The sequence below is a fragment of the Azospirillum sp. genome, assembly GCF_050789165.1.
In genome coordinates this window covers 167,646-222,955 of the sequence record NZ_JBOZRT010000050.1, presented here as the reverse complement: position 1 = coordinate 222,955, position 55,310 = coordinate 167,646, and the positions used below count along the sequence as shown (strand labels likewise).

Below are 55,310 nucleotides of genomic sequence, written 5' to 3'. Positions count from 1 at the left end.
TGCCCGACGTTCTTTTCTTCAGCCCCGGACGCGCCGTGTCACACGTTTAACCCCGTTGCGGAGTGTTGGAAACCGTTTGCGCCCCACGGTTGCTTGTACTATTTTTCGCCGGCCGAAGGGAAGGGTTCCTTCGGCCACGATCCCGCCCGCGATTTGCCTCCCCCAAACCTCATCAGGTCCGGATAGCCACGGTGTCGATCGATCGCACGGAACTCGAGCGGCTCCTTGCCGATCGTCCGCAGGGCAACCGCAGCGCCATGCAGGCGGTGCGCGACAGCTACGGCGACATCAGCCTGATGCGCGAGCGCGGGCTGTCCTGGGCGCAGATCTCCGAGGTGCTGGCCAAGCTCGGCATCAGCGCCCGCGGCGACCAGCCGATTTCCCCCGTCACCCTGCGCTCCGCCTTCTTCCTGGTCGGCGTCGAGATGCGCAACGGCGACGCCCCGGCGGAGGAGGGCGAGCCCGCCTCGCCGGAGACCCTGGAAGCCATCCACCGCGCCGCCATGGCCTCCGGCCGCCCCGGCGCCGCGGTGCCGGACGTCACCCCGGCGGTCGCCGAAATCGCCGAGGCCGCCGCGCCCGAGCCGGAACCGGAGCCCGATCCGGAGCCGGTCCTCGCCGCGCCGGCCGACGAACCGCCCCCCGAACCGCTCCTCCAGCCGGAGGAGCCGCGCACCGGGGAGGTGGTCCCGGCGCCGGAACCGCCGCCACCGGCACCCTCTCCTCCGGCGCCCGCGCGCCCGCTTCCGCCCATCCGCCCGCTGGAACAGCCGGGCTTCACCGATACGACGACCAGACATTCGAAAGGCGATCCCATGCTGGGTACGATCTTCGTCCTCAACGACCGCGGCGGCGTCGGCAAGACGCTGCTGTCCCATCACCTGATGGCGACGGCCATGCTGGAAGGCCTTCAGCTCAAGGTCGTGGAGTACGAGGTCAACGAGCGCCTCGCCCGCCTGTTCGGGCCGGAGGTGGTCGAGCACCGCCGCATCACCCAGGACTTCATGAACATGATGGGCTCGGGCGACGGCTTCTACGAGTTCTGGGACCAGATCGGCCCCGAGCTGCAGCGCGGCGGCCGCCTCTACGACTTCGGCGGCAACATCAGCCAGTGGTTCTTCAACTGGGCCGAGGTGTCGGGCTTCGACTACTACGTCGGCGACGGCGAGCGGCTGACCTTCATGGTGCCGGTCACCGTTGACCTCGCCTCGCTGTCCACCGGCATGGCGACGCTGGAGCGCATCGCCACCATCGCCCCGAAGGCCAAGCGCGTTCTGGTCGAGAACGGCACGTCGGGCCCGTTCAGCCAGCTCGAGGACAGCAACTACGCCCGCCGCAAGGCCGAGATGGTGGAGCGCGAGGGTGTCCAGGTCATCTCCATGGCGCCGTGCACCGCGCCGGCCTGGGCCCGCCTGACCGGCCACCGCCTGGACCAAGTGGCGCAGATGACCCGCGAGGATCTGGTGAAGCTGGGCATGACGCCGCCGGTGGCGTCGCGCTCGCTGATCATCATCCACGAGTGGCTGCGCAACATGCGCCAGGCGCTCGCCCCGTACATCGTGGACGCCTTCCGCCAGACGCCGGGCGTCGGCGGCAAGGGCGCCAAGCAGGGCGCGCTCTGATTTCGGGCCATTGACAGCCCTCCCTCGCCTCCGGCGGGGGAGGGAGGGGACCCGCGACGCGGGGAGGGTGGGGGCAACGGCGCGTCCAAGAATCAACGCCGGCCGTTTCAGTCGTTGCCCCCACCCAACCCTCCCCCGGCGGAGCCAGGGGAGGGCCCTTAAAGCTTTACAGGAACCCCTCGACCAGTTCCGCGAACTCCTCCGGCCGCTCGGCGTGGATCCAGTGGCCGCCGGGGATCATCGCGACGCGGGCGTTGGGGAAGTGGCGGCGGATCTCCGGCTCGGACTCCGGCGTGATGTAGTCCGAGCGGCTGCCGCCGATGAACAGCGTCGGCCCCTCGTAGCGGGCGTCGCCGAGGTCGGGGAAGCCGATCAGCTTGTCCATCTCCGCGCCGGCCGCGTCCAGGTTGATGCGCCAGCGGAACGCGCCGTTCTCCAGCACGAGGTTCTGCAGCAGGAAGGAGCGCAGCGGCGCCTCGGGCACCGCGTCGGCCAGCTGCGCGTCCACCTCGGAGCGGCGGGTGCGGCCCTCCAGGTCGGCGGCCTTCATGGCGGCGATGAACGGGGCGTGCGTGTGCGTGTAGCGCACCGGAGCGATGTCGGCGACCACCAGCCGCTCCACCCGGTCGGGGTGCTTGAGGGCCAGCGTCATCGCCGTCTTGCCGCCCATCGAGTGCCCCACCACGGCGGCGCGGGCAAAGCCGCGGTCGTCGAGGAAGCGCAGCACGTCCTCGGCCATCTCCGGGTAGCTCATGGTCGGCGCCCACGGCGCGCCGCCGTGGTTGCGCAGGTCGAGCGCGTAGACGTGCCGGCGCTCGCCGAAGCGCTTGGCCAGCGTCTGCCAGTTGCGCGCCGAGCCGAACAGCCCGTGCAGCACCAGAAGCGGCGTGCCGCCGACGGTCTCGCCGGCTTCGAGGTAGGAGAGCGGAAGGCCCTGCGGCATGGTCGGTCCATCGTTTTGTCGAGACGCGCGATCCTAGACGCGGATCGTTGGTGACGAAACAGCCGGAATCGGTAGGATGCGCCGCGCCGGGCGCATGCCGGCACAGTTCTTGGGGTTTTTCCGCGTGCTTCGCAACATCCTCTCCGTCGGCGGGCTGACGCTGGTCAGCCGCGTGCTGGGCTTCCTGCGCGACATCCTCACCGCCGCGCTGCTGGGCGCCGGGCCGGTGGCCGACGCCTTCTTCGTGGCGCTGCGGCTGCCCAACCACTTCCGCGCCCTGTTCGCCGAGGGGGCGTTCAGCGCCGCCTTCGTGCCGCTGTTCTCGGCCGCGGTGGTGCAGGACGGCAGGGAGGGCGCGAAGCGCTTCGCCGAAGAGGTGCAGGCGGTCCTGCTGCTGGTGCTGGGCGTGCTGAGCATCGCGCTGATCGTTGTCATGCCGCAGTTCATGCTGGTGTTCGCGCCGGGCTTCGCCGACGAGCCGGAGAAGTTCGACCTCGCGGTGCTGTTCACCCGCATCACCTTCCCGTACCTGCTGTTCATGTCGCTGGAATCGCTGCTGGCCGGCGTGCTGAACAGCGTCGGGCGCTTCGCGGCGGCGGCGGCGGCGCCGATCCTGCTGAACGTCTGCCTGATCGTCGCCATGGTCGCCGCGGCGCCCTTCATGCCCACCGTCGGCCACGCGTTGTCCATCGGCGTCTTCGTTGCCGGGCTGGCGCAGTACCTCTACCTCGTGTGGGACGCGCGCAAGGCGGGCATGGTGTTGCGGCTGGTTTGGCCGCGTTTGACGGCGGGCGTGAAGCGGTTCCTGACGGTGCTCGGGCCGGCGGCGCTGGGATCCGGGCTCACCCAGATCAACCTGTTCGTCGATACGCTGATCGCGTCGCTGCTGCCGACCGGCGCGGTGTCGTACCTGTACTACGCCGACCGCCTCAACCAGTTGCCGCTGGGCGTCATCGGCATCGCCATCGGCACCGTGCTGCTGCCGGAGATGGCGCGGCGCATCAAGTCCGGCGACGAGGCCGGCGCCGTGGAGAGCCAGAACCGCGCGGTGGAGTTCACGCTGCTGCTGACGCTGCCCTGCGCGGCGGCGTTCCTGGTGTCGGCGCTGCCGATCCTGTCGGTGCTGTTCCAGCACGGCCGCTTCGGCCACACCGATGCCGTGCAGTCGGCGCTGACGCTGCAGGCCTACGCGCTGGGGCTGCCGGCCTTCGTGGTGATCCGCTCGCTGGTGTCCGGCTTCTACGCCCGGCACGACACGGCGACGCCGGTTCGGGTGGCGGTGGCGGCGATGCTGGCCAACGTCGCGCTGAAGGTGGTGCTGATGGGGCCGCTGGCGCAGGTCGGGCTGGCGGTGGCGACGTCGGTGGCGGCGTGGATCAACGCCGGGCTGCTGGCGTGGCTGCTGCACCGGCGCGGCCTGTTCCGCGCCGACGCCCGGCTGACCCGCGCGCTGCCGCGCATGGCGATGGCGACGGCGGCGCTGGGGCTGGCGCTGTGGATCGGGCAGGAGCGTCTGGCGCCCTGGCTGGGGGCGGTGGACCTGCCCCTGCGGGTGGCCGGGCTGGCGCTGCTGGTCGGGCTGGGGAGCGTGGCGTACGGCATCGCCGTCGTGGCGCTGGGGCTGCTGCGGCGGTCCGATCTCGGGCTGTTCCGGCGGCGGCGCAAGGCCTGACGCCCCTTCGTTGTCGCAGCGTCGCGGGCCTGTTTTCGTTGCCCGGGCGACCCATTAGGGTTAAACCTTGATCAACACGGCCAAACCTTTCGGCGAGCCATGACGGACATCGACGACCTGCTGGGCTCCGGCTCCTCCGGCGGGGACGAGGCGGGCAATTTCGCCATCGGCGACGCGCCTGTGGAGATCAAGGTGGTGATCGGCACCGCCATGCTGCGCGTGCGCGACCTGCTGAAGCTGGGCCGCGGCGCGGTGGTCGAACTCGACCGCCACCTCAAGGACCCGACCGACGTCTATGTCGAGGGCGTGCTGGTCGCCCGCGGCGAGGTCGTCATCGTCGACGACAAGATCGGCGTCACCCTTACCGACTTCATCAAGTCCAGCCGCGAGTGGAAGCGCTGAGCGTCAGCGCTCGTCCGGACGCTCCGCCACCTCGACCTCCTTGCCGCGCTTCATCGCGACCTCGGCGGGCCGCTCGCCGTCCAGCGTCTCGATCCGCACCGGCGCGACGCCGGCGTCCTCCATGCCCAGCTCCACCGCGGCGCGTTTCGACAGGTCGATGATCCGGCCGTCGATGTAGGGGCCGCGGTCGTTGATCGTCACCTGGATCGTCCGCCCGGTGTCGAGGTTCGTCACCTTCACCGGCGTGCCGAGCGGCAGCGTGCGGTGCGCCGCTGTCAGGGCATGCTGGTTGAAGCGCACGCCGCTGGCCGTCTTGCGGCCGTGGAAGCCCGGCCCGTACCACGACGCCTTGCCGGTCTGCTCGAACGCCGGGGGCGGGGACGTCTCGAGCATGGCCGCCTTCACCACCTGATCGAGTTCCTCCACCAGCGGTGTCTCGGGCACGAGCGCCAGCTCTTCATCCTCGCAGTCGAAGAATGGAGCGTTCGGACAGAGCGGGAACGGCGCGCTGCGGCCGGTGACCGAGGGGGAAAGGAGCGTCAGCGCCATGGCCAGACCGGTGGCCGTCGCCAAGCGGAGTCCTTTTGGAACCCCCGGCATCTTCGTCCGCTGCATCGCCATTCCTTTCCCTACTCATCGAAGCAGACCACGGGCGCGGTCCGAGGGCGGAACAGGTCAATGCGGGGAAGGTTCCAGTCGTTCTGTGTTCATGTCGCAACGTAGATGGCGCTGCTTTGCCTTTTGGGCAGGTTTGTTGCTCGGCGTGGTTTGGGCGCTGGTTCGTATATATTCTGGATTTAGGTAGTTGTGTTTCAGTATCTGCGAGATGTGAAAGGTGTGTGATACAGTAACATTTATTGCGTTTTTCGAGGACTTGATCCCGTCGGGCTATGACCATTGACGGGGCGGAGATGGTCCAGCGCCTCCCATTCGGAACCCCACGTTCCGGATTACCCCGTCCGGGCCGAAGTTGGCGCATCCGCGGCTGGCGTCAGCGGGTGGGGCGTTGTGGCACCTTGCCGGGTGTTCCCGTGTTGGTTTGGGCGGCAGGGGATGCCAGGAGGGAGCGATGACCGCCGAGAGCACCGCGAAGACGCTCGACACCGCCCAGGCGCCCTCCGGCGCGCTGGGGCGGAAACACCTCGCGTCCGGCAAGCACGTGGCGATGCGCCTGTGGGACGTGGCGCCGGGCGGCGAGGCGCCGGCCGCGCGACGCGACCACGAGACCGTCGGCTTCGTCATCGGCGGCCGGGCCGAACTGCACATCGAGGGGCAGGTGATCCAGCTGCGCCCCGGCGACTCCTGGGTCGTGCCGAAGGGGGCGGAACACGCCTACCGCATCCTGGAGCGCTTCCAGGCGGTCGAGGCGACGGCGCCGCCGGCACCCTCGGTCGCCCGCGACGAGTTGTCCGTCGCGCCGGGCTAGGCGTCGCTTGACGGCGGCGCCCCGGCTCTGGTTTCGTGCGGCAAAGCCCAGGAGGAGCCGCCGATGCCGGACCTGTTGCCGCCCTGCTCGCCCCGCGTCTTTCACAACCCGCGGGCCGACCAGGACCGGGCCTATGGTCCGTCCGAGCGCGCCATCCTCAGCCGCGCCGCCTTCGAGGAGGCGCGCAAGGAGATCACCGCGTGGCCGGGCTACGCGCCGACGCCGCTGCGCTCGCTGAAGGGGCTGGCGCGCGCGGCCGGGATCGACCGGCTCTGGTACAAGGACGAGAGCGCGCGCTTCGCGCTCGGCAGCTTCAAGGCGCTGGGCGGCGCGTACGCGGTGCTGCGCCTGCTGGCGCGCGAGGTGTCGGCGCGGGCGCCCGGCGTGCCGGTGACGGCGCTGGACCTAGTGGTCGGCCGCTACGGCACCATCACCCGCGCGCTGACCGTCACCACCGCCACCGACGGCAACCACGGGCGCTCGGTCGCCTGGGGGGCGCAGGTCTTCGGCTGCGGCTGCGTCATCTACGTGCCCGCCAAATGCTCGGAGGGCCGCCAACGCGCCATCGAGGAGTACGGCGCCCGCGTCGTGCGGGTGGACGGCACCTACGACGACGCGGTGCGGCGGGCGGCGGCGGATGCGGCGGCGAACGGCTGGTTCGTCGTCTCCGACACCTCCTACACCGGCTACATGGACGTGCCGCGCGACGTGATGCAGGGCTACGCCCTGATGGTGGAGGAGGCGATCTCGCAGCTTCCCGCCAGCGAGCGACCGACGCACGTCTTCGTGCAGGGCGGCGTCGGCGCGCTGCCGGCCGCGGTGTGCGGCCATCTGTGGGAGACCTGGGGGCGGCAGCGTCCGCGCTTCGTCTCGGTCGAGCCGCACGGCGCCGACTGCCTGTACCGCAGCGCCGTCGCCGGCCGACCGACCGCCGCCGAGGGCAGCCTGGAGACGGTGATGGCCGGGCTGGCCTGCGGCGAGCCCTCGCTGCTCGCCTGGGCGATCCTGGAGCGCGGCGCCGACGACTTCATGACCATCGACGATTCCGCCGCGGTCGCCACCATGCGCCTGCTGGCCGAGGGGGCGGCCGGCGACCGGCCGCTGGTGGCCGGCGAGTCCGGCGTGGCGGGGCTGGCGGCGCTGCTGTGCGCGGCCGGCGACCCGGAGGCGCGCGCCGCCCTGGGGCTGGCGCCGGACGCCCGCGTGCTGGTGTTCGGCACCGAGGGGGCGACGGATCCGGCCGTCTACGAGGATCTGGTCGGCCGCAGGCCGGAGGCGGTCAGCGGCGCGTGAGCGCGCTGGCGCCGGGCCAGGGCCTGGAGGTCGCCGGCGATCAGGTGATCCGCCAGTTCCACCACGCCGTCGCCGGCACCGCCCTGAGTCACGAGGTCGGCGTCCTCGCGCACCGAGGGGATGGCGTCGGCCACCGCCACGCTGGCGCCGCACAGCGCCAGGAACGTGTGGTCGTTCTCCGTGTCGCCGATGCCGATCACCTTGGAGGGCTCCAGCTGCAGCTCGTCGAGGGCGAGCTGCAGGCCCGTCGCCTTGGTCATCTCGGCCGGCAGGACCATCACCGCGCCCTTGTTGAACTCGACGGCGTTGTCGAGCGCCAGTTCGCGGAACGTATCGACCACGGCCTTCTCGTGCGGCGTGCGGCTGGCGACGATGACCTGCCCGACCTCCAGCGGGATCCCCTTGCGGCGCAGAGCCTCGATGGCCGCGGCGGGCGGCGGGGAGCCGAGCAGCGTGCTGTCGCCGGTGTCGGGACGGTGCACCACCGCGCCGTTCTCGGCGACGATGCGGTCGAACAGCGCCATCTCCGGGAAGGCGGCGCGCAGGCTTTCCAGCGTGCGGCCGGTGACCAGGACCAGCGTGAAACCCGCCCCCTTCAGGCGGTTCAGCGCGTCGAGTGCTTTGGGGGAGACGCGCCCTGCGTCGGCCAGCGTGCCGTCGTAGTCGATGGCCAAAGCCGTGTAGTGCATGGCGTCCTCCGCGCGAAGCGATCCGTCACCGGGTAAGACAGCCGGGGCGGGGCTTTGGTTGCCGTTCTCTTGCGGGGAAAGGGCGAACCCGTCACCATGGCTGGTAAGACCGGACAACGGGATGACGAGGGATGGACCAGGGACAGGGCTTCTTCGAGCCGCTCGACGTGGCGGTGTACCCGCGCTTCAGCGGGCTGCCGACCTTCATGCGCCTGCCGCACGTGGCCGATCCGGCGCTGCTCGACATCGCGCTGATCGGCGTGCCGTGGGACGCCGGCGTCACCAACCGCCCCGGCGCCCGGCACGGCCCGCGCGAGATCCGCAACCAGTCCAGCCTGATGCGCCGGGTCAACCACCAGACGCGGGTCTGCCCGTACGAGCTGGCGCGCATCGCCGACCTCGGCGACGTCAGCGTCAACCCGTGCGACATGGACGAGACCATGGACCGGGTGGTGGACTTCTACGGCGCGGTGCGCAAGGCCGGCGCGCTGCCGCTGTCGGCCGGCGGCGACCACATGGTGACGCTGCCGATCCTGCGCGGGCTGTTCGACGGGACGCCGCTCGGGCTGGTGCAGTTCGACGCGCACTCCGACACCACCGACAGCTACTTCGGCGGCACCAAGCTGACGCACGGAACGCCCTTCCGCCGCGCCATCGAGGAAGGGCTGCTCGACCCGAAGCGGATGATCCAGGTGGGCATCCGCGGCTCGATGTTCGACCTGCACGACCTCGACTTCGCGCGTGACGCCGGCGTGCGGATCCTGTTCATCGAGGAGGCGTTCGAGCTGGGCACGGCCGGCGTGGTCGCCGAGATCCGCAAGGTGGTCGGCGACGCGCCGTGCTACCTCACGTTCGACATCGACTGCCTGGACCCGGCCTTCGCGCCCGGCACCGGCACGCCGGAGGTCGGCGGCTTCACCACGGCCCAGGCGCAGCAGATGCTGCGCGGCCTGCGCGGGCTGAACCTGATGGGCGGCGACGTGGTCGAGGTGGCGCCGCCCTTCGACCCGAGCGGAGTCACCGCGCTGATCGGCGCCACCATGATGTTCGAGATCCTGTGCCTGATGGCCGAGGCCGTCGGCACGCGGAAGGGGAGAGTGTAAGTGAATCCGTTCGTTTCCGCGGTCGAAGCGCCGCCCATCGCCGAGGCGTGGAGCTGGGTCCAGGGCCGCGCGTTCCCGGCCGACAAGCCGCTGATCGACCTCTGCCAGGCGGTGCCCGGATACCCCCCGGCCGAGGAGCTGCGCGCTCATCTGGCGCGCGAGGTCGACGCCTACGACACCGCCCGCTACACCGGGATCGCCGGCATCCCGCCGCTGCTCTCGGCGCTGGCCGAGCGCATGACCCGGCTGTACGGCGGGCCGGTGAAGCCGGAGGAGGTGATGATCACCGCCGGCTGCAACCAGGCCTTCGTCGTCGCGGTGATGACGCTGGCCAAGCCCGGCGACAACGTCATCCTGCCGGTGCCCTGGTACTTCAACCACAAGATGACGCTGGACATGCTGGGCATCGAGGTCCGGCCGCTGCCCTGCCGTCCGGAAAACGGCCTCGTCCCCGACCCGGCCGACGCCGAGCGGCTGATCGACGCGCGCACCAAGGCGGTGGTCCTCATCACGCCGAACAACCCGACCGGCGCCATCGCCCCGCCGCAGACCGTGGCGGCGTTCCACGACCTGTGCGCCGCCTGGGGGATCCATCTCCTGCTGGACGAGACCTACCGGGACTTCCCGACGCGCGAGGACGCGCCGCACGGCCTGTTCCGCCGGCCGGGCTGGGGGAAGGCGCTGGTGCACCTCTACAGCTTCTCCAAGGTGTACAGCCTCGCCGGCTACCGGGTGGGGGCGATCGTCGCGGCGCCGGAGGTTCTGGAACAGGCCATGAAGGTGCTGGACTGCCTCGCCATCTGCGCGCCGCACGTCGGGCAGAAGGCGGCGCTCTACGGTCTGGAGCACCTGTCGGGCTGGGTGGCCGATCGGCGCGCCGACATCGCCGCGCGGATCGCCGCCTTCCAGGACGCCATGGGGGATGGCCGCACCGGCTATGAAATCGCCAGCATCGGCGCCTATTTCGCCTTCGTCCGCCACCCGTTCCCCGAGCGGCCGGCGATGGAGGTGGCGCGGGACCTGGCCGACCGTCACAACCTCCTCTGCCTGCCGGGGCCGATGTTCGGTCCGGGGCAGGAGGCCTACCTGCGATTCGCCTTCGCCAACGTGGACGCGGCGATGATGCCGGAAATCGCGCGGCGTCTGGCCCAAAGCGCGTAAGCGTCACTTCAGTAAATGGAAGATGTCACGTGGTGGTCTTGATGCTTGTCAAGATCACCATGCGTCTGGACTATGGCAGGTATTACGGCTTCTTCTCCGCTTTTGAATGGGTCTAGAGTGACGTCTCTAAGTCCATGGTTCAAAGATGGAGAGTGTTCGTGACCGACCAAGCCATTGGCGCCTACCAGTCTGCGGCTGTGCGGGAACAGGGTGGCGCCGAGGGGGCCACGGAGCAGCGTCGGGAGTCGTACCTGACTTTTCTCGGCCTCGCATTCCTGCTGATCATGCCCTTGGGGATCGTGTTCCATCCCGAGTGGCTGGCAACCGCGGCCGAGGTGGGCACCGTCATCGCGGCGATCAGCATCCTGAGGCTGACACTGGTGCCGAAGCAGTAACGGAAAAGGCCCGCCACGAGGCGGGCCTTTCCATGTCCGGGCCAGAAAGGATTCAGTGGATCAGGTGCGTGACCACGTTGGCGCCGGCGGCGGACAGCGCGTCGGCGGTCTCGCGGTAGTCCACGGAGCCGGAGAAGCCGCCAGCCGCGCGGACCTGCTCGATCCAGCCTTGCGAAGCGCCCAGCGACACAAGACGGCTGACCATGGTGGTGGTGGTGCGCAGCGTCATGCGGCCGTCCTCGGCCATGCGCGGGGCGTGCACCATGAACTCGGCGTTCGGCGCGGCGTAGCGCGGATAACCGGCCAGGAAGACGCCGACGCACATGCTCTCGCACGCCTCGCCGGCGCGCACGCGGGTGGCGATGGGGCGGCCCTTCTCGCGCTCGGCGAGGATCAGGTCGATCATCCGGTAGCCGGCCGAGGTGAAGCCGCCGGGGCTGGACAGCTCGATGACCAGGGGCAGCGTGCGGGGCAGGGCCTGCACGGCGTCGGTCAGGCGCTGTTCGACGCCCTTGGTGATGATGCCGTCGATGCGCAGCACGGCGGTGCCGTCGGCGACGGTCTGGATCACGGCGGCGTCGGGGAGGGCAGGGGCGCCGGTGGTGCGGGCGACCGGGCCGGAGTCGGCCCCGGACTCGGTTCCGGACCCGGCCATCGTGGCCCCGCTCAGGCACACGGTCAGCAGCGCGGTCAGGGCGGTCATACGGGCGAAAGCGCGAACCAACATCCAGTCCTCCTTGCGACGGACGGACATTGGCGGGGAAAGCTTAACGGAATGGTTAACGCGACCCGTGCCCGAAAGAGGTAGGTGGCGGCGACCAAGAGTTTCCCGAAACAACGCGATAAAAAAGTCCACTAGACTGATAGGATTTGAGACGGGGCAAAGGAACCATGAACATGGTGTTTCACCGCCGCATGTTGCGCCGCGCAACGGCTTACTGACACCGTAAGCGACCGCGGCCGTCGACTTCAAGCGCCGCATTTCCGCGTTGCAGCGGAAGCGTGCGGATTGGCGGGGGCTTGCGGGGCTGGCCGCGCTCGGTCATCATCGCCGCAAAAGAGTTCCGAACAGGGAAGAGACGCCACCCGATGTCCGTTGCCAGAGCAGCCCCGCCCGCGCCCCACCCGGCGCTGGCGATCGAGGGCGTGACGTGTTCGTTCGCCTCCGCGCACGAGAAGGGGGCGGTCTACACCGCGGTCCGGGACGTGCGCTTCACCGTGGGCGCCGGGGAGTTCGTCTCCATCGTCGGCCCGACCGGCAGCGGCAAGTCCACCATCCTCAACGTCATCGCCGGCCTGCTCGCGCCCAGCGCCGGGCGCGCCGTGGTGTTCGGCGAGGAGCTGCACGGCATCAATCCGCACGCCGGCTACATGTTCCAGGCGGACGCGCTGATGCCGTGGAAGTCGGCGCTCGACAACGTGGCGGCGGGGCTGGAGTTCCGCGGCGTGCCGCGCGCGCAGGCGCGGGAGCGGGCGCGGCCGTGGCTGGCCCGCGTCGGGCTGGACCGCTTCGGCGAGCGCTTCCCGCACCAGCTCTCCGGGGGCATGCGCAAGCGCGTGGCGCTGGCGCAGACGCTGATCGTCGATCCCAAGATCATACTGATGGACGAGCCGTTCTCCGCGCTCGACGTGCAGACGCGGCAGCTGATGGAGAACGAGCTGCTCGACCTGTGGTCGGCCGACCACAGGTCGGTGGTCTTCATCACCCACGACCTGGAGGAGGCGATCGCGCTGTCCGACCGGGTGCTGGTGCTGTCGGCCGGACCGGGCGCGCGCCTGATCGGCGAGTACCGCATCGACATCGAGCGGCCGCGCGACGTGGCCGACATCCGCATGACCCCGCGTTTCCTCGACCTCCACCGCGAGATCTGGTCCCAGCTCCGCGACGAGGTGCTGAAGGGCTACGCGCAGACGAAGCTGCAGTGAGGGCAGGGACATCATGGCCGCCACCCCCCGACCCAAGCGCCTGCCCGGCCGTCCGGTGATCCTGCTGCTGCAGTCCTTCGTGCTGGTGGGATTCTTCCTGCTCTGGCACGTGCTGACCGCGACCAACATCATGAGCCCGTTCTTCTTCGGCACGCCGCTGGCTGTGCTGGAGCGGACGTGGAAGGACTTCGCCTCCGGCGTGATCTGGTACCACCTCTACATCACGCTCTTGGAGACGCTGCTGGCCTTCGCCATCGGCACGGTGGCGGGCATCGTCTTCGGCTTCTGGTTCGCCCGCGCGCCGCTGGTGTCGGCGGTGTTCGACCCGTACATCAAGGCGGTCAACGCGCTGCCCCGCGTGGTGCTGGCGCCGATCTTCATGCTGTGGCTGGGGCTGGGCATCTGGTCGAAGGTGGCGCTGGGCGTAACGCTGGTGTTCTTCATCGTCTTCTTCAACGTCTACCAGGGCGTCAAGGAGGTGAGCCCGGTGGTGCTGGCCAACGCCCGCATGCTGGGCGCCAGCTCGCGCGACCTGCTGCGCCACGTCTACCTGCCGTCGGCGCTGGCCTGGGTGTTCTCGTCGCTGCACACGGCGGTGGGCTTCGCCATGGTCGGCGCGGTGGTGGGCGAGTACCTGGGCTCGGCCGCCGGCCTCGGCTACCGCATCCATCAGGCGGAAGGCGTGTTCGACACGGTCGGCGTGTTCTCCGGCATGCTGGTGCTGACCATCTTCGTGATCGTCATCGACGCCATCGTCACCGTCGTCGAGAAGCGCCTGCTGCACTGGCGCCCGCAGGAGGCGCACACCACCGGCGCGCAGGGCTAAGAATCGGATTTTTGACCGTCATCCCCGCCTTCGCAGGGATGACGAAAAGAGTGGGGAGGGACTGGAATGAAGGTTCGTTGGATCACGGCCGTGGCGGCGCTTGGCGTCGCCGTGCTGATGGCGGGCGGGGCGCAGGCCCAGCAGATCGAGAAGAAGGATCTCAAGCTGGCGGTGGGCGGCAAGCCGCTGCTCTACTACCTGCCGCTGACGCTGGCGGAGCGGCTCGGCTACTTCAAGGAGGCCGGGCTGAACGTCGAGATCAGCGACTTCGGCGGCGGCGCCAAGAGCCTGCAGGCGCTGGTCGGCGGCTCGGCCGACGTGGTGACCGGCGCCTTCGACCACACGATCCAGATGCAGGCGAAGAACCAGCCCATCGTCGCGGTGGTCGAACTGGGCCGCTTCCCCGGCATCGTGCTGGCCTCGGTCAAGAAGGCCGGCACCATCAAGGACGTGAAGGATCTGAAGGGCAAGAAGATCGGCGTCACGGCGCCGGGCTCCTCCACCAACTTCATGGTCAACTACCTGCTGACGCAGAACGGCCTGACGCCGAACGACGTGGCGTTCATCGGCGTCGGCGGCGGCCCGAGCGCCGTGGCGGCGGTGAAGCGCGGCGAGATCGACGCCATCTCCAACCTCGACCCGGTGATGAGCCAGCTGGAGAACGACGGCGACATCAGCATCATCGCCGACACCCGCACCCTGGAGGGCACCAAGCAGGTGTACGGCGGCCAGTACCCGGCCGCGGTGCTGTACCTGAAGCCGGAGTTCATCCAGCAGAACCCCAACACCACGCAGGCGCTGGTCAACGTCTTCGTCAAGACGCTGAAGTGGCTGGACAAGGCGAGCGCCGACGACGTGGTGAAGGTGCTGCCGGAGGAGTATTTCCTCGGCAACAAGGACCTCTACAAGTCGGCCTTCCTGCACTCGAAGCCGACCTACTCGCCCGACGGCCGCTTCACCCGCGAGGGGGCGGAGGTCGCCTACAAGGTGCTGAAGGCCTTCGATCCGGCGGTCGCCGGCGCGCCGATCGACGTCAGCAAGGCCTACACCGACACCTTCGTCGAGAAGGCGCAAACGCTGGTGAAGTAGAGGCCCGTTTTGCATCAACCTGCGCGCCTGAATATCATAGTATGTATTCAGGCGCGAAGGCGCGGACTGTTTGCAAACCGAGTGTAGCGTGCCTATGATCTTTCCCGCTGGCGATGATCGGTGGGGCGGATCATGGGCTTGCTGCCATTGAACTGGAACGATCCAGTCGAAGTGCTGGCGCTGGCGCTCAGCGTCGTCATCATTTACGTCTTCACCAGAAACTACTACGAGGCGGAGCGCTACAGCTTCGACGGCGACACGGTCGGCAACGCCAAGCCCGAATTCGCTCTGGCGCGGGTCTCTCCGCGATACGCGACAAGCCGGGCCCGCTTCCGGCTCGGATACTTTGCCTTCTTTGGAACCACGCTGCTGCTGTACGTCCTGGTTTGGCGTGTCCTGTTCGCCGCCACCTTGGACGCACTGGGCGCCGAGGCGCAAGCCTCCGTGGAAGCGGAAAAGAAGATCATTGCAAAGATCAACGAGTCCCTGACCCAGGAAAAATGGGATAAGTTGGGGTGGTTCAAGCTTTATCCTCAATTGATGGCCGCGCTGGTGATCTCGGGATTGTTGCCCAACATTCCCGTTGTGGCGTCCCTGCTGGCCCTGTTCCGCAGCTATATGCATGGCCGGGCCCACATTCCGGAACGAGCGGCGGTCATCTACCGGTACATGGTGAACAACAGGCTGCCGATCAGCGACGCGATGAAACGCAGGGCGATCGCCGAAGTGGGGGCTGCGGCGCTTGAGGAAGGGGACTTCCAGCAAGCGCAGGGGACGGTCTGGCAGAAATGGGCGACAATCTGCCATCTGCTGGCGTCGGTCCGCCGGGAAATTCGGGGCGCTAACGGCGTCTACGCGCGGAACTGGGCGAGCACCGACATTCAGGGATACGCCCTGGAGGCCAACTTTCGCACCTTGCGCGAAGCGCTGGTCGGCTGCGTCCGTGGACAAGCGGTGCCGCACCACGTCATCGAGATGACGGACCAAGTGCTGAAGCAGATATGCCAAGCCGTCGTCTGCGTCGTCTTCTCGTCGGAGCGCGAAGAGCAGGATGTCTACGAGAAGCTTGAAAAATACGGCGTGCCACGGCAGGCGCGGTATGGGTTCGATATCGTTCTTTCGCCGATCGTGGTGATCGGGATCATATTCCTTGTTCTGTTGTACTACATCACCTTCGGTTTGATCAACGCGGCCGCGGATGCATCGCAGTGTGACGCGGGGCCGTCGCGATGCGCATTCAACAGCGCGCTGATGGCGGTTCTGCTCGTGTTCGTGCCGATCTACGGGGTCTACTTGGCGAAGGAGATGGCCGTGGAAGCATGGCCGATGAACGGCCAGTTTTCCGAATTCCGCCTTCAGCCGGCGCTGATCGCGAGCCTTTGGGGCGTCGTCTATGGAGGCGTCCTTTTCTACATCGTGCACATGACCGGCTATATGGGGCGGAAAGCCGATTGGGTGTGGTCGCAGCTCCCGTTCGCAATCCTCTCCGGTCTCGCCGCGTTTCTCGCCGCGGCCATGCTGGACATGCCGCGGAGCGAGCGGACGCTGGGGCAGACCGCCCGGCAGACGGTGATCGCGGCCTCCGTCGGCCTCCTGCTCTTCGTCGCGTTGGGCCTGGGGGCGATGCTGCTGTCGGTGGACTTCTCGCAAAACTCCTTTTACGCGGCCATCAAGCGCAACGCGTGGGGCATCGAACTGCTCGCCATCATGGGCGCGCTGTTCGGCGGCTGCATGTGGCTACTGCCGGAGCTCTGCGTGCATCCGGTGGGGGCGAAGGACCACCTGAGGATAAACCTTGCCCACTATTTGATCCCGCTTCTCGATCTGAACGCCGTGCGCACCGCGGACGCCGGGTATCTGAACGATTCGATCCGCGACGTCGCCGACGACCTGCCGGAAGGGTTCCTGGACTACCTCGTCGGCAAGGGCATCCTGGACGCGAACGGCGGGGTGACACCCGCCGGCCTGCTCATGATCAGGCGTATGGCACAATAGCCGGAGCGACCATGGCATCACCACGTCCCGGCGTGGGCCGGATAAGCTTAGGGCCATAAACTTCTGGCGGTCCGCGCGACCGGATGCTTGGATAGGGCCATGCAGCGGCCCGACCTCGACATCGCCTGGTTGCGCGGGTTCCTCGCGGTGGTGGATCGTGGATCCATCGCCGCGGCGGCCGCCGACCTCTCTCTCTCCGAAGAGGCCCTGACCGACCGGCTGCGCCGGCTGGAGGAAAGCCTCGGCAAGCCGCTGTTCCTCTACGGCACCGCCGGGCTGCGGCTGACCGCGGAGGGCGGGCGCCTGCTCGACAACGCGCGCCGGCTGGTGCTGCTGCACGACGACGCGGTGGCGTGCCTCGACGACGGGGCGGCGTCCTGCCCGGCGCCCTCCGCGGAGCCGTGCGAGGCGGTGCGCATGCGCGAGCTGCTGGCCGACGCCATCGGCTGCGTCAGCGAGGGCTTCGTGCTGTTCGACGAGCACGGCCGGCTGGTGGTGTGCAACGAGCGCTACCGCGCCGCCTACCCGCTGCTGACCGACCTGCTGCGTCCCGGTGTCCGCTTCGCCGAGCTGCTGCACAAGGCGGTCGAGCGCGGCGCGGCCGGGCGCGACGTCAGCGACCCCTCGGGCTGGATCGCCGAGCGCCTGTGGCGCCACACCCGCGGCGGCCCGCCGTCCGACCATTGCCTCGCCGACGGCCGCTGGTACCGGATTTCCGAGCACGCCACCCGCTCCGGCGGCATCGTCAAGGTCCTCACCGACATCACCGAGTTGAAACGGCACGAGCAGGCCCTGGCCGACAGCGAGGAGCGCTACCGCCGGCTGGTCGAGATGGCGCCCTACGGCGTCGTGGTGTGGGACGGGGCGCGGGTGCGCTTCGCCAACCGCGCCGCAGCCCGCATCCTCGGCACCGCCGACCCGGTGGCGATGGCCGGGACGCCGCTGCTGGACGGCGGTGAGCGCCTGTTCGCCGTCCTGCCGCCGCCGGGCGCGGACGCGGCGCCCGAAGGCCCGGTCGAGGCGCACGTCGCCGCACCCGACGGAACCCACCGCGACGTCGAGGTCGGCGTGCACGCCTTCGCGGTGGACGAGGCCCCGGCGTGGCTCCTGGTGCTCAACGACGTCACCCGGCGCAAGCAGGCGGAACGCGCGCTGCACCAGGCGCAGAAGATGCAGGCCATCGGCCAGCTCGCCGGCGGCATCGCGCACGAGTTCAACAACATGCTGACGGCCATCGGCGGCTTCGCCCAGATGGCGCGGCGCGCCCCCAACGACCGGGCGCGCGTGGCGCAGTGCCTGACCGAGATCGTCAAGGCCACCGAGCGGGCCGCCGGCCTGACCGGCCAGCTGCTCAGCTTCGGCCGCGCCGGCCGGCCGGAGGCGGCGAAGCCGGTGCGCGTCGCCGCCCAGCTCGACGATTTGCGCCGCTTCCTGCGCCCGATCCTCGGCGAGCGCTACGCCGTGGACGTCACGGTGCGCGACCCCGACGCGGTGGTGCTGATCGAGCCGGCGCTGCTGCACCAGACGCTGGTCAACCTCGCCATCAACGGCCGCGACGCCATGCCGGACGGCGGGCGCATCGCCGTGACGGTGGACCGGGTGGCGGCCGGCGCCGCCGTGCTGGGGCGCCACGCCGACCTCCGGCCCGGCCCGCACGTCACCATCACCGTGCGCGATTCCGGCACCGGCATCGCGCCCGACGTGCTGGACCGCATCTTCGAGCCGTTCTTCACCACCAAGGATCTGGGCGAGGGCACCGGCCTCGGCCTGTCGCTGGTCTACTCCACGGTGACGCGGGCCGGCGGCGCCGTGGACGTGGAGTCCGAGCCGGGGCAGGGCACCGCCTTCACCCTGTGGCTGCCGGCGCACGGCGGCGCCTCGCCGGCCGCCGACCTCTTCGACCTCGACGCGGTGGAGGCGGACGACGGCCTGTCCATGGCCGCCTCCGTCCTGCTGGTCGAGGACGAGGAGCAGGTGCGCGACTTCATCCGCCTGACGCTCGAGGACATGGGCATGCGCGTCTTCTGCGCCGGCGACGGCACCGAGGCGCTGGAGGCGTTCCAGGCGCACGCCGGGGCGTTCGACCTGCTGGTGACCGATCTGGTGATGCCGCGCATGGGCGGGGCGGAGACGGCGCGGGCGCTGCGCCGCGAGAATCCGGACCTGCCCGTCGTGCTGATTTCCGGCTATCCGCCCGAGAAGGAGAACCTCGACGATCTGTTGGCCGACGTCCGGCGCGTGGTCTTCCTGCACAAGCCGATCAATCCGGACGAGCTGGCCGACAAGGTGCACGCGCTGGTGGTCTGATGGCTCCCTTGGAACGCCCCGCCCCGCTGTCCGGAATCGCCGACGCCTACGACGTCGACGCGCTGCTGGTCGAACTCGGCGCCGAGCCGCAGGGCGACGAGGCGGCGCTGAACGTTTGCCTGACCCTGGAGGAGCTGTACGCCCCGCGCAGCCGCTTCCAGATGGCCGAGGAGCTGGGCGAGTTCCTGGACCCGCGGCGGATCACTCCCACCGAGCTGCTGCACACCGTCGAGCCGCAGCGCGCGTTCGCAGACTGGCGCCGCCGCGACCTCGTGCTGGAGCGCGTGGCGCAGGCCCAGGCGCTGCCCGGCCGCCGCACCGCCACGCAGCGGCGCGAGGAGCTGGCGGCGCTGGAGGGCGAGGCGCTGGCCGTCACCGCGCAACGCGCCCATCGCGGCGACGCGCCGGCCTTCGACGCGCGGACCTTCGCCAGCGCCGTCTCCAAGATCGCCCAGGCCACCAGGGGCTTCGCCGCCCGCTACGCGGTGGACGCGCTGGTGGCGAGCTGGCTCGCCGGCGCCGTCGGTTGGGAGCTGAAGCTCGACCGCCTGCTCTCCCTGGTCAGCGATGCGCTGCCGCCGCTGGGCGAGGACGCGATCGACCAGATCATCGGCGAGATCCTGGCCAGCGACGCCGGCGCGGGCGAGCTGTTCGGCTGGGTGGAGGGGCTGCGCGCCTCGCTGGAGGTGCTGGCGCAGCTGTGGCGGGGCGACACGGTGACCCACCCGCGCGCGCCGGCGGCGGTCCGCCGCCTCAACGCCTACATCGCCTCGCACGAGGCGCGCGGGGCGCGCCGCGGGCTGGAGATCACGCTGCACCGCGCGCTGACCGGGGACGGGCGGCTGTGCCCGCCCACCGGCGGCGACCCGCGCGCCACCTCGATCATCGTGGACGAGCTGGTGTCGACCTCGGCGCTGGCGGTGAAGCTGCGCGGGCGCGGCACCGTCATGGGCGGCGAGCGGACCATGCACCTGCTCGACCGCCGGGCTGCGAGGAACCTGACCGGCGACCGACTGGAAATGTCGCTGCGCGGCAAGAGCCACTACGCCCGCATCGTCGACCTGCTGACCTACGAAGGCGCGGCGTTCGGCGAGCTGTGCCGGAAGATGGTGACGGCGGCGCTGCGCACCCACCTCGACCACCGCGACTTCACCCAGCGCCTGTTCGAGAGCGCCCGCACGCCGCGCGCCCGCATCAAGGCGCTGTCCGACGTGCAGGCGCGCCTGCTGCGCTCCGGCCTGCCGGACGCGCTGAAGGACCGCTACGCGCGCATGCTGGACGAGATCCAGTCCACCTACCTGCGCACCAACCGCATCCTCGCCCGCGTCGCCAGGGACCGCAGCCCGACGGTGGACGAGGTCATGGAGTACGCCACCCTGCTGGCCGAAGGCGCCTTCACCGAGGGCAAGTGCGCCGCCGCCGCGCGCGAGCTGGTCGGCTTCCACGTGCGCACCACCGCCTTCCTGCGCGCCTTCCTGCAGCGCCGCAAGGACGAGGCGGAACGCCGGGCCGAGCGCTTCGCCACGTTTTTCGGCACGCTGCAGGCGGCCGGAATCCCGATGCGCGACATGGCGACGCTGCGCGTCCTTCTGGTCGACGACGAGCCGCAGGCGCGCTCCTACGTTGAGATGATCCTGCGCGACCTCGGCATCGCCGACATCGTCCTCGCCGAGGACGGCCGCGAGGCGCTGGAGGCGTTCGACGGGCAGGAGACGCTGTACGACCTCGTCATCTGCGACTGGAAGATGCCGCGGGTGACCGGGCTGGAGTTCCTCAAGCAGGTGCGCAGCGTACGGCCGGAGATGCCGTTCCTGATGGTGACCGCGCTGGCCACCATGATCGCCGTGGAGGAGGCGCTGGCGCACGACGTCACCGCCTACATCGCCAAGCCCTTCTCCCCCGAGCACCTGGAGGAGAAGATCCTGGTTCTGGTGAACCGGTAGAAAGCCCTCCCCCGCCTCCGGCGGGGGAGGGTTGGGTGGGGGCAGCGGCGTGCACGAGAATCCACGCCTGCCACCCGCGCCGTTGCCCCCACCTTCCCACGCCCGCGGCGCGGGCCCCCTCCTCCCCCAGCGGGGCTGGGGGAGGACAGTGTTATGAACCCGATCTTAACCGCTGCCGGCATATCAGAGGCGTTCCGCCCCCTGCCTCCGGATTCGCCCCGTGGACGCCTCCAGTTCGCATCCTCCGCACGGCCGCATCGCGTTGCCGGAAGTGCTGCTCGTCGTGCTCGGCCTGTCGGCGGTGGGGGGGCTGCTGGCCTTGGCCGGCGGGCGGCCGGACGGGGCGCTGTTCGCTCCGGTGGCGGCGGCGCTGGGCACGGTGGTGGTCGCAGTGGCGGGGCTGGCCTTCCTCGCGGTGCGCCGCGCCGTCCGCACCGCCGAGGCGATCGACCGCGGCGCCCGCGCGCTGGAGAACGCCAACCGCGAGCTGGCGGCCAGCCAGCAGCGCTTCCGCGACTTCGCCGAGGCCGCGTCCGACTGGTTCTGGGAGAGCGGGGCTGACCATCGCTACACCTACGTGTCGGAACGTCTGGCCGGCATCGTCGGCAGCGACCCGCGCGGGCTGCTCGGCGACTCCCTGCTCGACCTCGCCCGCCTGTGCGAGGATGCCGACACCTGGGCCGAGTACCGCGCCGACATCGAGGCGGGCCGCCCGTTCCGCGACCTGGAGATCTCCCACCAGGACAAGGAGACCGGCAAGCTCTTCATCTTCCGCGTCAGCGGCCAGCCGGTGACCGACGACACCGGCGCCTTCGCCGGCTACCGCGGCAGCGGGCTCGACGTCACGGTCGAGACCATGGCGCTGATGGACGCGCGCTTCATGCAGGTGGTGGTGCACGACGCGCTGGACAGCATCTCGGAAGGGTTCGTGCTGTTCAACGCCGACGGCCGGCTGCTGTTCTGCAACGAGCGCTACCGGCAGGCCTACCCGAACATCGCCGACATCCTGGAGCCGGGCGTCACCTTCGAGGAGATCCTGCGCGTCGCGGCGGAGCGCGGCGGCTACGATTCCGGCGGCGATCTCAGCGCCTGGGTCCGCGACCGGCTGAACCGCCACCTCCAGCACGACGCGCCGGTCGACCGCCGCCTGTCCGACGGCTGCTGGTACCGCATCAGCGAACACGCCACGGGGGCCGGCGGCGTGGTGAAGATCCTGATGGACATCACCGAGCTGAAGCTGCGCGAGAACGAGCTGGCCGGCCAGACCGAGCGCCTGGAGGCCACCGTCGCCGCCCTTCAGGAAAGCGAGAACCGCTACCGCCAGCTGATCGAGCTGGCGCCCTACGGCATCGCCATCTGGGACGGCGGGGCGATCCGCTTCGCCAACGCCTCGGCCGCGGCGATCCTCGGCTGCGCCTCCTTCGGCGGGCTGGAGGGGGCGGAGCTGAAGCGCTTCTTCCAGGACGGCCCCGAGCTGGAGGCCCGCCTCATCAAGGCCGCCGACGGCGAGTCCCAGACCGTCGACTGCGAGGCGCAGCGCCCCACCGGCGAGCGCCGCCACCTGGAGCTGGGGGCCTACCCGGTGGTCTACCAGGGCGGGACGGCGGTGCTGCTGGTGATGAACGACGTCACCGAGCGCCGCCGTGCCGAGGAGGAGCTGCAGCGCTCCCAGAAGATGGAGGCGGTCGGCCGCATGGCCGGCGGCATCGCGCACGAGTTCAACAACATGCTGACCGCCATCGGCGGCTTCGCCCGGCTGGCCGAGCGCGCGCCGGGCGACGAGGCCCGCGTGCTGACCTGCGTGCGGGAGATCGCCAAGGCGTCCGACCGCGCCGCGGCGCTCACCGCCCAGCTGCTCGACTTCAGCCGCCGCAAGGCGAGCGAGGAGATGGAGGTGGTGCCGCTCGCCGACCTCGTGCGCGACCTGCGCGTCTTCCTCAAGCCGCTGATGAGCGCCGGCATCGCCATCGATCTGGACATCCAGGCCCCCGAGGCGCACGCCGTCGCCAACCCGGTGACGCTCAACCAGGCGATCCTGAACCTCGCGCTCAACGCCCGCGACGCCATGCCCCAGGGCGGCGCCCTGCGCGTGTCGCTGGACGTGGCCGAGCCCGACCGCGGCTTCTTCGAGCGGCACGAGTCCCTGCGCCCCGGCCGCTACGCGGTGATCCGCGTCGCCGACAGCGGCTGCGGCGTGCCGGAGGCGATCCGCGACCGCATCTGGGAGCCGTTCTTCACCACCAAGGAGCCCGGCAAGGGCACCGGCCTCGGCCTGTGGATGGTCTATGGCACCGCGCAGCAGGCCGGCGGCGTGGTGGAGATGGAGTCCGAGGTCGGCAAGGGCGCCACCTTCACGCTCTACCTGCCGGCCGTCGAGCCGCCGGCCGCCGGAGAGGCCGGCATCGAGGCGGTCCGCCTGCCCGAGGGCGAGGAGGCCACCGTGCTGCTGGTGGACGACGAGGAGTCGGTGCGCTCCTACCTGCGCCTCGCGCTGGAGGAGGCGGGCTGCAAGGTGGTCGAGGCGGCGGACGGCGTCGAGGCACTGGCGCGCTGGGACGAGTACGGCGGGCTGTTCGACCTGCTGGTGACCGACGTCTCCATGCCGAACATGACCGGCCCCGAGCTTGCCCGCGCGCTGGACGAACGCAATCCGGCCCTGCGCATGCTGTTCCTCACCGGCTACGCCTCGCAGGACCAGGCGGAGGGACTGACCGCGCGGTCCGGCAGCCAGCTGCTGATGAAGCCGGTCGGCCCGGAGAGGCTGGTCCAGGCCGTCCGCGAGCTGCTGTCGGAGTGACGCCGTGACCCTCACCACCGACACGGCCCCCGAGGACGCACGCGGCGGAGTCCCCGACCCCGAGACCGCCGCCGAAACGCTGGTCTGCCAGTCCGCCGACGAGTTCTACCTGCCCCCGGGGCGCGAGGCGATCGGCCGCTTCTGCGAGCGCTTCCTGAACGAGAACGCGCTGACTCCGAGCGAGCTGTTGCACTCCGCCCGGCACCAGACCTCGCTGTCGAATCACCCGCTGTTCGTCAGCATGATCCAGCAGGCCGAGCGCGCGCAGGGCCGCAGGCTCGGCACGCTGAACGCGCTGGTCAACGATGTCGCCAAGCAGACCCGCGACCGCGCGCGCGACTGGCCCATCCCGGAGGTCGCGCCGGGAACCTATGAAGCGGTGATCGCCGAGGTTCTGTCGCGCGACGCCGCGTTCACCGGGCGCTTCCTGGTCGATGCGGCGCTGGCGCTGCACATCCAGACCGCGCGCACCTTCGCCGAGAAGGCGGAGATGCTGCTGGACCTCGCCTCCGGCACCGAGGATCCGGACGCGCTCGCGCCCATCGACCAGTTCCTGGCCGAGATCATCCGCGCCGAATCCGGCATGGCCTCGCTGGGCGGGGAGACGCCGTTCGTCCCGCTGGTCGAGGCCATCGTCGCCCTGGCCGCCGGCGACGCCGAGCTGCCGGGCACGCTGCCGCTGCCGTTGCGCCAGCTGGAGACGCTGGTCCGCCGCGCGCCGATGCCGCTGATCGCCGACGCGCTGATGGTCGCCTTCCGGCGCGAGCTGGCCAAGCCCGACCGCTTCGCCACCAACGGCGGCGACCTGTTCGGCGTCGAGACGGTGCAGCGCGAGCTGATGACGCTGGCCGCCATGGCGCAGCGTCTGCGCTCCGGCGACGGCTACCTGGGCGGTCCCAAGACCGAGGCGGCGTTCCAGCGCCGCATGTCGCTGCTGGTCAGCGAGGACACGCTGCCGGAGATGGTCAAGGGCCGGAGCTTCATCCAGAAGCTGCGCACGCTGTTCGCCATGCAGGCGATGCCGCTGGCCCCCAACTCCAAGAGGGCGGTCGACGAGTACCTGAAGAGCTACCTGGACAGCCGCGAGTTCACCAGCCGCGTGCTGGACTGCTGGAAGGAGCGCAGCGACAAGCTGAAGGGCTTGGCCGAGGTGCAGAAGATGATCCTCGATTCCTCCTTCATGCCGGAGGACCGCGAGTATCTGGCCCAACTGGTGGACGAGACGCAGAACGCCTTCATCCGCACGCACCGGCTGCTGGCGGCGCTGACCTCCAAGGTCGATCCGTCGCCGGACACCGTGCTGGACATGGTCAAGCTGGCGGCCGAAGGAGCCTTCTGCGTGGGCAAGAGCCGGACGGCGGTGGCCCGCGCGCTCTACCGGCAGGTGCACCGGCCGCGCTTCATCCGCACCTTCCTGCTCAGCGCGCCGAACGGCAAGGAGCGCGGCGCCCGCGCCTCGTGGCTGAAGGCGTCGCTGTCGATGGTCGGCGTGCCGTTCATCGACATGGGCGCGCTCCGCGTGCTGGTGGTGGACGACGAGGAGGGGCCGCGGATGTACGTGGAATCGGTGCTGCGCGACCTCGGCGTCGGCACCGTGCACCTCGCCTGCGACGGCCAGGAGGCGCTGGAGCGCTTCGAGGGCGATGACCAGCGCTACCACCTGATCATCTGCGACTGGATGATGCCCAAGGTGAGCGGGCTGGAGGTGCTGAAGTCGATCCGCGCGGCGCGGCCGGAACTGCCCTTCCTGATGGTCACCGCGCTGGCCACCCGGCAGGCGGTGGAGCGCGCCATCGTCGCCCAGGTCACCGCCTACATCGCCAAGCCGTTCACGCCCGACCAGCTGGAGGACAAGGTGCTGATGGTGCTGACGCAGAAGGCCGGCCTATAGCCGCTCCTCCAGCCAGCCGGCGATCCGCTCCGCCACCTGCTCCCAGCCGGGCTCCAGCATCATGGTGTGGCCCATGTCCGGAACGATGACCGCCTGCGTGCCCAGCGTCCGCGCGGTGGCGTGCACCTGGCTGGTGGGGACCAGCAGGTCCCCGCCGGCGCCCAGCACCAGGAACGGGATGTCGCGGTCGGGCAGGGGCGGGAAGGGAGTCCAGCCGTACATGTCCAGCAGGACGGCCTGCGATTCCTCCTGCAGGCGGGGCTCGTACAGGCGGGCCTCGGCGCGCGGCATGCGGTCAGAGAACATGGCGCGTCGGATGCCCTCGGGGTCGACGGCGCGCTCGCCGAAGGCGGTGAGCAGCGCCATCTGCTGGAAGACGTACGGGTCGCGGAACGCCAGCGACAGGCTGCTCTCCCACAGCCCGTGCGGCGGGGCCGACGCCATCAGCACGCCGGCTGGCGCGCGGCGCTTGCGCAGCGCGCGCTGCACCACCATGCCGCCCATGGAATGGCCGATCAGCACCGGCGGGGTATCGAAGCCGTCGAACGCCTCCAGCACGTCCTCCACATAGTCCGCCAGCGTGTGGAAGCGGATGCGGTCGCGCCCGGCGCTGCCGCCGTGGCCGCGCAGGCTGACGGCGTGCGCCGACCAGCCGCGGTCGGCGAACCAGCCCAGCATCTTGGCGTCCCAGATCCAGGCGCCGCAGTAGGCGCCGTGCACGAACAGCAACGGGGCGGGCTTGGCGCGGCCGGCGGGGCGGCGCGTCAGGATTTCCAGTCTCGGCATCGGGTCCCGGAAGTTACGGCGTCAGGTGGGTGTCGAACCAGGCGACGGCGGATTCGGCGACCGCGTCCAGCGCGCCCGGCTCCTCGAACAGGTGGCCGGCGCCGGGCACGATGTCCAGGGCCTTGATGCCGTGCAGCGCGTTCAGCGCCTGCCGGTTCACCTCCAGCACCGCGTGGTCCTCGCCGCCGACGATCAGCAGCGTGGGCGCCGCCACGCCGTCCAGCCACACCTCGGCCACGTCGGGGCGCCCGCCGCGCGACACCACGGCGCGCACGTGGTGGTGCTCCGCCGCGCGCGCCGCCGCGATCAGCGCCGCCGCCGCGCCGGTCGCGGCGCCGAAATAGCCGATGGGCCGGCCGCCCACCGCCGGGTGGTCGCAAAGGAATTGGGTGGCCAGCAGCATCCGCTCGGCCAGCAGGTGCGCGTCGACCGCGTTGGTGCGGTCCTGCGCCTCCTCGGGAGTCAGCATGTCGAACAGCAGCGTGCCGAACCCGGCCGCGCGCAGCGCCGCGGCGACGTGGCGGTTGCGCGGGCTGTCGCGGCCGCTGCGGTTGCCGTGCGCGAACAGGACGACGGCGCGGAAGCCGGGCGGCAAGGCCAGGGTTCCCGCCAGTCCGAGTGTGGAAATGCGGACGTCCTGCTCCATCGTGTTCCCCCGGTTCGATGTAACGCACCGCCGTCAGGCGATGTACGCCTCAACAGCCGTCGCCCGGCGCCGTCCCGACAGCCTAGCTCCCGCCCGGTCCCCCATGCAACCCACAGAGGCATTTGACGGACGCCGCCATACAGGGCACATTGCGCGGACACTAAACAAAAAGCAGGGGATGGATCATGCCCACCGATGCCGCCGGGATGGCGGGGCCCTATGCCTTGGACGCCACCACGCTGGAGGGCAGCCGCGGGGCCACCGGCTATCCGGAGCCGTACCGGGCGCGCGTGGCCGGTCGGACCAAGGTGAAGCTGGGCGATCCGTTCGGCCTGACGAAGTTCGGCGTCAACGCGACGCGTCTGGAGCCGGGCGCCGAGTCGGCCCTGCGGCACTGGCACACCCTGCAGGACGAGTTCATCTACGTGCTGGAAGGCACCCTGGTGCTGGTCACCGACGCGGGCGAGCGCGAACTGCGCGCGGGCATGTGCGCGGGCTTCCCCGCCGGCCGGGCGGACGGCCACCATCTGGTCAACCGCGGCACGGCCGCGGCCGTCTATCTGGAGGTCGGCGACCGCACCGCCGGCGACGAGGCGCACTACCCCGACGAAGACCTTCAGCATCGCGACGGCCGCTTCTTCCACCGCGACGGGATGCCCTGGTGAGCTTTCGCTCGCGGCGTCGCCGTGGCAAGCGCGCCCGGTGAGCGCACGAGCGTCACGATCCGCTTCCCGCTGCGGAGGGGAGGGTGGTACGCATCCCCGGTCTTTGGTGGAGGGGAATGCGAATGGCTGCCGACGTGACGCTGGTGCTGGGCGGCGCCCGCTCGGGCAAGAGCCGCTACGCCGAAGGACTGGTGACGGCGTGCCCCGGACCCTGGACCTATCTCGCCACCGCCGAGGCCTGGGACGACGAGATGCGCACTCGCATCGACCGCCACCGCGAGGACCGCGGGCCGGACTGGATCACCGTGGAGGAGCCGCTCGACCTGCCCGGCGCGCTGCGCCGGCACGCGGTGCCGGGAGCGGCGGTGCTGGTGGATTGCCTGACGCTGTGGCTGTCCAACCTGCTGGGCGCCGGCCGCGACGTGGACGCCGCGGCGGCCGACCTGCTGGCGGCGCTCGACGCGGCGGAGGGAAGGGTGGTGCTGGTCTCCAACGAGGTCGGCCAGGGCATCGTGCCGGACAACGCGCTGGCCCGCGCCTTCCGCGATCACGCCGGCCGCCTGCACCAGCGCGTCGCGGCGCGGGCCGAGCGGGTGCGCTTCGTGGTCGCCGGACTGCCGATGACCGTGAAGGGGTGAGGGCGATGGCGCGCGCGCTGATGCTGCAGGGCACCGGGTCGGACGTCGGCAAGTCGCTGCTGGTGGCGGGGCTGTGCCGGGCCCTGGTGCGGCGCGGCCTGACGGTGCGGCCCTTCAAGCCGCAGAACATGTCGAACAACGCGGCGGTGACGGCGGACGGCGGCGAGATCGGCCGCGCCCAGGCGCTGCAGGCGCGGGCCTGCGGCGTGGCGCCGAGCGTCCACATGAACCCGGTGCTGCTGAAGCCGCAGACCGACGTCGGCGCCCAGGTGGTGGTGCAGGGCCGCGTCGTCGGATCGGCGCGGGCGGCCGAGTATCAGGCGCGCAAGCGCGAGCTTCTGGGCGCGGTGCTGGACAGCTTCGCCCGGATGCGCGCCGAGGCCGACATCGTCATCGTCGAGGGCGCCGGCAGCCCGGCGGAGGTCAACCTGCGCGCCGGCGACATCGCCAACATGGGCTTCGCCTGCGCCGCCGACGTTCCCGTGGTGCTGGTCGGCGACATCGACCGCGGCGGGGTGATCGCCAGCCTCGTCGGCACGCACGCCCTGCTGGAGGCGGACGAGCGGGCTCGGGTGAAGGGATTCCTGATCAACAAGTTCCGCGGCGACGTGCGGCTGTTCGACGGCGGCCTGCGGATCATCGCGGAGCGCACCGGCTGGGCGGGCTTCGGCGTGGTGCCCTGGCTGCACGAGGCGAGCCGCCTGCCGGCCGAGGACGCGGTGGCGCTCGACACCGCCGGCACCAGGGGCGGCGGGCCGCTGCGCGTCGCCGTGCCGGTGCTGGCGCGCATCTCCAACTTCGACGACTTCGACCCGCTGGCGCTGGAGCCGGAGGTCTCGCTGACCATGGTGCGCGCCGGGCAGCCGCTGCCGGGCGATGCGGACGTCGTGATCCTGCCCGGCAGCAAGGCGACCATCGCCGATCTCGCCTTCCTGCGCGCCCAGGGCTGGGACATCGACCTCGCCGCGCACCATCGCCGCGGCGGGCGGGTGCTGGGGATCTGCGGCGGCTACCAGATGCTCGGCCGCCGGGTCGCCGACCCGCAGGGGATCGAGGGGCCGCCGGGGGAGGCTGCCGGCCTCGGCCTGCTCGACGTCGAGACGGTGTTGAGCGGCCCCAAGGTGCTGACCGAGGCCGCCGGCATCGACACGGCCACCGGCGCGCCGGTGGCCGGCTACGAGATGCACATGGGCCGCACCGACGGCCCGGACTGCGCCCGTCCGATGCTGCGCCTGGACGGCGGCGCCGCGGACGGGGCGGTGTCCGAGGACGGGCGGGTGGCGGGATGCTACCTGCACGGCCTGTTCGGATCCGACGCCTTCCGGAGCGCGTTCCTCAAGGGTCTGGGCGGGCAGGGGGACGGCCTTGCCTATGAGGCGACGGTGGAGCGCGCGTTGGACGCCGTCGCCGACCGGCTGGAGGCGTGCGTGGACGTGAACGGCCTGCTGCGCGTGGCGGACGGGGGCTGAACGCGGTAGAGTGGTGCGGGAAGGAGCGACGCCATGGGGCTGATCATCAACTCCGAACGGGCCGACCAGCTGGCCCGCGAACTCGCCGCGGCCACGGGTGAGAGCATGGAGACGGCGGTGACCGTGGCGCTCGCCGAGCGGCTGAACCGGGTGCGGCCGGTCAATCCGGCCGACCGCCGAAAGGCGCTTGAGGCGATCCGGATGCGGGCTTCCCGCTTGCCCGTGCTCGATCCGCGGTCCGACGAGGAGATCCTGGGCTACAACGCCGACGGGATCTTCGACTGATGGTCGTGGATACCTCGGCCGTCGTCGCCTTCCTCCGCAACGAACCGGAGGCGGAGCGCGTCCAGGAGAAATTGGCGCAGGCCTCCTGCCATATGTCCGCGTTGACCGTCTTCGAGTGCCGCACCGTGCTGTTGCGCCGCTTCGGCGTGGCGATGCTGGCGGAGTTCGATCAACTGATTCAGTGGGCGGGTATCGCCATCGTCCCCTTCGATGAAGGTCAGGCGGAAGCGGCCTTCGACGCGTATCGCCGGTTCGGGAAGGGAAGCGGGCACCGCGCCCAGTTGAACCTCGTCGACTGCGCCGCCTACGCGCTTGCCAAGACGCTGAACCTGCCGTTGCTGTTCAAGGGCGACGACTTCGCGCACACCGATGTCGCGTCCGCCCTTGCCTGATCACCCCCGCACCACCAGCGCCAGCACCACCGCCGCTCCGGCCAGCACCAGGCAGGCGTTCCGGTAGAGCGTCAACGCGCGGTCGATGTCGCGGTCGGTGGCCGCGGTCCGACCCGCGCCCAGCCATGCGTCCATGATGCGCGTGCCGCCATAGGTGCGCGGCCCCCCCAGGCGCAGGTCGAGCGCGCCGGCCATCGCCGCCTCCGGCCAGCCGGCGTTGGGCGAGCGGTGGCGGCCGGCGTCGGCACGCACCGAGGCCCAGGCCTGCTGCGGCGAGGCGCCGTCGGTGAAGAACGCGGCGGCGGCGAGCAGCAGCGCCGCCAGCCGCGAGCCGGGCAGGTTCACCAGATCGTCGAAGCGCGCCGCCGCCCAGCCGAACGCCTCATGTCGCGGCGTGCGGTGGCCGATCATGCTGTCCGCCGTGTTCGCCGCCTTGTAGAGCGCGATGCCCGGCAGCCCGCCGACCAGCAGCCAGAAGGCTGGCGCCACCACGCCGTCCGAGAAGTTCTCGGCCAGGCTCTCGATGGCGGCGCGGGCGACGGCGGGCTCGTCCAGAGTCGCGGGATTGCGTCCGACGATGCGCCCGACCGCCTCCCGCCCCGCCGCCAGCCCGCCGGTGCGCAGCGCCGTGGCCACCGCCGCCACATGGTCGTGGAGGCTGCGCTGGGCCAGCAGCGTCGAGGCCAGCGCCGCCTCCCACAGCCAGCCGAGCGGCAGCGCGCGGCAAAGCCCCGCCACCAGCGACGCCGCGGCGCCGACGATGGTCAGCAGCACGCCCAGCGCCAGCACCCCTGCGAGCTTGCGCTGCCAGCCCGGCGCGTCGTCGTGGTTGAGCATCCGGTCCAGGCGGTCTATGAGGGCGCCGATCCACATCACCGGATGGCGGATGGCGGCGAAGACGGCGTCCGGGTATCCGGCCACGGCCTCGATCACGAGGGCGGCGGCGAGCACGGTCGGGTGTAGGTCCACGGGCGGCAGGTTCCAAGGGCGGGAAGAGGCGCGATCATGGCGGAAACGACGGGCGGCACCAAGGGCCAAGTCCTCCACGGCGGCGACCTGGACGCCGCGCGCGCGGCGTACCCAACGGCGCCCGAGCCGTGGATCGACCTGTCCACCGGCATCAACCCGTGGCCCTACCCGCTGCCGGCCATTTCGGACACGGCCTGGACCCGCCTGCCGGGCCGCGGCGAGGAGGAGTCGCTGCGCGCCGCGGCCGCGGCGTATTACGGCGCCCCCTCGGCCGCGCACGCCGCGGCGGCTCCGGGGTCGCAGGCGCTGATCCAACTGCTGCCGCGGCTGCGCGCCCCGGGCCGCGTCAGCGTGCTCGGCCCCACCTACGCCGAGCACGCCCGCGCCTGGGCCGTCGCCGGGCATACGGTGCGGACGGTGGGGCGCCTTGAGGACCTTGACGGCGACGTCGCGGTGATCGTCAACCCGAACAACCCGGACGGCCGCGTCGTCGGCCGCGCCGACCTGTTCGCCCTGGCCGAGCGGTTCGCCGCACGCGGCGGCTGGCTGGTGGTGGACGAGGCCTTCGCCGACGTGGTGCCCGAAGCCGGCATCACCGACGCCGTGGACCGGCCGGGGCTGGTCGTCCTGCGCTCCTTCGGCAAGTTCTTCGGGCTGGCCGGCGTGCGGCTGGGCGTGGCGCTGGCGGCGGAGCCCCTGGCGGCGGCGATCCGCGACGCCGTCGGCCCCTGGGCGGTGCCGGGCCCCACCCTGGCGATCGCCACCCAGGCCTTCCAGGACGGGGCGTGGATCGCCGCCACGCGCCGCCGGCTGTCGGCCGAGGCCGCCGGGCTGGACGGGGCGCTGGCCGGGCTGGGCTTCACGGTGATCGGCGGCACGCCGCTCTATCGGCTTGCCCGTCACACATTTGCCACGCCAATCCTTAACGCTCTCGGTCGGGCGGGGGTGCTGGTGCGCCGCTTCGAGGACCATCCGGAGTGGCTGCGCTTCGGCCTGCCGCCTGACGACGACGCGCAACGGCGCTTCGTCTCCGCCGTGCAGGATGTGGTTGATAAATAAAATTCGCATTGCGTTTTAGATGGTTTATTGTCAACGCGCGACACAATGGCGCACCCAAAGGGTTCACGCGCATCGGGTAGCCTCTATGCCGACAGCACGATTGCGGCTCAACGGAACGGTATGACACTCTCACCGCCATGTTCGACGCGGATGCTTTCCCGGCGCCTGCGATGACCGGAGCTGGTGCCGAGCAGCCCCGGCCCTGGCGCATGTTCGACGCCCTGCCCACCGGCGTGTGCATCGCCACGCCCGCGGGCCGGATCGTCTACGCCAACCGGCATCTGCACGAGTTGCTCGGATACCCCTATGGCGAGTTGGAGGGCGAGGACCTCGGGCTGCTGCGCGGCGGCGATGGCGTGCTGCCGGTGCCGGGCCTGCCGCTGGAGGGCCGCGGCGGGCGCGAGCGCCGCTACCGCTGCCGCGACGGCGAGTTCGTCTGGGTGGTGGAGGCGGTGACCGTCTGCCAGGACGATGGCGGCGACCCGTACGAGCTGCGCACCGTCACCGACGTGTCGCACCACCGCCGGGCCGAGGCGGCGCTGCGCGACCAGCTGATGATGAAGGACGTCCTGTTCGAGACCCTGCCGGTCCCGGTCTTCGTGAAGGACGCGGACGGGCGCTTCGTCGATTGCAACGACGCCTTCGAGCGCTACACCGGCCTGCCGCGTCGCGCCGTCATCGAGAAGACCTCCTTCGACGTGCTGGACCCGCCGCTGGCGCACGTGCACGCCGCCATGGACCGCGACCTGCTGGTCAACTGGGGCCAGCGCAGCTACCAGGAGTCGGTGCCGCACGCCGACGGCATGCCGCGCCGGGCGCGCGTGTCGAAGGCGGTCTACCGCGACAACATCGGCGAGGTGGCCGGCATCGTCGGCGTCATCCACGACCTGTCGGCCGAGGACCAGCCCAACGAGGCACGGCTGCAGACCATCCTGGAGCAGAGCCCGATCGGCGTCTCCGTGTCGCGGCGCGAGGACGGCGTCGTCATCTTCGCCAACACCCGCTTCGCCGAGCTGACCGGCTTTCCGAGGGAGCGGGTGATCGGCTCGCGGGCGCGCGACTACTATGTGGACGACAACCAGCGCGAACGGGTGATCGAGCGGCTGCGCACCTCCGGGTCCGTGGTCAACATGGAGGTGCAGTTCCGCCGCGCCGACGGTTCGTCCTTCTGGACGCTGTTCACGGTGAACCAGGCGGTCATCCAGGGCGTCGAGGTCAACCTCGCCTGGATCTACGACTACACCGAGCGGCGCAACATGGAGGAGGCCCTGCGCGACATGGCCTCCAAGGACCCGCTGACCGGCATCTACAACCGCCGCTCCTTCATGGAACTGGGGCGCCAGCAGCTCGCCCGCTCGCAGCGCTTCCGCGAGCCGATGTCGGTGGTGGTGCTGGACGTCGACCACTTCAAGAAGATCAACGACAGCTACGGCCACGCCACCGGGGACGACGCGCTGCGCATGGTGGCGGGGGCGTGCGCGTCCATCCTGCGCGAGTACGACATCCTCGGCCGCCTGGGCGGCGAGGAGTTCGTGGTGGTGCTCCCCGGCGCCACGCCGGACGAATCGCGCGTGGTGGCGGAGCGCCTGCGCCGTCACATCGCCCGCATGCCGGTGCCGGGACCGGAGGGGCGGTTCCACATGACCGCCAGCATGGGCATCGCCGGCGTGGAGTCGGCGGGCGACACGCTGGAGAAGGCCATCCACCGCGCCGACCTCGCCCTCTATCGGGCCAAGCGCGAGGGGCGCAACCGCGTCATCGTTTTCGAAGCGGGTATGTGACCTCCGGCCGATTCCCAAGGAATTATGGCGAAATCGCGTTCCGGCCCGGCGCACGGATGGATTAGACTGCGGCGCCCTTTCGATCCAGAGGAGGAACCGTGGTCGCCCGTTTCGAGACCCAGCGCCTTCTGGCTGCCCGTGCCCGCCCCGACGACCTCGACGACCTCGCGCGCATGCACACCGACCCTGCGGTGATGGCGACGCTCGGCGGGCGGGTGTGGACCCCCGACGAGACGAAGGCCTTCCTGGACCGCCTGCTGGACCACTGGGATCGCCACGGCTACGGCGTGTGGACGCTGCGCGCCAAGGAGAGCGGCGCCTTCGTCGGCCGCGCCGGGCTGCGCCGCAAGCGGATCGACGGCTACGAGGAGACCGAGCTGCTGTACGCCTGCATGCCCGATTATTGGCGCCAGGGGCTGACCACCGAAGCGGCCGAGGGCATCACCGCCGTCGCCTTCGAGCGGCTGATGATGCCGAGCCTCGTGTCCTTCACGCTGCCGACCAACACGGCCTCGCGCCGCGTCATGGAGAAGGCCGGCTTCGGCTACGAGCGCGACTTCATCCACGCCGGCGAATTGCACGTGCTGTACCGCCGGCGGCAACGCCAGGACGCGGCGGCATGAGCATGGTGTTGAGCCGGCAGGACCGCCGTCGCCAGGACCGCGAGGACGACAAGCTGCTGCGCCACGGCATCCCGCCGGGCGATGACGCCGCGCCTCTGCTTGCCCAGGCGCGGCGGCTGTTGCGGATGCTGCGCGCCGGCAGCGCGGCGGACGCGGCGGCGGAGATCCACGGCGGGTTCGACACGGCCCTGCGCCGCGCGCCGCGCGAGCCGGTGGCCTGCCGCAAGGGCTGCTCGCACTGCTGCATCAGCTACGTCGCCGCCACCCCGCCGGAGCTGTTCCTGATCGCCCGCAGCCTGAAGGGCCCGCGCCGGGACGCCGTCGCCGCGCGCGTCGCCGAGGCCGACGCCGCCACGCACGGCCGCAGCATCGCCGAGCGCTTCGCCGAACCGCGGCTCTGCCCGCTGCTGGAGGACGGCGCGTGCGGAGTCTACCCGGTGCGCCCGAGCGCGTGCCGCAGCCTGGCGTCCTTCGATGCGGCGCTCTGCGGGCGCAGCTTCGGCGCGAACAGCGGGGAGGGGCTGCCGGCCCCGGCCGCGCCGATGCATCTGCGCAGCGCCTATCAGGCGAGCCTGCGCGCCGCGCTGACGCTGGCCGGGCTGCCGGCGGCGGCGTACGAGCTGAACGCCGGGCTCAACCGCGTGCTGACCACGCCCGACGCCGAGGCGCGCTGGCTGAAGGGCGAGGACGTCTTCGAGGGCATCGCGCCGGAAGCGGTGCCGAAGCCGCGCTTCGACGAGACGGTGCGGATCCTGGTGAGAGAGTTGCGCGCGGAGGGGCTATAGCGCCCTGACCTTCACTGGTACGCCCCGCACCTCGTCCACGTACGCCTCCAGCTCCATCGCCCGGCGCACGCCGGTGTGGCTGGCCAGCACGCGGCGGCGGGCGGCGCGGCCGATGGCGCGGGCGCGGGCGGCCGTGGTGTCGCGCAGCCAGCGGGCGACCTGCTCGGTGTCGTCGGTGATCAGGATTTCCTCGCCCGGCTTGAACAGGGTGTCCAGGCCGGCCCAGGGGTCGGAGATGATCGGGACGCCGCAGGCCGCCGCCTCGAACAGGCGCACGCTCGGCGACCAGCCGGCGGCCACCATGTCGGCGCGCGTCACGTTCAGGGTGAAACGCTGGGCGTTGTAGAAGGCGCGGTGCTCGGCCGGGGGCAGGTGCTCGACCCGCTGCACGTTGGCCGGCCAGTCGATGTCCGCGGGGTACTGCGGCCCGGCGACGATGAAGGAGGCCTGTGACAGGTGCCGCGCCGGCTCGACCAGCAGGCGGTCGAGCGTCGGCTGGCGGTCGGTGCTGTAGGTGCCGAGATAGCCGAGGTCCCAGCGCACCGGCCCCAGCTCGGGGAAATAGCCGTCGGTATCGACCGAGCAATAGAGCACCCGCGCACGCTGGGCGCCGAACTCCCGCTCCAGCCGGTCGAGGATCGGACCGCCGGTGAAGGACAGGTACAGGTCGAAGCCGGGGACGACGGCGGCGCTCAGGTACTCGGTGTCGCCGCGCTCCAGCCGGGCCACGGTGACGGGCGTGTCGATGTCGTAGAAGGCGGTGACGCCCTGCGCGGTCTCCTGCACCCACTCGGACACGGCGACGCCGTCCGGCACGTAGGATCCGACGATCACGAGGTCGGCGCCGCGCACGGCCTTGGCGTGCTTCTCGGCCAGCTCGTCCAGGCTGTCGTAAAGGGCGACCGAGCAGAAGTCCGGGTTCGGCATGTCCCGGTTCTCGGCGTACCAGGGCTTGTCGCGCTCCAGGAACAGCACGCGGTGGCCGCGCTGCGCCATGCCCTTCAGCAGCGCCCGGAAGGTGGTGGCGTGCCCGTTGCCCCAGGACGAGGTGATCGACAGGCCGAGGACGACGACGTCCAGAGAACGCTGCGCCATCACACCCCCTCCGTGAGGCGCAGGTGGGTGACGTCCATGCCGGACAGCAGCGCTTCGACCAGCACGGCGCGCTGCTCGTAGGTGTGGTGCGCCAGCACGCGCCTCATCGCCGCCTGGCCGACGGCGTGGGCGCGCTCCGGCGTCAGGGCGGCGAGCTGCTCCGCCACCTCGGCACCGTCGCGGGCGACCAGCACCTCGCGGCCGGGCTCCAGGAAGGTGGGGATGCCGACCCAGTCGTCGGTGATCAGGCAGGCGCCGGCCCCGGCCGCCTCGAACACGCGGGTGGCGGGGGAGTAGCCCATGGCCGCCATGCTCTCGCGGCTGATGTTCAGCACCGCCATGGCCGAACAGTTCAGCGCGTTGTGGTCGGCGGTGTAGACGTGGCCCAACGCCTTGACGTTGGCCGGCATCGGCTTGTCGTGCCAGCCGTTGCCGCCCAGCAGGAAGCGCTTGTCCGGCAGCCGCGCTGCGGCGTCGAGGAAGAACCGCTCCACCCGCGCCTCGCGGTCGGGCAGGCGGTTGCCGAGGAAGGTCAGGTCGGCGAAGAACTTGGGCTGGAACGGCACCGGGTGGTGGGTGTCGGGGTCCAGCGCGTTGTAGATCGGCACGCAGGCCTGCGCGCCCAGCGCCCGGAACGCCTTGATGACCGGCGGGCCGCCGCCGTAGGTCAGCACGAAGTCGAACTTGGGGATCAGCGCCCGCAACGGCTCGGCCGGGTTGGCGTCGAGCTGCGCCAGGGTGGCCGGGGCGTCGACGTCCCAATAGACCGCGAGGCCGTCCGGGCGGCGGATGCCGAGCACGCCGGCGGCCAGCTCGTCGTCGAACACGCCGACGCCGCTGGCCTTCACCACGATGTCGGCGCCGCGCGCCTTCTCCAGCGCCCAGGACACGCCGCTCTCGGTCGCCGGGTATACGACGACGCCGGCCCAGTCGGGGTCGGGGATGTCGCGGTGCTTCTGACGGTCGTAGGCGTCCGGCTCGAAGAAGGTCACGCGGTGGCCGCGCGCGGCGAGCGCCCGGATGATTCCGCGGTAGTAGGTCGCGGCCCCGTTCCAGTAGGCGGAAACCAGGCTCGACCCGAAGAAGGCGATCTCGAGACCGGCCATCAGACGATGCCCTCCCCAACAGACAATGATTGGACGGACTGAGCGGCGCCCAGCTCCTCGCAGACGGCCAGAAGCTCGTCCACGCGGTGGGCGCAGGTGTGGCGGCGGCGGATGGTCTCCAGCCCGTTGCGGGCGAGGTCCGCCGCGAGGTCGCGGCAGTTGAGGACGAGACGGATCAGCTCCACCATCGCCTTGCCGTTGCGCGCGACCAGGAAGTCGGTGCCGGGCCGGAACAGCCCCTCGGCGTCCAGCCAGGGCGCGGAGATCAGCGGGATTCCGCAGGCCAGCGCCTCGAACACGCGGATCGTCGGGATGCCCGGCAGCGCCCGCACGTAGGGCCGGCGCGGCACGTGCACGGTCAGGCGGTGCCGCGCGAACAGCTCCGGCGCGCGGTGGTTGGGCAGCCAGCCGCCGTAGCGGATGCCGGCGCCCTTCAGCGCCTCCAGCGCGGCGTCGGGGTAGCGCACGCCGTGGACGACGGCGCGCAGCTTCAGCGCCTTGACGGGCTCCAGCAGGAACTCGTGCAGCTCGGCCGTGCGCTCGTCGTCGCCCCAGTTGCCGATCCAGACGAGGTCGCCCTCCTCCGGCTGGTCGGGGATCGGGTGGAACAGCGCGGTGTCGGCCGCCTCGTGCCACGTCCAGGCGCGGCCGGCCCAGCCGAGGTCCAGGTAACGCTGGCGCAGCACCTCGCCGAACGCCAGAACGCCGTCGTAGGCGGAGAGGTCCAGCGCCTCCATCTCCTCGGGCTTGGAGACGACGCGGTGGTGCGTGTCGTGGAACAGCAGGCGGTAGCGCCCGCCCCGCGCGCGGTGCCGGCCGATGCGGGCGACCAGAGCGGGATCGGTCCACTCGTGCACCAGCACCACGTCGGCGCCGTCCAGCGCGGCGTCGAGGTCGAGGGCGGCCGGGTCGTAGGTCTGCGACTCCATGCCGGGGAAGGCGGTGCGGAAGGCCTCCTCGCTGCCGCCGTCGGCCAGCATGTTGCTACGGCTCCAGCCGTCGGCCGGCTCGAACACGCGCACCGCGTGGCCGCGGCCGGTCAGCTCGCGGACCACGCCGCGCAGGAAATGCGCGTTGCCGTGGTTCCAACAGGAGACAAGCGAATGGGTGAAGAGAACGAAGCGCATCGGGTCCCGCTTGGTGTGCATGGGCTCAGCGACGCCCAGACTGCGGCAGGCCTACGGCCTTGCGAAGCCGGGGAAGAGCGGTACGACCAGCGTCCGCCGACCTATCCCGCGGGTGCCGGGCACAGGTCCGGCCGGGAGGTCCGGGCGGCGGTGCGCCGGGCGCTCAGCAGGTCGCCGTAGGCGCGCCGGTAGCCGCGCCCCATGCGCACCCCGCTGTAGGCGAGCGCCCGGCGGCGGGCCAGCGCGGCCAGTTCCGCCCGGCGTTGCGGATCGGCGGCCAAGCGGTTGAGGACGCGGGCCAGCCCGTCGCGGTCGTCGGGATCGACAAAGACGGCGGCGCCGTTCCACAGCTCGCGCAGCGTCGGGATGTCGCCGAGCACCAGGGCGCACCCCGCCAGCGCCGCCTCCAGCGCCGCCAGCCCGAACGGCTCGTAGCGGGCGGGCAGGGCGAAGACGGCGGCCTTGCCGTACACCCGCGCCAGCGCGTCCGACGACAGCCGGCCCAGGTGGCGAACGTGCCGCGGCGGGGCGTGCGACCCGTCCGGTCCGTCGGCGTCGCCGGCCACCAGCAGCGGCCATTGCAGGCGCGGCGCCACGGCATCCAGCGCGGCGATGTTCTTCGCCTTGTCCCACACCCGACCGGCGCTGAGGATGAACGGCCGCTTGGCGTGCGGCCGGTACAGTGCCGGATCGCGGCCGTTGGCGATCACCCGCGTCCGGGGGAGCGGCCCGTAGAGGTCGTCCAGGTCGTCGAGCATCGCCCGCGTCGGCGCCACCACGAGGTCGGCGAGCCGCAGCCCGTCGGTGACGCGCCGGGCATAGCGGTCCCAGTCCCGGGGGGCGGATTCGCGGTGCACGCCCCGCCACCAGGACAGCACGCAGGAATGGCCGACGCTCAGCACCGGTGCCGTGAAGGGCAGCGCCGCCTGGGCGTAGCCGTTGACGTGCACGATGTCCGGCCGGACGCGGCGTTCCAGCTCCAGGAGCCAGTCGCCGGCGCGCTCCAGGTCGTCCTCGGGGTCCGGCATCCATTCCAGGCGGAACGGCGCGTCGTCCAGAGTCAGGCCGGGGACGCGCTGGGCGGCGGCGCGCTTGTCGTCGTCCAGCCCGCCGCCCATCACCGCCAGCGAGACGCCGACGCCTTGCCGGGCCAGCGAGCGCGCCAGTTCCAGGGAATAGTCCCAGACGCCGCCGACGGCGTCGGCGGTCATCAGGACGCGGTTTGGGCGGCCGGGATCCACCTCAGGCATCGCCGACCGTTTCCAGCTCGCGGATCGGGCGGGGCGCCTGGTCCTGGAAGTCGCAGAAGGCGCTGTGGTGAGTCAGGTAGTGGTCCACCGCCCGCTCCCAGGCGTCGTCGTCCGGCAGGCCCCAGCGCAGCCGGTACTCGGGCGAGCCGGGGTAGGGGAACAGCGGCACCGGGTCGTTGGCCCACACGCCGTGGGCGCGCATGTGGTCGCGCCACGCGGCGATGCGCTCCTGCGTGTCGTGCTCGGACAGGATCAGGTTGGCCTGGACGAAGGGCACCGCCTGTTTGGCGAGGATCAGGCGCTGGCTCAGCTCGTCGGTGCCCATCCGGCACTTCTTGTCGAGCGCGGCGCGGCCCTCCACCGACAGGCTCTCGACGCCGGCCTCGATGGACACGCAGCCGGCCTTGCCCAGCAGCTCGATCATCGGCGGCTTCCACAGGTCGAGCCGCGTCTGGATGCCGAACGTGACCGGCCGTTCGGCGAGCGCCTGCAGCAGTGGCTCGTTGGGCAGGAAGATCTCGTCGATGAAGTAGATGTACTCCACGCCCTGCGCCACGAGGCCGTCCAGCTCCTCGACCAGCACCGGCACCGGCCGCTTGCGGTAGACGTCGCGGAAGTTCTCCTTGGCGCAGAAGGTGCAGTTGTACGGGCAGCCGCGCGAGGCCTCCATCTCCGCGCCGGGCCCGCCCGGCTGGGCGTCGAAACGGTGATGATGGTGCTGGTGGCGCCGGATCCACTCGTCCGGCCAGTGCAGGGCCGGCAGGTCGGTGAACCGCGCCGCCGCGGGGCCGCCGTTGACGCCCTCCGCGGTGCAGACGTGCGGCACCACCGTCCAGTCGGCGGCCTGCGCGAGGGCGACCAGCACCTCCTCGCACTCGCCCATCACCACCGCCTCGACGCCAAGCTTGCGCAGCGTCGCCTGCGGCGTGGTCGAGCCGTGCGGGCCGACGGCGACCATGCGGCCGCCGACGTCCTTCAGCGCGACCACCGTCCGGATCGGCACCCGCAGCTCCGGCGGTGCGCAGCGCCAGAACAGGTAGCTGGGCGCCGTGGTGACCACCGTCGCGTCGGGATGCAAGTCGGCGACGCGACGCCGCGTTTCCTCCAGGCTCAGCCCGAAGAGCTGGGCGTCGATGATCTCGGCCTCGTGCCCGGCCTGCTCCAGGAGCATCTTGGCGTAGCCGAACTCCAGGGGCAGGTGCGGGTCGCGGCAGCCGAAATAGATGCTGCCGTCGAAGCTCCAGGGCGGGTTGACCAGGGCGAACTTCATGCGCTCACTCCTCAGGACGCCACGCGCAGGCTCGGCTTGACCGGGGCGGCGGCGTCGGTCAGCCAGCGGCACAGGCGGCCGAGCCCTTCTTCGGCGCTCACCCGCGGGCGCCAGCCGGTGCGCTCGAAGAAGCGGCCGGTGTCGGAGACGTACCAGGGCTGGTCGCCCGGCCGCCATTCGTCGTAGCGGCGCTCCACCGCGCAGCCGGTCAGGGCCGGCAGCCGTTCCAGCACGTCGTGCAGGCTGACCGCGTTGCCCGGACCGCCGCCGATGTTGAACGCCTCGCCTTTCAGCGAGCCGATGCGGTCCACCGCCAGCCTCAACGCCTCCACCAGATCGTCCACGAACAGCACGTCGCGGACCTGCCGGCCGTCGCCGTACAGGGTGACCGGCTCGCCGGCCAGCACGCGCCTGATGAAGTGCGCGACCCAGCCCTGGTCCTCGGTGCCGAACTGGTGTGGGCCGTAGATGCAGCTCATGCGGAAGACGGCGCAGGGCAGGCCGTAGGTCCTGGCGTAGTCCAGCACGTACTGGTCGGCCGCCCCCTTCGAGCATCCGTACGGGCTGGCGAAGTCGAGCGGCTGCGCCTCCGGCACGCCGCGCCCGGCCAGCAGCGCGTCGCGCGGCACATAGCGCTCGCCGTCGGTGGTGAAGCCCACGCCCGGCAGCTTGCCGTACACCTTGTTGGTCGAGGTGAAGACCAGGGGCGGCGGGGTTCGCCGCGCCCGCACCGCCTCCAGCAGGTTCAGCGTGCCGGCGGCGTTGACGGTGAAGTCGTGCACCGGATCGACGAGGCTGGTGGTCACGGCCACCTGGGCGGCGAGGTGGTAGACCGCCTCGGCCCGGCTCACCGCGTCCCGCACGGCGTGCGCGTCGCGGATGTCGGCGACGCGGGCGTCGATGCGGTCGCCGTGGGTGGCCTGCAGCCACGCCAGGTTCTGCTCCACCCCGGCGCGCGACAGGTTGTCCAGGATGATGACGCGCCGCCCCTCGGACGCCAGACGGTGCGCCAGGTTGCAGCCGATGAAGCCCGCGCCGCCGGTGACCAGGACGCCGCCCGTCGCGCCCGCCGTACGGGCGCTCATACCGACAGCCCCCGGCCGGCCAGTTCGCGCCGCATCTCGTCGATGCGGTCGACGGCGATCTGGCGGCTCAGCCACTCGGCCAACTCGGCCAGCCCGTCCTCCAGCGTCACCCGCGGCTCGTAGCCCAGCACCTCCCGCGCCCTGGAGATGTCCGGCCAGCAATGCCGGATGTCGCCGACGCGGCACTGGCCGGTGATCTCCGGCTCGATGTCCTGGCGGCCGACCGCGACGGCCAGCGCCGAGGCGGCCTCGCGCACGGTGCGGCAGACGCCGGAGCCGATGTTGAAGATGCCGCCGGCCGCCTTGTCCTCCGCCATCGCCAGCCGGATCGACTGAACCACGTCGTCCACGTGCACGAAGTCGCGGCGCTGGTGGCCGTCCTCGAAGATGGACGGGGCCTTGCCGTTCAGCAGGCGGGCGGCGAAGTTCGCCAGCACGCCGGTGTAGGGGTTCGACAGCGCCTGCCGGGTGCCGTAGCAGTTCCAGAAGCGCAGGGCCACGGTGGGGATGTTGTAGGTCTCGCCGATCAGCAGGCAGAGCCGCTCCTGCACGTACTTGTTCAGCGCGTAGACGGAGGCGAGGGTGGGGCGCATGCCCTCGTGCGTCGGCGCGGGGCGCACGCCCTCGCGGCCGGCGACCTCGTGCTCCCAGCGGCCGGCGCGCATCTGCTCGACGCTGCGCGGGCCGACCTCGACCGGACGGCCCTCCGCATCGAGGTACAGGCCCTCGCCGTAGACGCTCATGCTCGACGCCACGATGACGCGGCCGACCGGCCTCTCGGTCAGCGCCTGCATCAGCACCGCGGTGCCGGTGTCGTTGACGTCGGTGTAGTCGGCGACCTGGTACATGCTCTGGCCGACGCCGACGCGGGCGGCGAGGTGCACCACCGAGTCGACCCCGATCAGCGCCGACTTGACCGCGTCGGGGTCGCGCACGTCGCCGCGCTGCAGCTCGACGTCGGGGTTCAGGTAGTCCGGCCGGCGGCCCGCTTCGCCGTGCACCTGTTCTTCCAGCGAGTCCAGCACACGCACGTGATGTCCCAGGGCCAGCAATTCATCGGCGAGATGGGAACCGATGAACCCGGCACCACCGGTGATCAGAACTCGCTGCGTCATTGGGTCCTCCGGAACGTCTCATCCTGCGGCTGAACGCCGCGGGCGGATGTCGAGTTCCGGAAAGAAGTGCAAATTTTCAGCACCTAAAGTAAAAATATTATTTCAACGAAAGTAATACCTCTTGACGGCAATGCTCCGATTCCGCGGTTGACATCGAGGCTCTTGTTGTCCGGGCGTTCATTGTTGCGCGTTTGAAATTTTCGTTAAAATTGATCCAAATCAATCGCGATTGGTATTACCGTGCGACAAGCTCCATACGACCAAAGAAGGGGCACGAGGCAGGCATGGCGCGGCCAGACGTTCACCTCACGGGGCGGGAACGCACCTTCCAGCCCGACGAGATCATCGTCTCCAAGACGGATCTCAAGGGGATCATCACCTATGCCAACGACGTCTTCATCCGCGTCAGCGGCTTTAGCGAGGAAGAGCTGCTTGGCAAGCCGCACAACCTGATCCGCCATCCCGACATGCCGCGCTGCGTCTTCAAGCTGCTGTGGGACACGCTCGGTGCGGGGCAGGAGATCTTCGCGTATGTCGTGAACCTCTCCCGCAACGGCGACCATTACTGGGTTCTCGCGCACGTCACGCCGGTGCACGACCGGAACGGGCGCATCGTCGGCTACCACTCCAGCCGCCGCGTGCCGACGCGGCCGGCGGTGGAGAAGGCGGCCGGGCTCTACAAGGCGCTGCGGGCCGAAGAGGCCAAGCACACCAGCCCCAAGGACGGCATGGCCGCCGCCGGGGCGATGCTGACCGCCATCCTGCGGGACAAGGGAGTGAGCTATGACGAATTTGTCTTCTCTCTCTAAGGGCTTGTGGGCGATCGGCGGCACGGCGGCGGTGGTCGCGGTGCAGGGCGCGCTCGGCGCCGTGTCCGGCGACTGGGTGCAGGCGGCGCTGGGCGTGGGCGGTCTGGCGGCGTGCGGTCTGGCGGCGCGCTGGGTTGCCGATGCGCGCGCCAAGGTCTACCGGGCGGGCGCGGTGATGGAGGCGGCGGAGAAGGGCGACCTGCAGCCGCGCGTCCTGCACGTGCCGGGCGACGACCCGCTGGCGTCGATGCTGCGCAACACCAACCGCCTGCTCGACCGTGTCGAGGCGTTCGGCAAGGAGGCCGACGCCGCCATGCAGTACGCGGCGCAGGGGCGCTACTTCCGCCGCATCGTGATGACCGGCATGGTGGGCGACTTCGCGGTCTACGCCAAGCATGTCAACGAGGGCCTCGCGGCCATGGAGCGCCGCAGCGCCGAGTTCGTGGACAGCGCCACCAGCATCGGCGCCAGCATCCGCGAAGTGGCCCAGATGCTCTCGGCCAGCGCGTCGGAGCTGGAGGCGGCGTCCGGCAGCATGAGCCACGTCGCGTCCGAAACCTACGAGCAGTCCTCCGACGCGGCGAGCGCGGCGGAGACCGTCTCCGGCAACGTCGAGGGCGTGGCCGCCGCGACGTCCCAGGTGTCCGGCGCCATCGCCGAGGTGGCGCGCGGAGTCGCGCGCACCGCGGAGCTGGCCAAGGATTCCGTGGGCAAGGTGGTGGAGGCGGACGGCACCATCCGCTCGCTGCTGGCGGCCTCGGAGGAGATCGGCGCGGTCGTGAGCCTGATCAACTCGATCGCCAGCCAGACCAACCTGCTGGCCTTGAACGCCACCATCGAGGCGGCGCGGGCCGGCGAGGCGGGCAAGGGATTCGCGGTGGTCGCCACCGAGGTGAAGAACCTCGCCAACCAGACCGCCGGCGCCACCGAGGAGATCACCAAGCAGATCGCCGCCGTGCAGGCGGTGACCAAGGCGACGGCCGAGGCCATCGGTTTGGTCGGCCGGATGATCCACGACATCGACGAGATCGCCGTCGGCATCGCCGGCGCCGCCGAGCAGCAGAGCGCCGCCATCGGCGAGATCAGCCGCTCGATCCGCGAGGCGTCGGAGGGCGTGCGCACCGTGGCCGGCGCCGTCACCCAGGTCGCCGCCGGCACCCAGGAGGCGAGCGCCGCGGCCGGGCAGGTTCTCAGCTCGGCCGGCGATCTGTCCAGGCGCGCGTCGGACCTGAACCGCGACATCGACGAGTTCGTCAACCGGGTGGTCGCGCAGCGGTAGGGACGGGCGGACCGTCTGGATTTGGACCGTCTGGATTTGTCGGGGGAGGCGGACTATAACCGGCCTCCCACCTTCAATCGACGAACTCCCGCCATGCACGACCTCCGCGCCATCCGCGACAATCCCGAAGCCTTCGACCGCGGGCTCGCCCGCCGTGGGCTGGAGCCCATGTCCGGCACGGTGCTCGACCTGGATTCGCGCCGCCGCGCCGCGCAGACCCGCATGCAGGAGATGCAGGCCCGCCGCAACGAGGCGGCCAAGGAGATCGGGCTGGCCAAGAAGGAAGGCCGCGATGCCCAGCCGATCCTCGACGAGATGGCCCAGCTCAAGGAGCGGCTGCCGCAGGCCGAGGAGGAGGAGCGCCGCATCGGCGCCGAACTGGACGACCTGCTCGCCCGCCTGCCCAACCTGCCGGCCGACGACGTGCCCGAGGGCAAGGACGAGCACGACAACGTCGAGGTCCGCCGCTGGGGCGAGCCGAAGGCGATCGCCGACGCCAAGCAGCATTTCGAGCTGGGCGAGGCGCTGAAGCTGATGGACTTCGACGCCGCCGCCCGCATGTCCGGCGCGCGCTTCACGGTGCTGAAGGGCGGTCTGGCGCGGCTGGAGCGGGCTCTGGCGCAGTTCATGCTCGACCTGCACACGACCGAGCACGGCTACACCGAGGTGGCGCCGCCGCTGATGGTGCGCGACACCGCGCTGTTCGGCACCGGCCAACTGCCGAAGTTCGAGGAGGACCTGTTCCGCACCAACACGGACCATTTCCTGATCCCGACCTCGGAAGTGCCGCTGACCAACCTCGTCGCCGACCAGATCCTCGATCAGGAGACCCTGCCGCAGCGCTACACCGCGCTCACCCCCTGCTTCCGCGCCGAGGCCGGGTCGGCGGGCAAGGACACCCGCGGCATGATCCGCCAGCACCAGTTCTGGAAGGTGGAGATGGTCTCCATCACCGCCCCCGAGCAGTCGGAGGCGGAGCATCAGCGCATGACCCGCTGCGCCGAGACGGTGCTGGAGAAGCTGGGCCTGCCCTACCGCACCATCGTGCTGTGCACCGGCGACATGGGCTTCTCCGCCCGCAAGACCTACGACGTGGAGGTCTGGCTGCCCGGCCAGGGCATGTACCGCGAGATCTCCAGCTGCTCCAACTGCGGCGACTTCCAGGCGCGGCGCATGAAGGCGCGCTGCCGTCCCAAGGGCGAGAAGCAGACCCAGTTCGTGCACACGCTGAACGGCTCGGGCGTGGCGGTGGGACGCTGCCTCATCGCGGTGGTCGAGAACTACCAGCAGCCGGACGGGTCGATCCTGGTTCCCGATGCGCTGCGGCCCTACATGGGCGGCCTGGAGAGGATCGCGGCCTGATGTTCGAGCTTCCCATGGACCTGTCCAAGGCGCGGATCCTCATCAGCAACGACGACGGCATCCACGCCGAGGGCATCCGCGTGCTGGAGAAGGTCGCCCGCACGCTGTCGGACGACGTCTGGGTGGTGGCGCCGGAGGCCGAGCAGTCGGCCGCCAGCCACTCCCTCACCATCCACCGGCCGCTGCGCCTGAAGCAGGTGGGCGAGAAGCGCTACACCGTGGACGGCACGCCGACCGACTGCGTGCTGCTGGCGATCAACCACATCTTCAAGGACGATACGAAGCCGACGCTGGTGCTCTCCGGCATCAACCAGGGCTCCAACATCGGCGAGGACGTCACCTATTCCGGCACCATCGCCGCGGCGATGGAGGCGACGCTGCTCGGTGTCCCCGCCATCGCGCTGTCGGCGCACTTCGAGCGCCGCGACGCGATTCCCTGGGAGACGGCGGAGCGCTGGGGCGCCGAGGTGATCCGCAAGGCGGTGACCGTGCGCTGGCCGAAGAACGTGCTGCTGAACGTGAACTTCCCGGCGGTCGGGCCGGACGCGGTGACCGGCATCCACGTGGTGCGGCACGGCAAGCGCAAGATCGGCGACGAGCTGATGGAGCGCGTCGATCCGCGCGGCCGGCCCTACATCTGGATCGGCGCGCTGCGCGGCGAATCCGAGGTGGCGCCGGACACGGACATCCACACCGTGTTCAACGGCGGCATCTCGATCACGCCGCTGTTCCTCGACCTGACCCACAACCCGACGCTGCAGACGCTGAAGCAGGCCTTTGCGTGACGCGCCGTTTGCCCCCACCCCTGACCCCTCCCCCGCTGCGCAGGGGAGGGGAAGACCTCCTCCCCCTGCGAAGCGGGGGGAGGTTGGGAGGGGGGCAACCGGCAGGAAGCCCCCCATGACCATCGACGCGCGGAAGATCCGCCTGATCATGGCGTTGCGCCGGTCGGGAGTGACCGACACGAGGGTGCTTGCCGCGATCGAGCGGATCCCGCGCGAGATGTTCGTCCCCGCCTCCTTCCTGGATCAGGCGTGGGAGGACACGGCCTTGCCCATCGACCTGGGCCAGACCATCAGCCAACCCCTGGTGGTGGCGCTGATGACCCAGGCGCTGGAGGTCACCGACCGCCACCGCGTGCTGGAGGTCGGCACCGGCTCCGGCTATCAGGCGGCGGTGCTGTCGCGGCTGTGCCGGCGGCTTTATTCCATCGAGCGGCTGCGGCCGCTGCTGAACGAGGCGGAGCGGCGGTTCCAAGCGCTGCGCCTGCACAACATCACCACCCGCCACGGCGACGGCACCCGCGGCTGGCCCGAGGCGGCGCCCTTCGACCGCATCATGGTCACAGCCGCCGCCGGGCCGGAACCGCCAAAAGACTTGACGGAACAGCTCGCGGTTGGTGGTGTCATGGTGATTCCGCTCGCGGCGGGCAACTACGGCGACCAGCGCGTGGTCCGCATCCGCCGCACTGACCATGGTTTCGACCGGGAGGATCTGTGGCCCGTCCGCTTCGTGCCCTTGCTGTCCGACACGCCGCCGGACGACGCCCCGCGGGCCGACCTGGCATGAGCATGCGTGCTTTGGCGGTGTTCGCCGTCGTGCTGCCGCTGGCCGCCGCGTGCGAGCGCACCGCACCGCCGCCGCCGGTCACCACCGTCGGCAACGCGCCGGATTCGGCCGGTGGCGCCATCATCGTCGGTCGCGGCGACAGCCTGTACACGCTGTCGCGCCGCTACAACGTGCCGCTGCGCGACCTGATGGACGCCAACCGGCTGACGCCGCCCTACACGCTGGAGCCGGGCCAACGCCTCGTGCTGCCGACCTCGCGCCAGTACATCGTCCAGAAGGGCGACACGCTGACCAGCATCTCGCGCATGTTCAACGTCGAGATGACCGAGCTGTCGCGCCTCAACGGCCTCGCCGCGCCCTACGCCGTCCACACCGGACAGCCGTTGCGCCTGCCGGCCGGCGGCAGCCGCATCACCGAGACCGCCGACAGCGGCGCCGCGCCCGCCGTGGCCGCCGCTCCCGCCGCCAAGGTGAGCCGCGGCGGCGTGCAGGTGTCCGACCTGCCGCCCCCCGGCGGCGCCTCGGCTCCACCCGCGCCGATCCCGTCCGGCAAGCCGATGGGGACTCCGCTGGCCGCGCCGGGCGCGCCGTCGGTCGTCGCACCCGCGGCAGGAGCCGCCGCGGGTGCGGTTTCCGCCGCTCCGCCGCTTCCGGCCGCCGGTGAATACCTGCCCGGCCAGGCGCCCAGGATGCTGCGCCCGCCCGGCTCCAAGCCGTCGCCGGCCGAGACCGCCGCCGTTGCACCGCCGCCGGCCGCCACGCCGGCGCCGGCGCCCACCCCGCAGGAGGTCGCCGTCGCCGCCCCGGCGAAGCCCGAGGTCGGCACGCCGCCGCCGCGCGGCTCCGGCCGGTTCCTGTGGCCGGTGAAGGGCAAGCTGCTGTCCGGATTCGGGCCCAAGCCGGACGGGCTGAACAACGACGGCATCAACATCGGCGCGCCGAAGGGCACGGCGGTGGTCGCCGCCGACAACGGCGTCGTCGCCTACGCCGGCAACGAGTTGCGCGGCTTCGGCAACCTGCTGCTGGTCAAGCACGACGGCGGCTGGATCACCGCCTACGCCCACCTCGACAGCATGCTGGTGGAGCGCGGCGCCAAGGTGAAGCGCGGCGAGAAGATCGGCACGGTCGGCCAGAGCGGCTCGGTCAACACGCCGCAGCTGCACTTCGAGCTGCGCAAGGGGTCGCACGTGGTCGACCCCCGCGATCAGATGGACGGCAACCCGCAGCTCAGCGAAGGGGCTTCCCCAGCCGGCCGGCAAGGTCCTGGATGAACTGCCAGGCCACGCGGCCCGACCGGCTGCCGCGCGTGACCGACCATTCCACCGCCTCGGCGTGCAGCTGCTCGGCCGGCACGTCGAGGCCGAAGCGGCGGGCGTAGCCCTCGACCATCGCGAAGAAGGTCGGCTGGTCGCAGTTGTGGAAGCCCAGCCACAGGCCGAAGCGGTCGGACAGCGACACCTTCTCCTCGACCGCCTCCGCCGGGTTGATGGCGGTCGAGCGCTCGTTCTCGATCATGTCGCGCGGCATCAGGTGGCGGCGGTTCGAGGTGGCGTAGAACACCACGTTGTCCGGCCGCCCTTCGACGCCGCCCTCCAGCACCGCCTTCAGCGACTTGTAGTGGCTGTCGTCGTGGTCGAAGGACAGATCGTCGCAGAACAGGATGAAGCGCCGCTCCTGCCCCTTCAGCAGGTGCAGCAGCCGGGGCAGGGTGGGGATGTCCTCGCGGTGGATCTCCACCAGCGCCAGGGTGCCGGGCTTCTCGGCCGTCACCTGGGCGTGCACCGCCTTGACCAGCGAGCTCTTGCCCATGCCGCGCGAGCCCCAGAGCAGCGCGTTGTTGGCCGGCAGGCCGGCGGCGAACTGCCGGGTGTTCTCCAGCAGGATGTCGCGCGCCCGCTCGATGCCCTGCAGCAGGCCGATGTCCACCCGATTCACCACCGGAACCGGGTCCAGGCGGTCGGGGTCGGCGTGCCAGACGAAGGCGTCGGCGGCGGCCACGTCCACCGGGCGGGCCGGCGGCGGGGCCAGGCGGTCGAGCGCGTCGGCGATGCGGGTCAGCAGCGGCAGGAGCTGGGAGTCGGGCGTTGGCACGGCGAAAACCATTCGATGGGTGGTGGAAAGCCGCCCCGACGTGTCCATCTATGGGCGGCGAGCCACCGTACCGGCAGGGCGCGCGGCGGACAAGCGGCAGGGCCATCGCGCGCCATTGCCCAATCCCGTTGCATCGCGGCCCGGGCCGGCTATAGTCGCGCCCGTATCATGCCGCGCGCTAACGATTCATTAGATTAAGGAGCCACCAGGATGTTCGTATCGACGGCCTATGCCCAGACCGCCGGGGGCGCCGGGGGCGGCGACATGCTCGTTCAGTTCGCGCCGCTGATCCTGATCTTCGTCGTCTTCTACTTCCTGCTGATCCGTCCGCAGCAGAAGAAGCAGAAGGAACACAGGGCGATGCTCGATTCCATCCGCCGCGGCGACCGCGTCGTGACCGGCGGCGGCATCATCGGCACCGTCAGCAAGGTCGACAACGACGAGCTGCAGGTCGAGATCGCCGAGGGCGTCAAGGTCCGCTGCATGCGCGGCACCATCAACCTGGTGCTCGCCCGCACCGAGCCGGCCAAGGGCGGTTCCGCCCCCGCCGCCGGCGAGACGGCCGCCGCCCCCGCCGAGAAGGCGGAGGAGGGCAAGGGCCTCGGCAAGCTGTTCGGCCGCAAGTAAACGCCGCGGCCAATGCTTTAGAGGTTTTGGGCTTTAGAGGGTTCGGCAGAGCATGCTCTACTTCTCGCGTTGGAAGATCTACACGATCCTGGCGGCCTGCCTGCTGGGCATCGTCCTTGCGTTGCCGAACGTCCTCGGCCGGGACACGCTGGCCGCCCTGCCGCACTGGTACGGGCAGAATCGCGTTCACCTCGGCCTCGACCTGCGTGGCGGCTCGCACCTGCTGCTTGAGGTCGATATGGGCGCCGTCGTCCGCGAGCGCCTCGAAAGCCTTGTGGATGGGGCCCGCACCCAGCTGCGCACCGCCAACATCGGCTACACCGGCCTGTCGGCCGGCGACCGGCAGGTGACCATCCAGCTGCGCGACCCGGCGCAGGCCGACGAGGCGGTGAAGCAGCTCAAGCAGCTCGCCATCAACGTCGGCGGCGGGGCGCTGGGCGGCGGCCTGCCGGACATCACCACCTCGGTCAACGGCAACACCATCACGGTGTCGCTCAGCGACGAGGCGGTGCGCCAGCGCGCCCAGCAGGCGGTCGAGCAGTCCATCGAGATCGTCCGCCGCCGCATCGACGAGACCGGCGTCAGCGAGCCGACCATCGCCCGCCAGGGCCTGGACCGCATCCTGGTCCAGCTGCCCGGCGTGGACGATCCGGACCGCGTGAAGCGCCTGCTCGGCACCACGGCGAAGATGACCTTCCGTCTGGTCGATCCGAACGCCGACCCCTCCACCGGCCGCGCCCCGCCGGGTTCGGAGATCCTGGCGAGCGCCGAGGGCGGCCGGAGCCAGGGCAGCTACGTCATCCGCCGCAAGATCGAGGTGGACGGCGCCAACCTGACCAACGCCACCGCCAGCACCAACAGCCAGAACGGCGAGTGGGTGGTGAACTTCGAGTTCGACTCGCAGGGCGCGCGCCGCTTCGCCGACGTGACCAAGCAGAACGTCGGCCGGCCCTTCGCCATCGTGCTGGACAACAAGGTGATCTCGGCCCCGGTCATCCGCGAGCCGATCACCGGCGGCCGCGGCCAGATCAGCGGCAACTTCAACGCCCAGAGCGCCAACGACCTCGCCGTGCTGCTGCGCGCCGGCGCGCTGCCGGCGCCGCTGAAGGTGATCGAGGAGCGCACGGTCGGCCCCGACCTCGGCGCCGATTCGATCCGTGCCGGCCTGATCTCGGTGCTCGTCGGCTTCGGGATGGTGTGCGTCTATATGATCGCCGCCTACGGGCTGTTCGGCGCCATGGCGTGCGTGGGCCTGCTGGTCAATCTGGTGCTCACCGTGGGCGCGCTGTCGGCGATCCAGGCGACGCTGACCCTGCCGGGCATCGCCGGCATCCTGCTGGGCGTCGGCCTGGCGGTGGACGCCAACATCCTGATCAACGAGCGCATCCGCGAGGAGACGAAGAAGGGCCGCACGCCGTTCGCGGCCATGGAGGCCGGCTTCTCGCGCGCCTACGCGACGATCGTCGACGCCAACCTGACCACCGTCATCAAGATGGCGCTGCTGTTCATCTTCGGCGTCGGCACGGTGAAGGGCTTCGCGGTCACCATCACCTTCGGCATCCTGATTTCCATGTTCACCGCCACCGTGCTGGTCCGCCTGATGATGGTGAGCTGGCTGCGCCGGACGAAGCCGGCGCTGCTGCCGGTGTGAGGGGGAAGGTTCCATGTTCCATCTGCGCCTCGTTCCGGACAACACGCGCATCCCCTTCATGCGGGGGCGTTACGCCGGCATCATCCTGTCCATCGTCCTGTCCGTCGCCTCGCTGGGGCTTTTCTTCTACCCCGGCCTGAACTACGGCATCGACTTCGCGGGCGGCATCGTCATCGAGGCCCGCACGCCGGAGGCGACCGACTTCGGCAAGATGCGTTCCACGCTGCACAACCTGAACATGGGCTCCGTGGCGCTGCAGGAGTTCGGCTCGGCCAACGACGTGCTGATCCGGCTCGAGCGCCAGCCCGGCGACGATGCCGCGCAGCAGCGCGCCGCCGACCGCGTGCGCGCCACGCTGGCGCAGGAGTTCCCGGGCACCCAGGTGCGCCGCGTCGAGGCGGTGGGCGCGTCCGTGTCGGGCGAGCTGTTCCGCAGCGGCATGCTGGCGCTCGGCCTCGCCATGGTGGCGATGCTGGTCTACATCTGGTTCCGCTTCGAATGGCAGTTCGGCGCCGGCGCGGTGGTCACGCTGCTGCTCGACGTGACCAAGACCATCGGCTTCTACGTGCTATTCGACCTGCAGTTCAACCTGACGGCGATCGCGGCGATCCTCACGATCATGGGCTACTCCATCAACGACAAGGTGGTGGTGTACGACCGCATGCGCGAGAACCTGCGCATCTACAAGAAGATGCCGCTGCGCGAACTGATCGACCTGTCGATCAACGAGACCCTGAACCGCACGCTGGGCACGTCGCTGGCGACGCTGCTGTCGATCATCCCGCTGGCAATCTTCGGCGGCGAGGCGCTGCAGGAGTTCGGCATCGTGCTGATCTTCGGCATTTTCCTGGCGACCTCCTCGTCGATCTTCATCGCCGCGCCCATCTTGCTGTTCCTGGGCGAGAACCGCCTGCGCCGCGGCGCTCCCGAGGCCGCCGCCCCCGGCGGTCAGCCGCAGCAGGCTCCCTAAGACAGCAAGGCATTTCGGCATGGACGTCACGCCGCTCATCCCGGCGGATCGGCAGGTCATCGATGGGTATGGCGACGGGCAGTTCTGCGTGCGCGGCACGTGGCTGCCCGGCCCGCTGATCGTGTTCCCCGACCGCACCCTGGCCTGGGAGGTCGCCGGCTTCGCCGCCCTGACGGTGGAGAGCTTCGCCCCGATCACCGGAGCGGACCCGCCGGTGGAGATCCTGCTGCTCGGCGCCGGGCCGCGCAACCAGCTGGTGCCGCGGGCGTTGCGCGACGGTCTGCGGGCGCGCGGCGTCGTGCTGGACGGCATGGACACCGGCGCCGCCTGCCGGACGTACAATGTGCTTCTGGCGGAAGGGCGGCGGGTGGCGGCGGCGCTGCTTCCCGCCTAGGAAAACAGGAAAGGGCCCCCTCTCGGGGGCCCTTTTGGTATCCGTACGTCTGTACGTGTACGCGTGGCTGTCGGGAGACTTACGCCGGGGCCTTCGACAGGCGCTCGGCGACGAACTCCCAGTTCACCAGGCTCTCCAGGAACGCCTTCACGAAGTCGGCGCGGCGGTTCTGGTAATCGACGTAGTAGGCGTGCTCCCACACGTCGACGGTCAGCAGCGGGAACAGGCCCTTGGCGACCGGGGTGTCGGCGTTGCCGGTCTTGGAGACCTTCAGCTTGCCACCCTCGATGTAGAGCCACGCCCAGCCCGAGCCGAACTGCGTGATGGCGGCCTGGGAGAACTCCTCCTTGAACTTGTCCACCGAGCCGAAGTCGGAAGCGATGCGCTTCTCCAGCTCCGACGGGATGGCGCCGCCGCCGTTCTTCTTCATGCTCTGCCAGTAGAAGGTGTGGTTCCACACCTGGCCGGCGTTGTTGAAGATGCCGACCTTGCTGGCGTCGCCGGCGGACTGCTGGATCAGCTCTTCCAGGCTGGCGTTGGCGAGGGGAGAATCCTTCGTCAGGTTGTTCAGGTTGGTGACGTAGGTCTGGTGGTGCTTGTCATGGTGCAGATGCAGGGTCTGCGACGACATGAACGGCTCCAGGGCGTCATACGCGTACGGGAGCGGCGGCAGTTCGAACGCCATAGGATCGGTACCCTCTCTTCTTGATTGCGTGCGGTGCCTTGTTCGGCACTTCGCCTCCACGGCTCAAATATGTCCGCTGCGCCGCAAAGTGAAGGCCGGAATTCGGCCGAGGCGCGCAAAAGGGGTAATCCGTGCGTGCAGGACGGCCGCCGCGGCCCGCTCGCCGGAGCGCACGGCGCCCTCCAGCGTGGCCGGCAGGCCGGTGTCGGTCCAGTCGCCGGCCAGGAACAGCGCGGGATGCGCGGTG

52 protein-coding genes (1 of these 52 only partly in view) are annotated in these 55,310 nt (G+C 70.7%); 35 read left to right on the top strand and 17 right to left on the bottom strand.

Features of this window, described 5'->3' with window-relative positions; translation table 11 throughout:
* Positions 1-191 precede the first annotated feature (191 nt).
* Positions 192-1,622, top strand: coding sequence for a hypothetical protein (locus ACRWK7_RS12455; protein WP_431856541.1), 1,431 nt, complete (start codon positions 192-194; stop codon positions 1,620-1,622).
* A gap of 166 nt (positions 1,623-1,788) precedes the next feature.
* Here the strand turns inward: ACRWK7_RS12455 and ACRWK7_RS12450 are convergent, their stop codons facing one another.
* Positions 1,789-2,565 carry an alpha/beta fold hydrolase gene (locus ACRWK7_RS12450; protein ID WP_431856540.1) on the bottom strand — a complete coding sequence of 259 codons (777 nt, stop codon included), beginning with the start codon at positions 2,563-2,565 and terminating at the stop codon, positions 1,789-1,791.
* Between the two features lie 124 nt (positions 2,566-2,689).
* Between ACRWK7_RS12450 and murJ the strand changes: the two genes are divergently transcribed.
* The gene (murJ, locus tag ACRWK7_RS12445; protein WP_431856539.1) at positions 2,690-4,237 is read left to right on the top strand and encodes a murein biosynthesis integral membrane protein MurJ; all 1,548 of its coding nucleotides are present in this window, start codon (positions 2,690-2,692) and stop codon (positions 4,235-4,237) included.
* 99 nt (positions 4,238-4,336) lie between these two features.
* Positions 4,337-4,639, top strand: coding sequence for a flagellar motor switch protein FliN (gene fliN, locus ACRWK7_RS12440; protein ID WP_431856538.1), 303 nt, complete (start codon positions 4,337-4,339; stop codon positions 4,637-4,639).
* 3 nt (positions 4,640-4,642) lie between these two features.
* Here fliN and ACRWK7_RS12435 read toward each other — a convergent pair whose 3' ends face one another.
* On the bottom strand, positions 4,643-5,212 hold the full coding sequence (locus ACRWK7_RS12435) for a septal ring lytic transglycosylase RlpA family protein (protein ID WP_431856537.1): 570 nt from the start codon (positions 5,210-5,212) through the stop codon (positions 4,643-4,645).
* Positions 5,213-5,708: 496 nt separating this feature from the next.
* Between ACRWK7_RS12435 and ACRWK7_RS12430 the strand changes: the two genes are divergently transcribed.
* Positions 5,709-6,065 (top strand): cupin domain-containing protein, encoded by a 357-nt coding sequence (locus ACRWK7_RS12430; protein ID WP_431856536.1) that lies wholly within the window; start codon positions 5,709-5,711, stop codon positions 6,063-6,065.
* A gap of 63 nt (positions 6,066-6,128) precedes the next feature.
* Complete coding sequence (locus ACRWK7_RS12425) at positions 6,129-7,358, top strand: diaminopropionate ammonia-lyase (RefSeq protein ID WP_431856535.1); 1,230 nt, start codon at positions 6,129-6,131, stop codon at positions 7,356-7,358.
* Here the strand turns inward: ACRWK7_RS12425 and ACRWK7_RS12420 are convergent.
* Complete coding sequence (locus ACRWK7_RS12420; RefSeq protein ID WP_431856534.1) at positions 7,310-8,047, bottom strand: HAD family hydrolase; 738 nt, start codon at positions 8,045-8,047, stop codon at positions 7,310-7,312. The genes ACRWK7_RS12425 and ACRWK7_RS12420 overlap by 49 nt on opposite strands.
* A 131-nt stretch (positions 8,048-8,178) precedes the next feature.
* Between ACRWK7_RS12420 and speB the strand changes: the two genes are divergently transcribed.
* From speB to ACRWK7_RS12405, 3 genes are all read left to right on the top strand, one after another.
* The gene (gene speB, locus ACRWK7_RS12415) at positions 8,179-9,150 is read left to right on the top strand and encodes an agmatinase (RefSeq protein ID WP_431856533.1); all 972 of its coding nucleotides are present in this window, start codon (positions 8,179-8,181) and stop codon (positions 9,148-9,150) included.
* The gene (locus ACRWK7_RS12410; protein WP_431856532.1) at positions 9,151-10,311 is read left to right on the top strand and encodes an aminotransferase; all 1,161 of its coding nucleotides are present in this window, start codon (positions 9,151-9,153) and stop codon (positions 10,309-10,311) included. It begins immediately after the preceding gene.
* Between the two features lie 158 nt (positions 10,312-10,469).
* Positions 10,470-10,706 (top strand): hypothetical protein, encoded by a 237-nt coding sequence (locus ACRWK7_RS12405; RefSeq protein WP_431856531.1) that lies wholly within the window; start codon positions 10,470-10,472, stop codon positions 10,704-10,706.
* A 52-nt stretch (positions 10,707-10,758) separates the two neighbouring features.
* Here ACRWK7_RS12405 and ACRWK7_RS12400 read toward each other — a convergent pair whose 3' ends face one another.
* Positions 10,759-11,433, bottom strand: a complete 675-nt coding sequence (locus ACRWK7_RS12400; RefSeq protein WP_431856530.1) for an ATP-dependent Clp protease proteolytic subunit — start codon at positions 11,431-11,433, stop codon at positions 10,759-10,761.
* Positions 11,434-11,795: 362 nt separating this feature from the next.
* Here ACRWK7_RS12400 and ACRWK7_RS12395 point away from each other — a divergent pair, with 362 nt between their 5' ends.
* From ACRWK7_RS12395 to ACRWK7_RS12360, 8 genes are all read left to right on the top strand, one after another.
* On the top strand, positions 11,796-12,632 hold the full coding sequence (locus ACRWK7_RS12395) for an ABC transporter ATP-binding protein (RefSeq protein ID WP_431856529.1): 837 nt from the start codon (positions 11,796-11,798) through the stop codon (positions 12,630-12,632).
* Positions 12,633-12,645: 13 nt separating this feature from the next.
* Positions 12,646-13,458, top strand: coding sequence for an ABC transporter permease (locus ACRWK7_RS12390; protein WP_431856528.1), 813 nt, complete (start codon positions 12,646-12,648; stop codon positions 13,456-13,458).
* 66 nt (positions 13,459-13,524) lie between these two features.
* The gene (locus ACRWK7_RS12385; protein WP_431856527.1) at positions 13,525-14,547 is read left to right on the top strand and encodes an ABC transporter substrate-binding protein; all 1,023 of its coding nucleotides are present in this window, start codon (positions 13,525-13,527) and stop codon (positions 14,545-14,547) included.
* 132 nt (positions 14,548-14,679) lie between these two features.
* A complete protein-coding gene (locus ACRWK7_RS12380; RefSeq protein WP_431856526.1) occupies positions 14,680-16,542 on the top strand; it encodes a hypothetical protein in 1,863 nt (620 codons plus the stop codon).
* Positions 16,543-16,641: 99 nt separating this feature from the next.
* Positions 16,642-18,849, top strand: a complete 2,208-nt coding sequence (locus ACRWK7_RS12375) for an ATP-binding protein (RefSeq protein ID WP_431856525.1) — start codon at positions 16,642-16,644, stop codon at positions 18,847-18,849.
* Positions 18,849-20,792: a response regulator gene (locus ACRWK7_RS12370; protein WP_431856524.1), complete on the top strand. Its 1,944-nt coding sequence runs from the start codon at positions 18,849-18,851 to the stop codon at positions 20,790-20,792. The genes ACRWK7_RS12375 and ACRWK7_RS12370 overlap by 1 nt, the downstream gene beginning before the upstream one ends.
* A 220-nt stretch (positions 20,793-21,012) precedes the next feature.
* A complete protein-coding gene (locus ACRWK7_RS12365; RefSeq protein ID WP_431856523.1) occupies positions 21,013-23,589 on the top strand; it encodes a PAS domain-containing hybrid sensor histidine kinase/response regulator in 2,577 nt (858 codons plus the stop codon).
* Positions 23,590-23,593: 4 nt separating this feature from the next.
* On the top strand, positions 23,594-25,480 hold the full coding sequence (locus tag ACRWK7_RS12360; RefSeq protein WP_431856522.1) for a response regulator: 1,887 nt from the start codon (positions 23,594-23,596) through the stop codon (positions 25,478-25,480).
* Here ACRWK7_RS12360 and ACRWK7_RS12355 read toward each other — a convergent pair.
* Both ACRWK7_RS12355 and ACRWK7_RS12350 read right to left on the bottom strand, forming a co-directional pair.
* Positions 25,475-26,266 carry an alpha/beta hydrolase gene (locus ACRWK7_RS12355; protein WP_431856521.1) on the bottom strand — a complete coding sequence of 264 codons (792 nt, stop codon included), beginning with the start codon at positions 26,264-26,266 and terminating at the stop codon, positions 25,475-25,477. The two genes, ACRWK7_RS12360 and ACRWK7_RS12355, sit on opposite strands and share 6 nt — an antisense overlap.
* A 13-nt stretch (positions 26,267-26,279) precedes the next feature.
* Positions 26,280-26,912 (bottom strand): dienelactone hydrolase family protein, encoded by a 633-nt coding sequence (locus tag ACRWK7_RS12350; RefSeq protein WP_431856520.1) that lies wholly within the window; start codon positions 26,910-26,912, stop codon positions 26,280-26,282.
* Positions 26,913-27,097: 185 nt separating this feature from the next.
* On the opposite strand from ACRWK7_RS12350, the gene ACRWK7_RS12345 reads away from it, so the two are divergent.
* The 5 genes from ACRWK7_RS12345 (at position 27,098) to ACRWK7_RS12325 (ending at position 30,361) form a co-directional block, all read left to right on the top strand.
* A complete protein-coding gene (locus ACRWK7_RS12345) occupies positions 27,098-27,577 on the top strand; it encodes a cupin domain-containing protein (RefSeq protein WP_431856519.1) in 480 nt (159 codons plus the stop codon).
* Between the two features lie 122 nt (positions 27,578-27,699).
* Positions 27,700-28,215: a bifunctional adenosylcobinamide kinase/adenosylcobinamide-phosphate guanylyltransferase gene (gene cobU, locus ACRWK7_RS12340; RefSeq protein WP_431856518.1), complete on the top strand. Its 516-nt coding sequence runs from the start codon at positions 27,700-27,702 to the stop codon at positions 28,213-28,215.
* Between the two features lie 5 nt (positions 28,216-28,220).
* Positions 28,221-29,684 carry a cobyric acid synthase gene (locus tag ACRWK7_RS12335; protein WP_431856517.1) on the top strand — a complete coding sequence of 488 codons (1,464 nt, stop codon included), beginning with the start codon at positions 28,221-28,223 and terminating at the stop codon, positions 29,682-29,684.
* A 33-nt stretch (positions 29,685-29,717) separates the two neighbouring features.
* Complete coding sequence (locus ACRWK7_RS12330) at positions 29,718-29,969, top strand: type II toxin-antitoxin system VapB family antitoxin (RefSeq protein ID WP_431856516.1); 252 nt, start codon at positions 29,718-29,720, stop codon at positions 29,967-29,969.
* The gene (locus tag ACRWK7_RS12325) at positions 29,969-30,361 is read left to right on the top strand and encodes a type II toxin-antitoxin system VapC family toxin (RefSeq protein WP_431856515.1); all 393 of its coding nucleotides are present in this window, start codon (positions 29,969-29,971) and stop codon (positions 30,359-30,361) included. Before ACRWK7_RS12330 ends, ACRWK7_RS12325 begins: the two co-directional genes overlap by 1 nt.
* On the opposite strand, the gene cbiB is transcribed toward ACRWK7_RS12325, so the two are convergent.
* Positions 30,362-31,330, bottom strand: a complete 969-nt coding sequence (cbiB, locus tag ACRWK7_RS12320; protein WP_431856514.1) for an adenosylcobinamide-phosphate synthase CbiB — start codon at positions 31,328-31,330, stop codon at positions 30,362-30,364. It abuts the gene before it with no gap.
* A gap of 36 nt (positions 31,331-31,366) precedes the next feature.
* Here cbiB and cobD point away from each other — a divergent pair, with 36 nt between their 5' ends.
* From cobD to ACRWK7_RS12300, 4 genes are all read left to right on the top strand, one after another.
* Complete coding sequence (gene cobD / locus ACRWK7_RS12315) at positions 31,367-32,389, top strand: threonine-phosphate decarboxylase CobD (RefSeq protein ID WP_431856513.1); 1,023 nt, start codon at positions 31,367-31,369, stop codon at positions 32,387-32,389.
* A 170-nt stretch (positions 32,390-32,559) separates the two neighbouring features.
* On the top strand, positions 32,560-34,170 hold the full coding sequence (locus tag ACRWK7_RS12310; RefSeq protein ID WP_431856512.1) for a diguanylate cyclase: 1,611 nt from the start codon (positions 32,560-32,562) through the stop codon (positions 34,168-34,170).
* Positions 34,171-34,268: 98 nt separating this feature from the next.
* Positions 34,269-34,793 carry a GNAT family N-acetyltransferase gene (locus ACRWK7_RS12305; protein ID WP_431856511.1) on the top strand — a complete coding sequence of 175 codons (525 nt, stop codon included), beginning with the start codon at positions 34,269-34,271 and terminating at the stop codon, positions 34,791-34,793.
* The gene (locus ACRWK7_RS12300; RefSeq protein ID WP_431856510.1) at positions 34,790-35,578 is read left to right on the top strand and encodes a YkgJ family cysteine cluster protein; all 789 of its coding nucleotides are present in this window, start codon (positions 34,790-34,792) and stop codon (positions 35,576-35,578) included. The genes ACRWK7_RS12305 and ACRWK7_RS12300 overlap by 4 nt, the downstream gene beginning before the upstream one ends.
* Here the strand turns inward: ACRWK7_RS12300 and ACRWK7_RS12295 are convergent.
* The 7 genes from ACRWK7_RS12295 to ACRWK7_RS12265 form a co-directional block, all read right to left on the bottom strand.
* Positions 35,573-36,673 (bottom strand): CgeB family protein, encoded by a 1,101-nt coding sequence (locus ACRWK7_RS12295; protein ID WP_431856509.1) that lies wholly within the window; start codon positions 36,671-36,673, stop codon positions 35,573-35,575. The genes ACRWK7_RS12300 and ACRWK7_RS12295 overlap by 6 nt on opposite strands.
* On the bottom strand, positions 36,673-37,779 hold the full coding sequence (locus tag ACRWK7_RS12290) for a CgeB family protein (RefSeq protein WP_431856508.1): 1,107 nt from the start codon (positions 37,777-37,779) through the stop codon (positions 36,673-36,675). Before ACRWK7_RS12290 ends, ACRWK7_RS12295 begins: the two co-directional genes overlap by 1 nt.
* On the bottom strand, positions 37,779-38,927 hold the full coding sequence (locus ACRWK7_RS12285) for a CgeB family protein (protein ID WP_431856507.1): 1,149 nt from the start codon (positions 38,925-38,927) through the stop codon (positions 37,779-37,781). The genes ACRWK7_RS12290 and ACRWK7_RS12285 overlap by 1 nt, the downstream gene beginning before the upstream one ends.
* An 80-nt stretch (positions 38,928-39,007) precedes the next feature.
* A complete protein-coding gene (locus tag ACRWK7_RS12280) occupies positions 39,008-40,156 on the bottom strand; it encodes a glycosyltransferase family 4 protein (RefSeq protein WP_431856506.1) in 1,149 nt (382 codons plus the stop codon).
* Positions 40,149-41,426: a TIGR04295 family B12-binding domain-containing radical SAM protein gene (locus tag ACRWK7_RS12275; protein WP_431856505.1), complete on the bottom strand. Its 1,278-nt coding sequence runs from the start codon at positions 41,424-41,426 to the stop codon at positions 40,149-40,151. Before ACRWK7_RS12275 ends, ACRWK7_RS12280 begins: the two co-directional genes overlap by 8 nt.
* A gap of 11 nt (positions 41,427-41,437) precedes the next feature.
* Positions 41,438-42,511, bottom strand: a complete 1,074-nt coding sequence (locus ACRWK7_RS12270) for an SDR family NAD(P)-dependent oxidoreductase (protein ID WP_431856504.1) — start codon at positions 42,509-42,511, stop codon at positions 41,438-41,440.
* Positions 42,508-43,626: an SDR family NAD(P)-dependent oxidoreductase gene (locus tag ACRWK7_RS12265; protein WP_431856503.1), complete on the bottom strand. Its 1,119-nt coding sequence runs from the start codon at positions 43,624-43,626 to the stop codon at positions 42,508-42,510. Before ACRWK7_RS12265 ends, ACRWK7_RS12270 begins: the two co-directional genes overlap by 4 nt.
* A 284-nt stretch (positions 43,627-43,910) precedes the next feature.
* On the opposite strand from ACRWK7_RS12265, the gene ACRWK7_RS12260 reads away from it, so the two are divergent.
* From ACRWK7_RS12260 to ACRWK7_RS12235, 6 genes are all read left to right on the top strand, one after another.
* The gene (locus ACRWK7_RS12260; protein WP_431856502.1) at positions 43,911-44,435 is read left to right on the top strand and encodes a PAS domain-containing protein; all 525 of its coding nucleotides are present in this window, start codon (positions 43,911-43,913) and stop codon (positions 44,433-44,435) included.
* Entirely contained in the window at positions 44,410-45,714 is a 1,305-nt protein-coding gene (locus ACRWK7_RS12255; RefSeq protein ID WP_431856501.1) for a methyl-accepting chemotaxis protein, read from the top strand. Before ACRWK7_RS12260 ends, ACRWK7_RS12255 begins: the two co-directional genes overlap by 26 nt.
* Positions 45,715-45,807: 93 nt before the next feature.
* Positions 45,808-47,076, top strand: a complete 1,269-nt coding sequence (gene serS, locus ACRWK7_RS12250) for a serine--tRNA ligase (protein WP_431856500.1) — start codon at positions 45,808-45,810, stop codon at positions 47,074-47,076.
* A complete protein-coding gene (gene surE, locus ACRWK7_RS12245; protein ID WP_431856499.1) occupies positions 47,076-47,861 on the top strand; it encodes a 5'/3'-nucleotidase SurE in 786 nt (261 codons plus the stop codon). Before serS ends, surE begins: the two co-directional genes overlap by 1 nt.
* Before the next feature lie 115 nt (positions 47,862-47,976).
* Complete coding sequence (locus ACRWK7_RS12240) at positions 47,977-48,645, top strand: protein-L-isoaspartate(D-aspartate) O-methyltransferase (protein ID WP_431856498.1); 669 nt, start codon at positions 47,977-47,979, stop codon at positions 48,643-48,645.
* Positions 48,642-49,916: a peptidoglycan DD-metalloendopeptidase family protein gene (locus ACRWK7_RS12235; RefSeq protein ID WP_431856497.1), complete on the top strand. Its 1,275-nt coding sequence runs from the start codon at positions 48,642-48,644 to the stop codon at positions 49,914-49,916. Before ACRWK7_RS12240 ends, ACRWK7_RS12235 begins: the two co-directional genes overlap by 4 nt.
* Here ACRWK7_RS12235 and ACRWK7_RS12230 read toward each other — a convergent pair.
* A complete protein-coding gene (locus ACRWK7_RS12230) occupies positions 49,873-50,736 on the bottom strand; it encodes an ATP-binding protein (RefSeq protein WP_431856495.1) in 864 nt (287 codons plus the stop codon). The two genes, ACRWK7_RS12235 and ACRWK7_RS12230, sit on opposite strands and share 44 nt — an antisense overlap.
* Before the next feature lie 210 nt (positions 50,737-50,946).
* On the opposite strand from ACRWK7_RS12230, the gene yajC reads away from it, so the two are divergent.
* The 4 genes from yajC to ACRWK7_RS12210 are packed head-to-tail and all read left to right on the top strand — an operon-like array spanning position 50,947 to position 54,378.
* Entirely contained in the window at positions 50,947-51,363 is a 417-nt protein-coding gene (gene yajC / locus ACRWK7_RS12225; RefSeq protein ID WP_431856494.1) for a preprotein translocase subunit YajC, read from the top strand.
* Positions 51,364-51,415: 52 nt separating this feature from the next.
* Positions 51,416-53,014 carry a protein translocase subunit SecD gene (gene secD, locus ACRWK7_RS12220; protein ID WP_431856493.1) on the top strand — a complete coding sequence of 533 codons (1,599 nt, stop codon included), beginning with the start codon at positions 51,416-51,418 and terminating at the stop codon, positions 53,012-53,014.
* A gap of 13 nt (positions 53,015-53,027) precedes the next feature.
* Positions 53,028-53,984: a protein translocase subunit SecF gene (gene secF, locus ACRWK7_RS12215; protein WP_431856491.1), complete on the top strand. Its 957-nt coding sequence runs from the start codon at positions 53,028-53,030 to the stop codon at positions 53,982-53,984.
* 19 nt (positions 53,985-54,003) lie between these two features.
* Complete coding sequence (locus ACRWK7_RS12210) at positions 54,004-54,378, top strand: Mth938-like domain-containing protein (protein ID WP_431856490.1); 375 nt, start codon at positions 54,004-54,006, stop codon at positions 54,376-54,378.
* A gap of 79 nt (positions 54,379-54,457) precedes the next feature.
* Here the strand turns inward: ACRWK7_RS12210 and ACRWK7_RS12205 are convergent, their stop codons facing one another.
* Together ACRWK7_RS12205 and hpnE are read right to left on the bottom strand one after the other, a co-directional pair.
* Entirely contained in the window at positions 54,458-55,063 is a 606-nt protein-coding gene (locus ACRWK7_RS12205) for a superoxide dismutase (RefSeq protein WP_431856489.1), read from the bottom strand.
* A 63-nt stretch (positions 55,064-55,126) separates the two neighbouring features.
* A protein-coding gene (gene hpnE, locus ACRWK7_RS12200) for a hydroxysqualene dehydroxylase HpnE (RefSeq protein ID WP_431856488.1) crosses the window boundary here: on the bottom strand, positions 55,127-55,310 show its 3' portion. It continues 1,154 nt past the right edge of the window; the window shows 184 of its 1,338 coding nt (coding positions 1,155-1,338); its start codon lies beyond the right edge, outside the window — the gene reads right to left on this strand; the stop codon is at positions 55,127-55,129.

Excerpts from the sequence above, each read along its gene's own strand:
- ACRWK7_RS12310 (WP_431856512.1), top strand. The coding sequence starts at position 32,560 with ATGACCGGAGCTGGTGCCGAGCAGCCCCGGCCCTGGCGCATGTTCGAC.
- cobU (WP_431856518.1), top strand. The coding sequence starts at position 27,700 with ATGGCTGCCGACGTGACGCTGGTGCTGGGCGGCGCCCGCTCGGGCAAG.
- ACRWK7_RS12400 (WP_431856530.1), bottom strand. The coding sequence starts at position 11,433 with ATGTTGGTTCGCGCTTTCGCCCGTATGACCGCCCTGACCGCGCTGCTG.
- ACRWK7_RS12300 (WP_431856510.1), top strand. The coding sequence starts at position 34,790 with ATGAGCATGGTGTTGAGCCGGCAGGACCGCCGTCGCCAGGACCGCGAG.
- secF (WP_431856491.1), top strand. The coding sequence starts at position 53,028 with ATGTTCCATCTGCGCCTCGTTCCGGACAACACGCGCATCCCCTTCATG.
- ACRWK7_RS12205 (WP_431856489.1), bottom strand. The coding sequence starts at position 55,063 with ATGGCGTTCGAACTGCCGCCGCTCCCGTACGCGTATGACGCCCTGGAG.
- ACRWK7_RS12370 (WP_431856524.1), top strand. The coding sequence starts at position 18,849 with ATGGCTCCCTTGGAACGCCCCGCCCCGCTGTCCGGAATCGCCGACGCC.
- ACRWK7_RS12335 (WP_431856517.1), top strand. The coding sequence starts at position 28,221 with ATGGCGCGCGCGCTGATGCTGCAGGGCACCGGGTCGGACGTCGGCAAG.
- ACRWK7_RS12290 (WP_431856508.1), bottom strand. The coding sequence starts at position 37,779 with ATGGCCGGTCTCGAGATCGCCTTCTTCGGGTCGAGCCTGGTTTCCGCC.
- ACRWK7_RS12380 (WP_431856526.1), top strand. The coding sequence starts at position 14,680 with ATGGGCTTGCTGCCATTGAACTGGAACGATCCAGTCGAAGTGCTGGCG.
- ACRWK7_RS12260 (WP_431856502.1), top strand. The coding sequence starts at position 43,911 with ATGGCGCGGCCAGACGTTCACCTCACGGGGCGGGAACGCACCTTCCAG.
- ACRWK7_RS12395 (WP_431856529.1), top strand. The coding sequence starts at position 11,796 with ATGTCCGTTGCCAGAGCAGCCCCGCCCGCGCCCCACCCGGCGCTGGCG.
- ACRWK7_RS12240 (WP_431856498.1), top strand. The coding sequence starts at position 47,977 with ATGACCATCGACGCGCGGAAGATCCGCCTGATCATGGCGTTGCGCCGG.
- surE (WP_431856499.1), top strand. The coding sequence starts at position 47,076 with ATGTTCGAGCTTCCCATGGACCTGTCCAAGGCGCGGATCCTCATCAGC.
- secD (WP_431856493.1), top strand. The coding sequence starts at position 51,416 with ATGCTCTACTTCTCGCGTTGGAAGATCTACACGATCCTGGCGGCCTGC.
- ACRWK7_RS12450 (WP_431856540.1), bottom strand. The coding sequence starts at position 2,565 with ATGCCGCAGGGCCTTCCGCTCTCCTACCTCGAAGCCGGCGAGACCGTC.
- ACRWK7_RS12420 (WP_431856534.1), bottom strand. The coding sequence starts at position 8,047 with ATGCACTACACGGCTTTGGCCATCGACTACGACGGCACGCTGGCCGAC.
- ACRWK7_RS12350 (WP_431856520.1), bottom strand. The coding sequence starts at position 26,912 with ATGGAGCAGGACGTCCGCATTTCCACACTCGGACTGGCGGGAACCCTG.
- ACRWK7_RS12425 (WP_431856535.1), top strand. The coding sequence starts at position 6,129 with ATGCCGGACCTGTTGCCGCCCTGCTCGCCCCGCGTCTTTCACAACCCG.
- ACRWK7_RS12270 (WP_431856504.1), bottom strand. The coding sequence starts at position 42,511 with ATGAGCGCCCGTACGGCGGGCGCGACGGGCGGCGTCCTGGTCACCGGC.
- ACRWK7_RS12210 (WP_431856490.1), top strand. The coding sequence starts at position 54,004 with ATGGACGTCACGCCGCTCATCCCGGCGGATCGGCAGGTCATCGATGGG.
- ACRWK7_RS12430 (WP_431856536.1), top strand. The coding sequence starts at position 5,709 with ATGACCGCCGAGAGCACCGCGAAGACGCTCGACACCGCCCAGGCGCCC.
- ACRWK7_RS12295 (WP_431856509.1), bottom strand. The coding sequence starts at position 36,673 with ATGGCGCAGCGTTCTCTGGACGTCGTCGTCCTCGGCCTGTCGATCACC.
- ACRWK7_RS12255 (WP_431856501.1), top strand. The coding sequence starts at position 44,410 with ATGACGAATTTGTCTTCTCTCTCTAAGGGCTTGTGGGCGATCGGCGGC.
- yajC (WP_431856494.1), top strand. The coding sequence starts at position 50,947 with ATGTTCGTATCGACGGCCTATGCCCAGACCGCCGGGGGCGCCGGGGGC.
- ACRWK7_RS12355 (WP_431856521.1), bottom strand. The coding sequence starts at position 26,266 with ATGCCGAGACTGGAAATCCTGACGCGCCGCCCCGCCGGCCGCGCCAAG.
- ACRWK7_RS12375 (WP_431856525.1), top strand. The coding sequence starts at position 16,642 with ATGCAGCGGCCCGACCTCGACATCGCCTGGTTGCGCGGGTTCCTCGCG.
- ACRWK7_RS12330 (WP_431856516.1), top strand. The coding sequence starts at position 29,718 with ATGGGGCTGATCATCAACTCCGAACGGGCCGACCAGCTGGCCCGCGAA.
- ACRWK7_RS12280 (WP_431856506.1), bottom strand. The coding sequence starts at position 40,156 with ATGCCTGAGGTGGATCCCGGCCGCCCAAACCGCGTCCTGATGACCGCC.
- cobD (WP_431856513.1), top strand. The coding sequence starts at position 31,367 with ATGGCGGAAACGACGGGCGGCACCAAGGGCCAAGTCCTCCACGGCGGC.
- ACRWK7_RS12285 (WP_431856507.1), bottom strand. The coding sequence starts at position 38,927 with ATGCACACCAAGCGGGACCCGATGCGCTTCGTTCTCTTCACCCATTCG.
- serS (WP_431856500.1), top strand. The coding sequence starts at position 45,808 with ATGCACGACCTCCGCGCCATCCGCGACAATCCCGAAGCCTTCGACCGC.
- ACRWK7_RS12235 (WP_431856497.1), top strand. The coding sequence starts at position 48,642 with ATGAGCATGCGTGCTTTGGCGGTGTTCGCCGTCGTGCTGCCGCTGGCC.
- ACRWK7_RS12385 (WP_431856527.1), top strand. The coding sequence starts at position 13,525 with ATGAAGGTTCGTTGGATCACGGCCGTGGCGGCGCTTGGCGTCGCCGTG.
- ACRWK7_RS12325 (WP_431856515.1), top strand. The coding sequence starts at position 29,969 with ATGGTCGTGGATACCTCGGCCGTCGTCGCCTTCCTCCGCAACGAACCG.
- speB (WP_431856533.1), top strand. The coding sequence starts at position 8,179 with ATGGACCAGGGACAGGGCTTCTTCGAGCCGCTCGACGTGGCGGTGTAC.
- fliN (WP_431856538.1), top strand. The coding sequence starts at position 4,337 with ATGACGGACATCGACGACCTGCTGGGCTCCGGCTCCTCCGGCGGGGAC.
- ACRWK7_RS12390 (WP_431856528.1), top strand. The coding sequence starts at position 12,646 with ATGGCCGCCACCCCCCGACCCAAGCGCCTGCCCGGCCGTCCGGTGATC.
- ACRWK7_RS12275 (WP_431856505.1), bottom strand. The coding sequence starts at position 41,426 with ATGAAGTTCGCCCTGGTCAACCCGCCCTGGAGCTTCGACGGCAGCATC.
- ACRWK7_RS12265 (WP_431856503.1), bottom strand. The coding sequence starts at position 43,626 with ATGACGCAGCGAGTTCTGATCACCGGTGGTGCCGGGTTCATCGGTTCC.
- ACRWK7_RS12345 (WP_431856519.1), top strand. The coding sequence starts at position 27,098 with ATGCCCACCGATGCCGCCGGGATGGCGGGGCCCTATGCCTTGGACGCC.